46 protein-coding genes, 1 pseudogene and 1 riboswitch are annotated in these 57671 nt (G+C 64.9%); of the genes and pseudogenes, 20 read left to right on the top strand and 27 right to left on the bottom strand.

The genetic code is table 11. The features are described 5' to 3' along the window. Positions 1-85: 85 nt before the first annotated feature. Positions 86-409 carry a hypothetical protein gene (locus tag AB3X96_RS17765; protein ID WP_368590697.1) on the top strand — a complete coding sequence of 108 codons (324 nt, stop codon included), beginning with the start codon at positions 86-88 and terminating at the stop codon, positions 407-409. A 45-nt stretch (positions 410-454) separates the two neighbouring features. On the opposite strand, the gene AB3X96_RS17760 is transcribed toward AB3X96_RS17765, so the two are convergent. Beyond that, positions 455-2233, bottom strand: coding sequence for an ATP-binding protein (locus AB3X96_RS17760; RefSeq protein ID WP_368590696.1), 1779 nt, complete (start codon positions 2231-2233; stop codon positions 455-457). 420 nt (positions 2234-2653) lie between these two features. Between AB3X96_RS17760 and AB3X96_RS17755 the strand changes: the two genes are divergently transcribed. Beyond that, positions 2654-3841, top strand: coding sequence for an ammonium transporter (locus AB3X96_RS17755; RefSeq protein ID WP_176365744.1), 1188 nt, complete (start codon positions 2654-2656; stop codon positions 3839-3841). A gap of 101 nt (positions 3842-3942) precedes the next feature. Further along, positions 3943-4004, top strand: a riboswitch (Fluoride riboswitch). A 72-nt stretch (positions 4005-4076) separates the two neighbouring features. Further along, positions 4077-4457, top strand: coding sequence for a fluoride efflux transporter CrcB (gene crcB, locus AB3X96_RS17750; protein WP_176108943.1), 381 nt, complete (start codon positions 4077-4079; stop codon positions 4455-4457). 190 nt (positions 4458-4647) lie between these two features. Here crcB and AB3X96_RS17745 read toward each other — a convergent pair whose 3' ends face one another. Beyond that, positions 4648-4803 (bottom strand): hypothetical protein, encoded by a 156-nt coding sequence (locus AB3X96_RS17745; RefSeq protein ID WP_176120064.1) that lies wholly within the window; start codon positions 4801-4803, stop codon positions 4648-4650. 986 nt (positions 4804-5789) lie between these two features. Here AB3X96_RS17745 and AB3X96_RS17740 point away from each other — a divergent pair. From AB3X96_RS17740 to AB3X96_RS17725, 4 genes are all read left to right on the top strand, one after another. Beyond that, on the top strand, positions 5790-6635 hold the full coding sequence (locus AB3X96_RS17740; RefSeq protein WP_368590695.1) for an IclR family transcriptional regulator: 846 nt from the start codon (positions 5790-5792) through the stop codon (positions 6633-6635). Positions 6636-7025: 390 nt separating this feature from the next. Further along, positions 7026-8405 (top strand): MdtA/MuxA family multidrug efflux RND transporter periplasmic adaptor subunit, encoded by a 1380-nt coding sequence (locus tag AB3X96_RS17735; RefSeq protein WP_368590694.1) that lies wholly within the window; start codon positions 7026-7028, stop codon positions 8403-8405. Between the two features lie 23 nt (positions 8406-8428). Beyond that, on the top strand, positions 8429-11563 hold the full coding sequence (locus AB3X96_RS17730) for an MdtB/MuxB family multidrug efflux RND transporter permease subunit (protein WP_368590693.1): 3135 nt from the start codon (positions 8429-8431) through the stop codon (positions 11561-11563). Positions 11564-11566: 3 nt separating this feature from the next. Continuing rightward, the gene (locus tag AB3X96_RS17725) at positions 11567-14905 is read left to right on the top strand and encodes an efflux RND transporter permease subunit (protein WP_368590692.1); all 3339 of its coding nucleotides are present in this window, start codon (positions 11567-11569) and stop codon (positions 14903-14905) included. 17 nt (positions 14906-14922) lie between these two features. Here AB3X96_RS17725 and AB3X96_RS17720 read toward each other — a convergent pair whose 3' ends face one another. From AB3X96_RS17720 to AB3X96_RS17710, 3 genes are all read right to left on the bottom strand, one after another. Beyond that, on the bottom strand, positions 14923-15387 hold the full coding sequence (locus tag AB3X96_RS17720) for a hypothetical protein (RefSeq protein WP_368590691.1): 465 nt from the start codon (positions 15385-15387) through the stop codon (positions 14923-14925). A gap of 78 nt (positions 15388-15465) precedes the next feature. Continuing rightward, positions 15466-16029 carry a peroxiredoxin gene (locus tag AB3X96_RS17715; RefSeq protein WP_368590690.1) on the bottom strand — a complete coding sequence of 188 codons (564 nt, stop codon included), beginning with the start codon at positions 16027-16029 and terminating at the stop codon, positions 15466-15468. 171 nt (positions 16030-16200) lie between these two features. Beyond that, positions 16201-17502: an EAL and HDOD domain-containing protein gene (locus tag AB3X96_RS17710; protein ID WP_368590689.1), complete on the bottom strand. Its 1302-nt coding sequence runs from the start codon at positions 17500-17502 to the stop codon at positions 16201-16203. Positions 17503-17856: 354 nt separating this feature from the next. Between AB3X96_RS17710 and AB3X96_RS17705 the strand changes: the two genes are divergently transcribed. Together AB3X96_RS17705 and AB3X96_RS17700 are read left to right on the top strand one after the other, a co-directional pair. Continuing rightward, a complete protein-coding gene (locus AB3X96_RS17705) occupies positions 17857-19671 on the top strand; it encodes a putative bifunctional diguanylate cyclase/phosphodiesterase (protein WP_368590688.1) in 1815 nt (604 codons plus the stop codon). Positions 19672-19766: 95 nt separating this feature from the next. After that, positions 19767-21224, top strand: a complete 1458-nt coding sequence (locus AB3X96_RS17700) for an HDOD domain-containing protein (RefSeq protein ID WP_368590687.1) — start codon at positions 19767-19769, stop codon at positions 21222-21224. 99 nt (positions 21225-21323) lie between these two features. On the opposite strand, the gene AB3X96_RS17695 is transcribed toward AB3X96_RS17700, so the two are convergent. The 15 genes from AB3X96_RS17695 to AB3X96_RS17625 form a co-directional block, all read right to left on the bottom strand. After that, a complete protein-coding gene (locus AB3X96_RS17695) occupies positions 21324-22700 on the bottom strand; it encodes an EAL and HDOD domain-containing protein (RefSeq protein WP_368590686.1) in 1377 nt (458 codons plus the stop codon). Positions 22701-22950: 250 nt separating this feature from the next. Next, on the bottom strand, positions 22951-23745 hold the full coding sequence (locus tag AB3X96_RS17690) for an ABC transporter substrate-binding protein (protein WP_368590685.1): 795 nt from the start codon (positions 23743-23745) through the stop codon (positions 22951-22953). 146 nt (positions 23746-23891) lie between these two features. After that, the gene (gene astE, locus AB3X96_RS17685; protein WP_368590684.1) at positions 23892-24962 is read right to left on the bottom strand and encodes a succinylglutamate desuccinylase; all 1071 of its coding nucleotides are present in this window, start codon (positions 24960-24962) and stop codon (positions 23892-23894) included. Next, the gene (gene astB, locus AB3X96_RS17680; protein WP_368590843.1) at positions 24946-26286 is read right to left on the bottom strand and encodes an N-succinylarginine dihydrolase; all 1341 of its coding nucleotides are present in this window, start codon (positions 26284-26286) and stop codon (positions 24946-24948) included. The genes astE and astB overlap by 17 nt, the downstream gene beginning before the upstream one ends. Before the next feature lie 12 nt (positions 26287-26298). Continuing rightward, positions 26299-27762, bottom strand: a complete 1464-nt coding sequence (gene astD / locus AB3X96_RS17675) for a succinylglutamate-semialdehyde dehydrogenase (protein WP_368590683.1) — start codon at positions 27760-27762, stop codon at positions 26299-26301. Positions 27763-27764: 2 nt separating this feature from the next. Continuing rightward, positions 27765-28802, bottom strand: coding sequence for an arginine N-succinyltransferase (gene astA, locus AB3X96_RS17670; protein WP_152852184.1), 1038 nt, complete (start codon positions 28800-28802; stop codon positions 27765-27767). Beyond that, the gene (gene aruF, locus AB3X96_RS17665; protein ID WP_368590682.1) at positions 28799-29851 is read right to left on the bottom strand and encodes an arginine/ornithine succinyltransferase subunit alpha; all 1053 of its coding nucleotides are present in this window, start codon (positions 29849-29851) and stop codon (positions 28799-28801) included. Before aruF ends, astA begins: the two co-directional genes overlap by 4 nt. A gap of 67 nt (positions 29852-29918) precedes the next feature. After that, entirely contained in the window at positions 29919-31154 is a 1236-nt protein-coding gene (locus AB3X96_RS17660) for an aspartate aminotransferase family protein (protein ID WP_368590681.1), read from the bottom strand. Positions 31155-31468: 314 nt separating this feature from the next. Next, positions 31469-32512 (bottom strand): GlxA family transcriptional regulator, encoded by a 1044-nt coding sequence (locus AB3X96_RS17655; protein WP_176108960.1) that lies wholly within the window; start codon positions 32510-32512, stop codon positions 31469-31471. A 28-nt stretch (positions 32513-32540) separates the two neighbouring features. After that, positions 32541-33332 (bottom strand): ABC transporter ATP-binding protein, encoded by a 792-nt coding sequence (locus AB3X96_RS17650; protein WP_176120081.1) that lies wholly within the window; start codon positions 33330-33332, stop codon positions 32541-32543. Between the two features lie 88 nt (positions 33333-33420). Further along, positions 33421-34134, bottom strand: a complete 714-nt coding sequence (locus tag AB3X96_RS17645; RefSeq protein WP_013089088.1) for an ABC transporter permease — start codon at positions 34132-34134, stop codon at positions 33421-33423. A 5-nt stretch (positions 34135-34139) separates the two neighbouring features. Next, positions 34140-34829 (bottom strand): ABC transporter permease, encoded by a 690-nt coding sequence (locus tag AB3X96_RS17640; RefSeq protein WP_176110610.1) that lies wholly within the window; start codon positions 34827-34829, stop codon positions 34140-34142. A 291-nt stretch (positions 34830-35120) separates the two neighbouring features. Continuing rightward, entirely contained in the window at positions 35121-36074 is a 954-nt protein-coding gene (locus AB3X96_RS17635) for a patatin-like phospholipase family protein (protein WP_176108963.1), read from the bottom strand. A gap of 59 nt (positions 36075-36133) precedes the next feature. Then, positions 36134-36685 carry an outer membrane protein assembly factor BamE gene (gene bamE / locus AB3X96_RS17630; RefSeq protein ID WP_176108964.1) on the bottom strand — a complete coding sequence of 184 codons (552 nt, stop codon included), beginning with the start codon at positions 36683-36685 and terminating at the stop codon, positions 36134-36136. A gap of 577 nt (positions 36686-37262) precedes the next feature. Next, complete coding sequence (locus AB3X96_RS17625) at positions 37263-38864, bottom strand: rhodanese-related sulfurtransferase (RefSeq protein ID WP_368590680.1); 1602 nt, start codon at positions 38862-38864, stop codon at positions 37263-37265. 337 nt (positions 38865-39201) lie between these two features. Here AB3X96_RS17625 and AB3X96_RS17620 point away from each other — a divergent pair, with 337 nt between their 5' ends. Beyond that, positions 39202-40197, top strand: a complete 996-nt coding sequence (locus AB3X96_RS17620) for an LLM class flavin-dependent oxidoreductase (protein WP_176108966.1) — start codon at positions 39202-39204, stop codon at positions 40195-40197. Between the two features lie 128 nt (positions 40198-40325). Here the strand turns inward: AB3X96_RS17620 and AB3X96_RS17615 are convergent, their stop codons facing one another. Next, complete coding sequence (locus tag AB3X96_RS17615; protein WP_368590842.1) at positions 40326-41117, bottom strand: SDR family NAD(P)-dependent oxidoreductase; 792 nt, start codon at positions 41115-41117, stop codon at positions 40326-40328. 360 nt (positions 41118-41477) lie between these two features. Between AB3X96_RS17615 and AB3X96_RS17610 the strand changes: the two genes are divergently transcribed. Next, positions 41478-41678, top strand: coding sequence for a hypothetical protein (locus AB3X96_RS17610; RefSeq protein WP_176365726.1), 201 nt, complete (start codon positions 41478-41480; stop codon positions 41676-41678). 73 nt (positions 41679-41751) lie between these two features. Here AB3X96_RS17610 and AB3X96_RS17605 read toward each other — a convergent pair whose 3' ends face one another. After that, positions 41752-42669 (bottom strand): LysR family transcriptional regulator, encoded by a 918-nt coding sequence (locus tag AB3X96_RS17605; protein WP_368590679.1) that lies wholly within the window; start codon positions 42667-42669, stop codon positions 41752-41754. A 128-nt stretch (positions 42670-42797) separates the two neighbouring features. On the opposite strand from AB3X96_RS17605, the gene AB3X96_RS17600 reads away from it, so the two are divergent. Then, positions 42798-43730: a DMT family transporter gene (locus AB3X96_RS17600; protein ID WP_368590678.1), complete on the top strand. Its 933-nt coding sequence runs from the start codon at positions 42798-42800 to the stop codon at positions 43728-43730. Positions 43731-43778: 48 nt separating this feature from the next. Here the strand turns inward: AB3X96_RS17600 and AB3X96_RS17595 are convergent, their stop codons facing one another. After that, positions 43779-44018, bottom strand: coding sequence for a GDCCVxC domain-containing (seleno)protein (locus AB3X96_RS17595; RefSeq protein ID WP_368590677.1), 240 nt, complete (start codon positions 44016-44018; stop codon positions 43779-43781). A 383-nt stretch (positions 44019-44401) separates the two neighbouring features. Between AB3X96_RS17595 and AB3X96_RS17590 the strand changes: the two genes are divergently transcribed. After that, the gene (locus tag AB3X96_RS17590; protein WP_368590676.1) at positions 44402-44545 is read left to right on the top strand and encodes a hypothetical protein; all 144 of its coding nucleotides are present in this window, start codon (positions 44402-44404) and stop codon (positions 44543-44545) included. Positions 44546-44754: 209 nt separating this feature from the next. Here AB3X96_RS17590 and AB3X96_RS17585 read toward each other — a convergent pair. Then, positions 44755-44967: pseudogene (locus AB3X96_RS17585) on the bottom strand (alpha/beta fold hydrolase); the annotation flags it as partial. Positions 44968-45105: 138 nt separating this feature from the next. Here AB3X96_RS17585 and AB3X96_RS17580 point away from each other — a divergent pair. Then, positions 45106-46350, top strand: coding sequence for an alginate lyase family protein (locus AB3X96_RS17580; protein WP_368590675.1), 1245 nt, complete (start codon positions 45106-45108; stop codon positions 46348-46350). Positions 46351-46605: 255 nt separating this feature from the next. Here the strand turns inward: AB3X96_RS17580 and AB3X96_RS17575 are convergent, their stop codons facing one another. Next, a complete protein-coding gene (locus tag AB3X96_RS17575; protein ID WP_368590674.1) occupies positions 46606-47700 on the bottom strand; it encodes an alpha/beta fold hydrolase in 1095 nt (364 codons plus the stop codon). A 478-nt stretch (positions 47701-48178) separates the two neighbouring features. Between AB3X96_RS17575 and glgC the strand changes: the two genes are divergently transcribed. From glgC to AB3X96_RS17550, 5 genes are all read left to right on the top strand, one after another. Further along, entirely contained in the window at positions 48179-49444 is a 1266-nt protein-coding gene (gene glgC, locus AB3X96_RS17570; protein ID WP_176378046.1) for a glucose-1-phosphate adenylyltransferase, read from the top strand. A gap of 137 nt (positions 49445-49581) precedes the next feature. Next, positions 49582-51042, top strand: coding sequence for a glycogen synthase GlgA (gene glgA / locus AB3X96_RS17565; RefSeq protein WP_368590673.1), 1461 nt, complete (start codon positions 49582-49584; stop codon positions 51040-51042). A 265-nt stretch (positions 51043-51307) separates the two neighbouring features. Next, positions 51308-52174, top strand: a complete 867-nt coding sequence (gene pdxY / locus AB3X96_RS17560; protein ID WP_176108975.1) for a pyridoxal kinase PdxY — start codon at positions 51308-51310, stop codon at positions 52172-52174. 157 nt (positions 52175-52331) lie between these two features. Continuing rightward, on the top strand, positions 52332-52793 hold the full coding sequence (locus AB3X96_RS17555; RefSeq protein ID WP_176108976.1) for a hypothetical protein: 462 nt from the start codon (positions 52332-52334) through the stop codon (positions 52791-52793). A gap of 427 nt (positions 52794-53220) precedes the next feature. Next, the gene (locus tag AB3X96_RS17550; RefSeq protein ID WP_368590672.1) at positions 53221-54372 is read left to right on the top strand and encodes a branched-chain amino acid ABC transporter substrate-binding protein; all 1152 of its coding nucleotides are present in this window, start codon (positions 53221-53223) and stop codon (positions 54370-54372) included. Positions 54373-54430: 58 nt separating this feature from the next. Here AB3X96_RS17550 and AB3X96_RS17545 read toward each other — a convergent pair whose 3' ends face one another. Both AB3X96_RS17545 and AB3X96_RS17540 read right to left on the bottom strand, forming a co-directional pair. Continuing rightward, positions 54431-56377, bottom strand: coding sequence for a DUF3857 domain-containing transglutaminase family protein (locus AB3X96_RS17545; protein WP_368590671.1), 1947 nt, complete (start codon positions 56375-56377; stop codon positions 54431-54433). An 83-nt stretch (positions 56378-56460) separates the two neighbouring features. Then, the gene (locus tag AB3X96_RS17540) at positions 56461-57123 is read right to left on the bottom strand and encodes a hypothetical protein (RefSeq protein ID WP_176108979.1); all 663 of its coding nucleotides are present in this window, start codon (positions 57121-57123) and stop codon (positions 56461-56463) included. 342 nt (positions 57124-57465) lie between these two features. Here AB3X96_RS17540 and AB3X96_RS17535 point away from each other — a divergent pair, with 342 nt between their 5' ends. After that, positions 57466-57600, top strand: coding sequence for a hypothetical protein (locus AB3X96_RS17535; protein ID WP_013089067.1), 135 nt, complete (start codon positions 57466-57468; stop codon positions 57598-57600). Positions 57601-57671 lie beyond the last annotated feature (71 nt).

Genomic DNA, 57671 nt, shown 5'->3' with positions numbered 1-57671 from the left:
GCTCTCCCACATTTCAGAATCTTCCGACGGTTGTAGACGAAACACCTCCCTATAGTCGCGGCTGCTTTTAGGGAGTGCTGTTTCGATGAAACTGATCGACTGGATCGTCACCCTCGTCATCATGCTGATGGTGATCGTCTTCTTCTGTGCGCGCCGGCCGCCCAACTGGTCGCACGACTCCCGTGCCCGGCATATGAAGGGAACCCGTCTGCTGATGCAGGCCGCGTGCGCGCTGTGGGCGGCGCTGCTGGCTGTCACGAACGGCCTGTTTGCCGTCGAAGGGATTGCCGGCGTTCGGCCAACGCCAGCCGAGTCGTCCGCCGGCATTGCCGTGCTGCTGGCATGCAGTTGCTACTGGTCGGTGCGCGGCCGGAGACTGCTGAAGCCGCGACGGATTTTCGCCGGTTGAGGAACGGGCGGGCGCCACCCGCACCGCACGCACGATCGAGCGCCCCTACCGCGTAGTGATTCCTCGCACCGCATCGATCGAAGGCGCGGGCAACCCGCTGCCAGCGCTAAAGCCTGCCCCCGCGGCGCCCTGCGCGCTCTCGCGCGCACCGCGCGCCGCCGGAGCCGGAGCCGGAGCCGGAGCCGGAGCCGCCACGACGAGCGTTGGCGCGCCAGCCGCGGCCGGTTCCGAGCCCGCGGCACCCGCCGCCTCTGGCAGCGACAGATAGAACGTCGTACCCACCCCCTCCTTCGATTCCGCCCACACTCGCCCGCCGTGTCGCTCGACCATCCGCCGCACGAGCGCGAGGCCAATGCCCTCGCCGGCCGCCGCGTTGCCATGCAGGCGCTGGAACGCGGTGAACAGCCGCGGCAGCGCGATCGCCGGGATGCCGAGGCCGTTGTCGCGCACGTAGAAGATTCGCAGCGAATGCACGCCCGGCGGCGCGGGCGTCGTGCCGATTTCGACGCGGCCCTCGCGCGCCGGGTCCAGATAGTTGACCGCGTTGCCGATCAGGTTCGCGAAGATCTGCTCGAGCGCGGTCGGATCGCCCCATACCGCGGGCAGTTCGCCGACCGTCACGCGCGCGCGCCGCACTCGGATCGACCCCTGCATCGCATCGACGACGCGCTGCACGATGTCGCGCACATTGACCTTCTGGCGCCGGTACTCGACACGCCCGACGCGCGACAGCCGCAGCAGCGCGTCGATGATGTGCGACGCGCGCATCACCGCGGTCTGCAGATAGTGCAGCGCCTCGCCAATGTCCTCGTCGACGATCCGCTCGATCCGCTCGCGCGTGCTGGTCGCGAGCGACGAGCCGCGTACCGCGTCGCGCAACTCGTCGCAGGCGCGAATCAGCTCTTTCGAAAAACCCTGCAGGTTCACCAGCGGCGCCCGCAGATCGTGCGACACGCTGTAGATGAACATTTCGTTTTCCTGAGTCTGCTGGCGCAGCGTCTCGTTGATGCGGGCAAGCTCGGCGGCGCGGCGTTCGAGGTCCGCGTGAAAACGCGCCTCGATGCGCTCGGCTTCGAGCAGACGGCGGCTCGTCTCGTGCAAGGTCAGATCGAGCCGCGCGATTTCATCGCCACCCGCGCCGAGCGGCGCGAGCGGCTCGTTGCCGGCAAGCCTGGCCGCGTTGTCGGACAGCAGCGCGAGCCGGCCGCGCACGCCGCGCGTGAACATCCCGATGGCGAGCGCGACGAACAGCAGCGAGCCCAACGCGGCCGCGACGATCAGCGTCTGTTCCCGCTCGCGCACGGCGGCGACGGCATTCGAGCGCGACATGTCTAGACGGCGCTCCTCGGCCTGGAACGCGCTCACCTGCAAGCGGAAATGATCGAGCACGTCGGCCTGGGCGAGATCGTGGAAGCGCGCGAGAATCTCGGCGCGCCGCCCGGCGCGCAGCATGTCCTGGATGCGGTCGGACCACTGGCGGTATGCCTGCACCGCCTGGCGCACCTCGACCACGCGCTCGACTTGCGCGGGATTGTCGCCGACGAGATCGACGAGATCGTCGATGCGCCGGTCGACGTCCATCCATACTGCGATCGGGGTCGTGAAGCGTACGTCGTTGGCAAGTACCGCGCCGCGCAGCGCGACCGATTCGGACAGCACCGGATCGAGAATCGCCGTGCTCTGGCGCAGTACCTCCTCGCTATGCATCGCCCGGCGCTCGGCCATTGTCGCGTCGGCCTGCGCCTTCACGACGCCGCTGAGCAGCGCGAGTTCGAAGACGGCCGGGATCGCGATCAGCAGCAGGCCTTTAGTGGTCAGTCTCATGCGTGCCCAGGGAAGGGGTTGGCCGGCGAATCGGGTACGAGGTCGGCACATTATGTCGGCGTTTGCGCGGGAAAAGAAAGAGGGACACGAACCCGTCGACCACCGTACCCCCGCTGGTCGAATGCGCGCCAGGATTGGGCATCGACAGCATCTCGTTGCGTCGGATTCCGACTAGATATGTAATTTAAATCGAATACTTCGCCCTTTTCTGGGTCATCCTGCGTAGCCGTGACGATTTATGCACTTTCGCTGTGCCTCGCCTCTCTGTTCAGGTGCATGGCGCGCTCGGACGGCGCATCGCTCGAAACCATCCAGATTCCCATCCCGGTGCCCGATTGCACCGGGCCGACGCGGCCAGCACAACTATGGCCCGCTTCTTGCTCGCATAGCGCACTTTTTTGGCACAAGCGGGACATATCGATGGAAAGTCTGAAATACGGCGCCGATACCGAGTTTCTTTTGATCGGCGCCGCCATGGTGCTGGCGATGCACGCAGGATTCGCCTTCCTGGAGCTCGGCACCGTGCGCAAGAAGAACCAGGTCAATGCACTGGTCAAGATTCTGGTGGACTTCGCGGTGTCGACGATCGCGTACTTCTTCATCGGCTACACGATCGCATACGGCGTGCAGTTTTTCGACGGCGCCGCGACGCTCGCCCAGCATAACGGCTATGCGCTCGTGCGCTTTTTCTTCCTGCTGACGTTCGCCGCCGCGATCCCCGCGATCGTGTCGGGCGGCATCGCCGAGCGCTCCAAGTTCAACCCGCAGTTGTTCGCGACGTTCGTGCTGGTCGGCTTCGTCTATCCGTTCTTCGAAGGCATCGCATGGAACGACCGTTTCGGCATTCAGGACTGGCTCACGCAGGCGTTCGGCGCGCCATTCCATGACTTCGCGGGTTCGGTGGTGGTGCACGCGTTCGGCGGATGGGTCGCGCTGCCGGCAGTGCTGCTGCTCGGCGCGCGCCACGGCCGCTATCACCGCGACGGCGGCATCGCCGCGCATCCGCCGTCGAACATTCCGTTTCTCGCGCTCGGCGCATGGGTGCTGACGGTCGGCTGGTTCGGCTTCAACGTGATGAGCTCGCAGACCCTCGACAAGATCAGCGGCCTCGTCGCGGTCAACTCGCTGATGGCGATGGTCGGCGGCACGCTGAGCGCGTGGTTCGCGGGCCGCAACGACCCGGGCTTCACGTACAACGGCCCGCTCGCCGGACTCGTCGCGGTGTGCGCGGGCTCGGACATCATGCATCCGCTCGGCGCGCTGGTCACGGGCGGCATCGCCGGCGTGCTGTTCGTCTATATGTTCACCTGCGTGCAGAACCGCTGGCGCATCGACGACGTGCTCGGCGTGTGGCCGCTGCACGGCCTGTGCGGCGCATGGGGCGGCATCGCGGCCGGCATCTTCGGCGCTCACGCGCTCGGCGGGCTGGGCGGTGTGTCGTTCGCCTCGCAGATCATCGGCACGCTCGGCGGGATCGTCGTGTCGGGGCTCGGCGGCACGGCCGTGTACGGCGCGATCCGCATGACGGTCGGCCTGCGGCTCGACCAGGAAGAGGAATACAACGGCGCCGATTTGTCGATTCACAAGATTTCGGCGACGCCGGAGTGAACCAGGGCGGCGCTCGCGGGGAACGGGAGAGACGCGGCGAGAGGCGCGGGAGAGTCGCGGGCCACATGCCTGTCCCCAAAATCCGCGCGCCGATGTTAGACTTCGCGGCTGGAGATGGCGTTCTCCATTAACCGCCCATGGGGCTGATGATGCCTGCTACGCCCGGTTATGCGGACGCGGCATCAATTCGCCCGCATCAACCGGTTTGTCGACGTTCCCGGTTCGATCCTCTTCCATGTATTGGTCTTTTCTCGCTGTCGCGATTGGCGGCGCACTCGGCTCGCTGTTTCGCTGGTTCCTCGGCTTTCGACTGAACCCGGTCTTTAGCGACCTGCCGCTTGGCACGCTCGCCGCCAACGTGATCGCCGGCTACATCATCGGTGTGGCGGTCGCGGGCTTCGCGCGGGTGCCCCAGCTCTCGCCGGAATGGCGGCTGTTCGTCATCACCGGTCTGATGGGCGGGCTGTCGACCTTCTCGACGTTCTCCGCGGAAGTGGTGCAGCGCCTGCAGGACGGCCGGCTCGGCTGGGCGGCTGGCGAAGTGGCGATTCACGTGAGCACGTCGCTGATCATGACGATTCTCGGCATCGCGACGGTTTCGCTGCTGGCGCGCTGAGGCGCGTTGATGCTCCTTGGCATTGCAGCAATGTTCGCCGTTCCGTATCACACGCTCTTTCACGTGTCCAGCGCCGTGCTGTTCGGAACCGGCTACGGCCTCGCCTATCCCGTGATCACATTGCCGAGCCGTCTCGTCCAGGCGGTCACGCGCGGCGACGCGCTTTGCAGCGCGCTCGCGCAAAGGAAAATCACCACAACTTGCCGCCCCGCATCGCCATCAGCATCGCCCACTTGGAGCGCATCGACAGTAGCCGTGGCGCGAGCGCCGGAAACAACAAGAAGAAAAAGACAGCGTCGACAACAACCACGACGGAATGTTGAATGACAAATAAAGGGAATTCCACGCCTGCAACACCAGGAGCTGTAAAGCCGCATTGACGGCTACCTCCACATCGCTCGTGGTGTGCACGATCGGCGGCGCTGAATCGATGTTGCTCAGCTCAGTGTCAAGTGGGAGTTCACAGCCATTAATGCAGCGCTCAGAGCTAGCGCAATAACTTGAATCGGATAAATATGCGCAGTTGATAAAAAAATTCCGCGCCGAGACCGTACGACAGATGCAATCCCGACATGATAAAGAAGAAACTCGTCGCGCAGCCGCTGAGTTTTCATAGCTCGGCCATTGGTATCACTCTTGCGTCGGGGCACATGACGAGCGTGCGAAAGCGGAGCATGATTCGTTTAACCGCGCTAAACCGGCATGGGCACTTTCTCACCATTTACGTTTGCAAATAAATTCACAACCAACTGGATATTAAACGAGACAGTAATTTGCCGGTAATTGTTGCGCATCGTCCTTTTGGCGGAGACGGAAGTCTCTTGAGATTTCAGAAGGCGTGATCTAACGCTTGCATTTGGGTGCCGATTTTTTGCGAACTTTCTCGTGCGGAATACTACGGTGCGTTGACATTAGAATGTCGGCTGTTGTGCGGTTATATGGCCAAAAAAAAAAAGGCATCACGTTGCCGTGACGCCTTAAAAGTTCTAGCCATTCCGAGGGCCGTGCTAGAACCTGAGAGAAGGTATTTCGAAAGGCGCAAGCGCCATGGACGGGGCAATCGATCCTGGATTCCGGGATTTTCCGCTTGCGTGCACCAAATTGCAGCGAAAAGATGCGACTTTCGAAATGAGGTTCCATTTTTTATGGTTATCCTGACTAAGTCAAGCAAAAAGATATAGTCGCTCATCGATCGGCAATTTCTTCCGATACAATGATTTTCCCAAAATATATGAAATGGATGCCCCGGTTTGGAGATGCCCCCCGCCCCGCGCGGGCGGTCGTCAATGGGTTAACGAACGTACAACCTGAAATACTGTTCCAAAAAAAAGCATGAACCGATCCACACCCAACCAAGCCGTCGCCGCCAGAGCCGCCGCGAGCAAAGACCGGGACGGCCCGGGCGATGAAGTCACCGCGCTCGCGCGCGGCCTGACCGTATTGCGCGCCGTCGCCGCCGCGCACGCACCGCTCAGCAATCGCGAACTCGCCGAGTTGACCGGCATCCCGAAGCCCACCGTGTCGCGCATCACCGCGACGCTCGTGGGCACCGGTTTTCTGCTGCGACTGCCCGAAAGCGAGCGCTTCGTGCTGACCTCGTCGGTGCTCGAACTCAGCAACGGCTTTCTGCGCAATTTCGACATCCGCTCGCGCGCGCGGCCATTCCTGATCGAACTCGCGGAACGCACCGCGTTGTCGGTGCATCTCGCGGTGCGCGACCGCTACGACATGGTCGTCATCGACGCGATCCGGCCGCGTTCGGCGGTGCTCGTATCGCGACTCGAAATCGGCTCACGCATGAGCTTGACGCGCACCGCCGTCGGCCGGGCGTATCTCGCCGCGCTCGCGCAAGCGGACCGCGACCGCCTGCTCGTCGGCCTGCAGACGGCCGAGGGCGATGATTGGGGCTATATCGGCAGCCGTCTCGTCACTGCGATCCAGGACACGCTCGAACGCGGTTTCGCCATCGCCACCGGCGAGTGGTACAACGGGCTGAACGCGATCGCGCTCGGCTTCGTCGGGCCGTCGGGCGAGCGCTACGCGGTCAATTGCGGCGGCTCGGCCGACCAGTGTCCGCGCGACTGGCTGATCTCGGACGCCGCACCCGCGCTGCTCGAATGCATCGACAAGATCGTGCTTGAGATCGGCGGCACGCCGGGGCGCCGGCTCGACGAATAGCCGGGCGGCGGCAATGAGCGCCAACGTGCAGTGACGAAGGCATCCCGCCCACCCTTGCCCTACAATTCGCCAACAGCCTGTAACCTTCGTAATTAACCGAAAAATACGCGGCTGGACTGTTACAGACACCGCAACGTACGATCACGCATCCCCGTCGCGGGACCGCGCCGCGAGCCGCGAGCGCCGTCAAAAAGGCCTCGCCGATCCGTGATGATTCCGCATTGCGTTAACATCTCTGTCCCGCGCCTCGGATAGCATCGCGCTAAATATTGCGCGGCGCGCGCCGCCACGACCGCCTGACACGCCGCCCATATGCCGGCCCGCCGTCTTTCGAACGGCGGCGACCGCATCGGCGGCTCACATCACAAAGCCAGCCACCTGACCGAACCGATGGACGAACAACAAAAGCACCCGGAAACCCAACGCCCCGCCGCTTCCCAGCCGTCCGCGAGCGGCGCGCAATCGAGCGCGCCCGGCGCGGTGAAACGCCACCGCGGCCGCACTGTCGCGCTGATCGTCGCGGCGCTGGTCGTGCTCGGCGTCGTACTGTGGCGCTGGCATCCGTGGGGCAGCCCTGGCAGCGGGGCGAGCGCGCCGGGTGCCGCGAGCGGCGCGCGCAGCGGCAACCTCGGCCGCGGCGGTCCGAACGCGATGGCCAACATGCCGCAGCCGGTGCACGTCGCCGCCGCGACGCAGGGCGAGATGCCGGTCGTGCTGACCGCGCTCGGCACGGTCACGCCGCTCGCCACCGTCACGGTGCTGCCGCAACTGAGCGGCGTACTGCAGGACGTGTATTTCAAGGAAGGCCAGATGGTCAAGAAGGGCGACGTGCTGGCCCAGATCGACCCGCGCCCGTATGAGATTTCGCTGCGCAACGCCGAAGGCACGCTGGTGCGCGACGAGGCGCTGCTCGCCACCGCGCGTCTCGATCTGAAGCGCTATCAAACGCTGCTCGCGCAAGACTCGATCGCGAGTCAGCAGGTCGACACGCAGGCGTCGCTGGTGCGGCAATACGAAGGCACGGTGAAGGCCGACCAGGCGAACGTCGACAGCTTCAAGCTCGACCTCGTGTACGCGCGCATCACCGCGCCGGTGTCGGGCCGCGTCGGTCTGCGTCAGGTCGACCCGGGCAACTACGTGACCTCGGGCCTCGCCAACGGCATCGTCGTGATTACGCAGCTCGATCCGATCAGCGTGGTGTTCTCGACCTCCGAAGACAATCTGCAGCAGATCATCCTGCACACGCGCAACGGCGAGTCGCTGTCGGCCACCGCGTACGACCGCAGCAACACGCATCCGCTCGAAGTCGGCTCGCTGAAGACGATGGACAACCAGATCGACACGACCACCGGCACGATCAAGCTGCGCGCGATCTTCGAGAACAAGGACAACGGCCTGTTCCCGAACCAGTTCGTCAACACGCGCCTGCTCGTCGATACGATCAAGGACGCGGTGATCGTGCCGACCTCGGCGGTGCTCAACGGCTCGATCGGTACCTTCGTGTACATCGTGAAGCCCGACGACACGGTCACCGTGCGCCAGGTCAAGGTCGGCCCGGTCGATGGCGAGCGCACCAGCATCCAGTCGGGTCTCGCGGTCGGCGAGCGCGTCGTGATCGACGGTTCGGACCGGCTGCGCGAAGGCTCGAAGATCACCATCCCGGCCGAGCGGCCGCGTGGCGCGTCCGGCGCGCACGGCGCGAGCGCTCCGGCGGCCGCCTCGGGCGCGCCAGCGCGTCGCGGCCGGCGCGCGCCGCAAGCATCGCAATAAAGTAAAGGCACGGCACTTACCGCATGAATCCATCCCGCGCATTTATTCTGCGTCCCGTCGGCACCGCGCTGCTGATGGCGGCGATCATGCTGGTCGGCCTCGTCGCGCTGCGCTTTCTGCCGCTGTCCGCGCTGCCCGAAGTCGACTATCCGACGATCCAGGTGCAGACCTTCTATCCGGGCGCGAGCCCGGACGTGATGACGTCGTCCGTAACGGCGCCGCTCGAGCGGCAGTTCGGGCAGATGCCGTCGCTGAATCAGATGTCGTCGCAAAGCTCGGCCGGCTCGTCGATCATCACGCTGCAATTCAGCCTCGATCTGCCGCTCGACATCGCCGAGCAGGAAGTCCAGGCGGCGATCAACGCGGCGGGCAACCTGCTGCCCTCCGACCTGCCCGCGCCGCCGATCTACGCGAAGGTCAACCCGGCCGACGCGCCGATCATCACGCTCGCGATCACGTCAAAAACGCTGCCGCTCACGCAGGTGCAGGATCTCGCCGACACGCGTCTCGCGCAGAAGATCTCGCAGGTCGCGGGGGTGGGTCTCGTGAGCCTGTCGGGCGGGCAGCGCCCGGCGATCCGCATTCAGGCGAACCCGCGCGCGCTCGCCGCGTACGGCCTGAATCTCGACGATCTGCGCACCACCATCTCGAACCTGAACGTCAACACGCCGAAGGGCAATTTCGACGGCCCGACGCGCAACTACACGATCAATTCGAACGATCAGCTGACCGACGCCGACGAGTACAAGAGCGCCGTGGTCGCATACAAGAGCGGCCGCCCGGTGATGCTGACCGACGTCGCGAGCATCGTGCCGGGTCCGGAGAACACGAAGCTCGGCGCGTGGGTCGACAACACGCCCGCGATCATCCTGAACGTGCAGCGCCAGCCGGGTGCGAACGTGATCCAGGTGGTCGACAGCATCAAGGCGCTGCTGCCGCGCTTGCAGCAGTCGCTGCCCGCCGCGCTCGACGTCGAGGTCGTCACCGACCGCACCACGACGATCCGCGCGTCGGTGCGCGACGTGCAGTTCGAGCTGGCGATGTCGGTCGTGCTGGTCGTGCTGGTGATGTACCTGTTCCTCGCCAACATCTACGCGACGATCATTCCGAGCCTATCGGTGCCGCTGTCGCTGATCGGCACGCTCGCCGTGATGTACCTGTGCGGCTTCTCGCTAGACAACCTGTCGCTGATGGCGCTGACCATCGCGACCGGCTTCGTCGTCGACGACGCGATCGTGATGATCGAGAACATCGCGCGCTATGTCGAGGAAGGCGACAGTGCGCTCGAAGCCGCGCTGAAGGGCTCGAAGCAGATCGGCTTCACGATCATTTCGCTGACGGTCTCGCTGATCGCGGTGCTGATTCCGCTGCTCTTCATGGGCGACGTGGTCGGCCGCCTGTTCCATGAATTCGCGATCACGCTCGCGGTGACGATCGTCATTTCGGCGGTCGTGTCGCTGACGCTGGTGCCGATGATGTGCGCGAAACTGTTGCGCCACACGCCGCCGCACGACAGTCACCGCTTCGAGGCGAAGGCGCACCGCTTCATCGACTGGGTGATCGCGCGCTACGCGGTCGCGCTCACCTGGGTGCTGAACCGTCAGCGCTCCACGCTGGTCGTAGCTGTCCTCACGCTGGTGCTGACCGGCCTGCTGTACGTGTTCATACCGAAGGGCTTCTTCCCGGTGCAGGACACCGGCGTGATCCAGGCGATCACGCAGATGCCGCAGTCGGTGTCGTTCGCGTCGATGGCCGAGCGTCAGCAGGCGCTCGCCGACCAGATCCTGAAGAACCCGGACGTCGAAAGCCTGACCTCCTTCATCGGCGTGGACGGCAGCAACATCACGCTGAACAGCGGTCGCATGCTGATCAACCTGAAGCCGCGCGACGACCGCGGCAGCACCGCGAGCGAAGTGATCCGCCAGTTGCAGAAGGACGTCGCGCATATTCCGGGCGCGTCGCTGTACATGCAGCCGGTGCAGGACCTGACGATCGACTCGACGGTCAGCCCGACGCAGTATCAGTTCATGCTGACCGATCCGAACATCGGCGAATTCGCGACGTGGGTGCCGAAGCTGGTCGAGCGCCTGAAGCAGTCGCCCGAACTCGCGGACGTCGCGACCGATCTGCAGGACAACGGCCGCTCGGTGTTCATCGAGATCGACCGCGCGACCGCCGCGCGCTTCGGCATCACGCCGGCCACGATCGACAGCGCGCTGTACGACGCGTTCGGCCAGCGCATCATTTCGACGATCTTCACGCAGTCGAACCAGTACCGTGTGATTCTCGAAGCGCAGCCGACGATGCAGCACTACACCACGTCGCTGAACTCGATCTACCTGCCCTCTTCCACGTCGGCGGGCGGCCAGGTGCCGCTGTCGTCGATCGCGAAGTTCATCGAGCGACCCGCGCCGCTGCTCGTCACGCACCTGAGCCAGTTCCCGGCCACCACGGTGTCGTTCAACCTCGCCCCGGGTTCGTCGCTCGGCGCGGCCGTGAAGGCGATCGAACAGGCCGAGAAGGACATCGGCCTGCCCGCGTCGTTCCAGACGCGCTTCCAGGGCGCGGCGCTCGCGTTCCAGGCGTCGCTCGCGAACGAGCTGTTCCTGATCCTCGCGGCGATCGTCACGATGTACATCGTGCTCGGCGTGCTGTACGAGAGCTTCATCCATCCGATCACGATTCTGTCCACTCTTCCGTCCGCCGGCGTCGGCGCGCTGCTCGCGCTGCTGATCACCGGCCACGATCTCGACATCATCGGCATCATCGGGATCGTGCTTTTGATCGGTATCGTGAAGAAGAACGCGATCATGATGATCGACTTCGCGCTCTATGCGGAGCGCGAGGAAGGCAAGCCGCCGCGCGAGGCGATCTACCAGGCGTGTCTGCTGCGTTTCCGGCCGATCCTGATGACCACGCTCGCCGCGCTGCTCGGCGCGCTGCCGCTGATGCTCGGCACCGGCGCGGGCTCGGAACTGCGCCGGCCGCTCGGTATCGCGATCGCCGGCGGCCTGATCGTGAGCCAGTTGCTGACGCTGTTCACGACGCCGGTGATCTACCTCGCGTTCGATTCGCTCGGCCGCCGGCTGCGCGAGCGCTTTAGCCGCGGCGATTCGTCCGGTAGCGCCACGCCGCCCGCAACCGATGCAGGGAACTGAGCGATGAACCTGTCGCGTCCGTTTATTTCCCGCCCGGTCGCCACCACGCTGCTGGCGATCGGCATCGCGCTGTCGGGCGTGTTCGCGTTCACCAAGCTGCCGGTGGCGCCGCTGCCGCAGGTCGACTTCCCGACCATCTCGGTGCAGGCGACGCTGCCGGGCGCGAGCCCGGAGACCGTCGCGACCAGCGTCGCGAGTCCGCTCGAGCGGCATCTCGGCTCGATCGCCGACGTCACCGAGATGACGTCGCAAAGCTCGGTCGGCTCGACGCGCATCACGATGCAGTTCGGCTTGAACCGCGACATCGACGGCGCCGCGCGCGACGTGCAGGCGGCGATCAACGCGGCGCGCGCCGACCTGCCCGCGAGCCTGCGCAGCAATCCGACCTACCACAAGGTCAACCCGGCCGACGCGCCGATCCTGATTCTCGCGCTGACGTCGAGCACGCGCACGCCCGGCCAGCTCTACGATTCGGCCGCCACGGTGCTGCAGCAGTCGCTGTCGCAGGTGCAGGGGGTCGGCGAAGTGGACGTGAGCGGCTCGGCGAATCCGGCCGTACGCGTCGAGCTGATGCCGCATGCGCTGTCGCACTACGGCATCGGCCTCGAGGACGTGCGCGCGGCGCTCGCCTCGGCCAACGCGAACAGCCCGAAAGGGGCGATCGAGTTCGGCGAGAATCGCGTGCAGCTGTACACCAACGACCAGGCCACCAAGGCGTCGCAGTACAAGGATCTGGTCATCGCCTATCGCAACGGCGCACCGGTCAAACTCTCCGACATGGGCGAGGTCGTCGATTCGGTCGAGGACCTGCGCAACCTCGGCCTCTTCAACGGCAAGCACGCGGTGCTCGTGATCCTGTACCGGCAGCCGGGCGCCAACATCATCGAGACCGTCGACCGCGTGAAGGCGATGCTGCCGCAATTGCACGCATCGCTGCCCGCAGACGTCGAAATCTCGCCGACCTCGGACCGCTCCACGACGATCCGCGCGTCGCTGAAAGACACCCAGCGCACGCTCGTGATCGCGGTCGCGCTGGTCGTGATGGTCGTGTTCCTGTTCCTGCGCAACTGGCGCGCCACGCTGATTCCGAGCGTGGCCGTGCCGATCTCGATCATCGGCACGTTCGGCGCGATGTACCTGATGGGCTTCTCGCTCGACAATCTGTCGCTGATGGCGTTGACCATCGCGACCGGCTTCGTCGTCGACGACGCGATCGTGGTGCTCGAAAACATCTCGCGCCACATCGAAGACGGTGTGCCGCGCATGAAGGCCGCGTTCCTCGGTGCGCGCGAGGTCGGCTTCACGGTGATGTCGATCAGCATCTCGCTCGTCGCCGTGTTCCTGCCGATCCTGCTGATGGGCGGCATCGTCGGGCGGCTGTTCCGCGAGTTCGCGCTGACGCTGTCGCTCGCGATCGCGGTGTCACTGATCGTCTCGCTGACGCTCACGCCGATGATGTGCTCGCGCCTGCTGCGCGAGCCGCACGAGAAGCAACAGGAAAGCCGCCTCGGCCGCTGGCTCGAACGCGGCTTCACGTCGATGCAGCGCGGCTACGAGCGCACGCTCGGCTGGGCGCTGCGGCATCCGCGGCTGATCCTGCTCGTGCTGCTGCTGACCATCGGGCTGAACGTCGCGCTCTACATCATCGTGCCGAAAGGCTTCTTCCCGCAGCAGGACACCGGGCGCCTGATCGGCGGCATCCAGGCCGACCAGAGCACGTCGTTCCAGGCGATGAAGGACAAGTTCTCGCAGATGATGGACATCGTCAGCAAGAACCCGGCGGTCGACAGCGTGGTCGGCTTCACCGGCGGCCGGCAGACCAACTCGGGCTTCATGTTCCTGTCGCTGAAGCCGAAGAGCGAACGCAAGCTGTCCGCCGACCAGCTGATCCAGCAGTTGCGCGCGCCGCTCGGCGACGTGGCCGGCGCGCGCACCTTCCTGCAGGCGGTGCAGGACATCCGCGTCGGCGGCCGGCAATCGAACGCGCAGTATCAGTTCACGCTGCTCGCGGACTCGACGCCCGATCTGTATAAGTGGGGGCCGAAGCTCACCGAGGCGCTGCAGGCTCGCAAGGAACTCGCGGACGTGAACTCCGACCAGCAGCAAGGCGGTCTCGAGGCGATGGTGACGATCGACCGCGCCACCGCCGCGCGTCTCGGCATCAAGCCCTCGCAGATCGACAACACGCTGTACGACGCGTTCGGCCAGCGCCAGGTATCGACGATCTACAACCCGCTGAACCAGTATCACGTGGTGATGGAAGTCGCGCCGCGCTACTGGCAGAGCCCGGAAATGCTGAGCCAGATTTACGTCAGCACCTCGGGCGGCAGCGCGAGCGGCGCGCAGACCACCAATGCGCCGGCCGGCACTGTAACGAAGGCGACCAGCACGGCGGCCACGACGAGCGGGGCCGCCGGCGGCGCCGCAACCGGCGGCACGGCAGCCACCACCGCGACGAGCGCGGCCAGCATCGCGGCCGACTCCGCGCGCAACCAGGCGATCAACTCGATCGCGGCGAGCGGCAAGTCGAGCGCGTCGTCGGGCTCGCCGGTGTCGATCGCGAAGGAAACGATGGTGCCGCTGTCGACGATCGCCAGCTTCGGGCCGGGCACCACACCGCTGTCGGTCAATCACCAGAGCCAGTTCGTCGCCTCGACGATTTCGTTCAACCTGCCGCCGGGTGTCTCGCTGTCCACCGCCACGCAGGTGATCTACGACACGATGGCCGAGATCGGCATGCCCGCCACGATTCACGGCAGCTTCCAGGGCACCGCCCAGGCGTTCCAGCAGTCGATGTCCGATCAGCCGATCCTGATCCTCGCCGCGCTCGCGGCGGTGTATATCGTGCTCGGCATCCTGTACGAGAGCTACATCCATCCTCTGACGATCCTGTCGACGCTGCCGTCCGCGGGCGTCGGCGCGCTGCTCGCGCTGCTGCTGTTCAAGACCGAGTTCAGCATCATCGCGCTGATCGGCGTGATCCTGCTGATCGGCATCGTGAAGAAGAACGCGATCATGATGGTGGACTTCGCGATCGACGCGTCGCGCAAAGGGCTGTCCTCGCGCGACGCGATCTACCAGGCCTGTCTGCTGCGCTTCCGGCCGATCATGATGACCACCTTCGCCGCGATGCTCGGTGCATTGCCGCTCGCGTTCGGCAGCGGCGAAGGCGCGGAGATGCGCGCGCCGCTCGGTATTTCGATCGTCGGCGGGCTGATCGTCAGCCAGATGCTGACGCTCTATACGACGCCGGTCGTGTATCTGTACATGGATCGCATCCGCGTGCGCTGGGAGGCGAGAAAGGCGCGCCGCACGGGTGGCGCGGCGCCGACCTCGTCATGATGTCGTGAAGGTGGTGTTCACAGCTTCTGCTCGATGGCCAGCGAGAAGATCCGCTGCCATCGGCGCGCCACCCGTTCGTTCGACATCGGCACGAGCCACTCGCCGCGCCGTGCGTCCTTGACCTTCACGGCGAGCCGCGCCTGCGCGTCGCGGCCTTGTGCTTCGGCGCCGAGAAGATCCGCGAAGATATACGCACCCTGCTCGTCGCCGACGCGAATCTCGCAGAGCCGCTTGCCCGCCGCGAGCCGCACCAATCCCCAACTGCCCTTCAGCTCGTGCGTCCAGTCGCCGTCGCGCACGTTCGGCGCGACTTCGCGGCGCCGCTGCCGCCAGTAAGCGAGCGCACCGGCAATCAGCAACGCAACCAGGACCGCCACGCTTTCCGCCACCGCCAGCCCGAAACCGGCCTGCAGCGCATCGAAGGCGCGTACCGCGCCGTACCCCAGCGCGACCAGCGCAATCAACGCAACGAGAATCGGCATCGCAAGCTCATCCGGTAAATGGGTTTAGCCTGGCACGGGCCTGACACGAGCAATGCGCGATGCCGGCGCGTGGCCCCTTCACTGCCCCTTGTGCGCGGCCGCCCATTCCTTGAGCGCGTTCAGCGTGTTCTCGACATGCTTGTCGGGCTGCAGGCTCGTGTACTCGTAGATGATCTTGCCTTCGGGCGAGATCACGTATGACACGCGATTCGCCATGCCGGCCTTCATCGGCATGCCCGCGTCGTATGCGTTGATCACCTTCGCGTCGGCGTCGGCCGCGACCGGGAATTTGCTGCGGCATTCGCTGACCGAGAACTTCGTCAGCGTATCGATGTTGTCGTGCGATACGCCGATCACCGTCGCACCGTACTTCTTGTATTCGTCGACCGCATCGGCGAATTCGTGCGCCTCGATCGTGCAGCCCTTCGTGAACGCGGCCGGATAGAAGTACAGCACGACCGGCCCCTTCTTCAGCTGATCGGCCAGCGAATACGTGTAGGTCTTGCCGCCGAGCGAGGCCTCGGCGGTGAACGCCGGCGCCGTATCGCCGGGCTTCAGGGTTGCCGAGGCGAGCGGCGAATGCATTGCGAATCCGAACGCCATGACGGCGGCCAATACCGCCGGTATGTGTTTTGTCTTCATCTGCTCCTCCATGCGTGAGCGCACGCAGTTGATCCCGTCCATCGAAGACAGCTTCGGCCGGCGTCACAGGCCGCCGCTGAACGTTCTATTGGACCACGGATGCGCACGCGGCGTCCGTCGCCGCCAGGTCCACAAGCAAATCGAAAGGATGCGGCGCGCGGGCCCGGCGCATCAAGCGTCCGACTCCGCCACGTGCGCGCCGAACCACGCCGCCGCCGACAGGTTCAGCTGCGATAGCAACTCGGGCGTCAGCGCGTGGAAGCCCGCCGCCGTCGCGACCGGCGCCGCGTCGCCGCCCTCGCCCGCGACCTCGGCGATCAGCAGCAGCGCGCCCAGCTCGCCCTTGCGCGCGACGATCGCCTCGCGGATCTGCGGCGCGAGGCCGAGCTTTTCGAGCACCGCGTCCGGGGTGCTGTCGAGCACGATATGCACCAGCGAGAAAATCCCGGTCATGAACGCGGCATCGGCGAATTCGCCGTCGGCCGGACGCAGCCAGTTCGCGGCAAGCTCCATGAAGCGCGAGCGCGTCGCGGCCAGTTGCACGAGCGGATCGGCGCGCCACGGCAGGTCGCCGGTATCCGCGTACAGCAGCAGTTGCGCCCAGCGCGCGATTTGCCGCGTGCCGGTCGCGATGATCGCCTCGCGCAGCGACGCGATGTTGCGTCCGAGGCCGAACGCGCTCGAATTGACGAGCCGCAGCAGTTGCACGACCACGCCCGGATTGACCTTCAGCTCCGCCTCGAGCTCGACGATGCCGGCGTCGCGCGACAGCAGCGCGAGCAGCCGCAACAGGCCCGGGCGCAGCGAGCGGTTGCGCGGCGCGGCCAGCACCTGCGGCCGCGCGAAGAAGTAGCCCTGGAACAGGTCGAAGCCGAGCTCGTGCGCGAGCGCGAAGTCCTCGCGAGTTTCGACCTTCTCGGCGAGCAGCGTCTTGCCGTAGCCGCGCAAGGCCGACGCGAGCTCGGCGACCTTGCGGCGCGGCGTTTGCAGGAAGTCGATCTTGACGATATCGGCGTACGGCAGCATCTCCCTCAGCTCGTCGGTCAGGTCGTGCACGTCGTCGAGCGCGACCTGGAAGCCGGCGCAGTGCAGTTCGTCGAGCCGACGCGCGAGCGAAGCGTCGTAACGCACGGTTTCGAGGATTTCGAGCACGAAGCGCTCGGGCGGCATCAGATGGACGATGTCGCTAAAGAGCAGCGCGCGGTCGATATTGACGAAGCCGCGATGCTGGCCGAGCACGGCCGGCACGCCGATACCGCCGATCGCGCGCGCGACCACCTGCGCGGTGGCCTGCGCGTCGTCGCTGATTTCGGCGTAGTTATAGGTGCCGGCGCGGAACAGCAGCTCGTACGCGTGAAGCGCCCCATCGCGATCCAGAATCGGCTGGCGGCCGACGTAGACATACTGCGGGACCGCGTCCGGGTCCCCGCGCTCAAGATAGCCGGCCGACGCGCCGGCGACGACATCACGCACCTCGGCATCCCGCGGGACGGGCCATGGGGCGCTGGCGGACCTGATGACGGAGCGTTCGAAGATGGATCATCGGTGCAAGGTTCGGAAAGTCTACGCAGCGCGACGCCATCAGCGTCGCCAAATTAAGGGAGATTCGCCGTATTAACGGCCGCGAAGCGGTGTCACTTTAACCGAATCGTCCCGGCGACTGAACCGCGCGTCTCCTTACCGGATGTTTTTCTCGGCGCGCAGCTAAAGATTTCCCCGCTTGCGTCGTTATCTCGTTCTGATGGGGCGGCCTGCTATCTCCCGGCCGCCCGGACTAGCGGACAAGCAGTCCCGCCCGCGGACGAACCCAGGTTGCCAGCGACGAACATGGAAGCGAACACGATCACCGCGCCCCGCCGGGGCTCCTTGCGCACGGTCATCGACCGGCTGCGGGCGTTCGGCCGGCGCGAGGACGACGACCGGCCGAGCAGCGCGAACCGCCCGCCCCCACTGGAACAGGTGGTCGGCGCGGTCGACCTGCTCGCGCACGTCGACGATGCGTTGCGCTTCATCTACGTGTCGGATGCGAGCCTGCGCTTCATCGGCTATCACCGCGAATACCTGAAAACCGCGACGCTGCACGATCTGGTCGCGCCCGCCGACGTGCCGCGCCTCGATGCGCTGCTCAAGCAGGCGGCGGCTTCGGGCAACGTCGAGAAAGCGACGCTCGGGCTCCTCAAGTCGCTGACCTATCCGATCACGGTCGAGCTGCGGGTCGTGCGCAGCAATCACGACGGCGTCGATGGCTACGCGATCGCCGGCTTCGACGTGTCGTCGTGGCGCGCCACCGAAGAGCGGCTGACCCAGGCGCTGCATCTGGACCGGCTGACCAGTCTGCCGAACCAGTCGGGTTTGGTGCACGCGCTGCTCGATGCACAACAGAAGGCCGATGCGCACGGCACGCCGGTCGCGCTGCTGCTGCTCGATCTCGACGACTATCAGCGGGTGAACCGCGCGCTCGGCTACGACGCCGGCGACGAGATGCTGCGCGACACGTCGCGGCGCCTGTTGAACATGACGAGCCCGAGCGAAACGATCGCGCGGATCGCCAGCGACGAGTTCGCGATCCTCGTGAAGCCGGCCGCGAGCCGCACCGACGCGGCGGCCGCCGCCGAAGCGCTGGCGCGGCGTCTGTTGACCGCGATCCAGCAGCCGTATGTGTTCAAGGGTCAACAGGTGCACCTGTCGGCCAGCATCGGCATCGCGCTGTACCCGGACGTGCGTCACGCCAACGACACCGGCGGCCACGACACGCACCTGCTGCGCTGGGCCGACCACGCGTTGTTGCAGGCGAAGGCCGCGGGCGGCAACACGCTCGCGTTCTACGTGCCGGACGACAACCCGGCCGACGCCGAGCGTCTGAAACTCGAGGCCGACCTCTACGACGGCGTACGCAACGGCGAGTTTTCGCTACACTTCCAGCCGATCACGAGCAGCCGCACGCGGGGCGTGGTCGGTGTCGAGGCCTTGATCCGCTGGACGCATCCGGTGCATGGCCTCGTGCCGCCGTCGATGTTCATTCCGCTCGCGGAGTCGATCGGGCTCATCAACTTCCTCGGCAACTGGGTGCTGAAGGTCGCGTGCATGCAGCTGATCCAGTGGGACGCGAAGGGCATTGCGCTGCAGTACGTGGCCGTCAACGTGTCGCCGCAGCAGTTTCGCGATCCGCGCTTCAAGGACTCGGTGCGCGAGGCGATCGAGCTGACCGGCATCGATCCGCGCCGGCTCGTGTTCGAGATCACCGAAAGTCTGCTAATGCACGACCCGGCGCACGCGAAGGGCTTGCTCGAAGACCTGACCGCGATGGGCATCCGCTTCGCAGTCGACGACTTCGGCACCGGCTATTCGAGCCTCGCGTACCTGCAACGCTTTCCGCTCGCGAAGCTGAAGATCGACCGGAGTTTCGTCGAGAATCTGCTAACCTCGCGAAACGATCAGGCAATCGTTAGCGCTGTCGTCGGCCTTGCGCAGACGCTCGATCTCGAACTGGTTGCCGAGGGCGTCGAAACGGAAGCGCAGCGCACCCTGCTCACCGAGATGGGCTGCGATCACATTCAGGGCTGGCTCGTCTGCAAGGCGCTGCCGTCCGAAGAGCTTGCGCAGCGCTTCGAAACGCGCGAGCTTCAGCTGCACGGCGCATAACGGGCGATGCGGACACGACGCCCTGGCAGCGCAACAAGCCGGCTTGCGACCGGCACGGCATTCACTGGAACACGTATGGCATTTGCGGGACACACATGGTAAAGGCGGCAGTGCTCGACCGGCTCTGGACGCGAATGAGCGAGCGCGGCGATTTCCCTATGCTGTCGCAATCGCTGCGCACCACCATGGCGGCAGTGACCAACGACGACCTCGACTTCACCGGCCTCGTGCAAGTGGTGCTGTCGGACTTCGCGCTCACGCAGAAGGTGCTCCGGCTCGCGAACTCGGCGATGTACATGGCGTTCGGCGGCAATATCACGACCGTGTCGCGCGCGCTGATGGTGCTCGGCATGGATGCGGTCGGTCACCTCGTAGTCGGTCTGAAGATCGTCGATCACTTTCATCAAAGCGCGCCGCGCCGCATCGACGCGAAACTCGAATTGAACCGCACGCTGCTGTCGGGCTGCGTCGCGCGCAAGCTGACCGAGCGCGGCGACCTGCGCGCCGGCGAGGAAGCGGTGGTCTGCACGCTGATGCGGCAGATCGGCAAGCTGCTGGTCGTGTTCTATCTCGACGCCGAATGGGATCAGATTCGCCGCCATATCGACGGCGGCGCACTCGAAGCCGACGCGTGCGTGCTCGTGCTCGGCGTCACCTTCGATGAAATCGGCGCCGAAGCCGCGGTGCGCTGGCGCCTGCCCGACACGATCCGCTCCGGCATGGGCGAGTTCGATCCGGAAGACGTGACGCAACCGCGCCAGGTGCAGTGGCTACGCGCGATCACCAACTACTCGACCGCGGTCGCCGACGTGCTCACGCAGCAGAACATGCCCGAGGGGGAACGCGAGGCGCGCATCGGCGAGCTTGCGCACGAGTACTGCAGCGCGCTGAACACCGACCCCGAAGTGCTGCTGCAGATGAGCGTCGCGCTCGCGCGCGAGGATGGCGGCGACAGCGTGATGCGCGAAATCGTCGAGCTGCGCGCCAATGCCGATGCGATCGCGCGCGAGGCGCTCACGCCCGAGGCGCGCATCGAGGTCGGGGTAAAGGATCTGCGCGACCTGCCCGAAGGCAGCCCGCTCGCGCCGGCGCTCGCGATGGCCGCCGAAACCGTGCTCGCGGCGCTCGGCTTCGCGCGCACCGTGGTCTACGTCAAGCATAGCAACGGCACGTTCAAGGCGCGCATCGGCTTCGGGCCGAAGATCGACGCGGCGCTGCCGAAGCTCGCGTTCAGCACCGCGTTCGAGCCCGATGTGTTTCATCTCGCGATCGCGAACTCGGTTGGCATCTTCATCGAGAATGCGCGCGATCCGAAGATGGTCGCGCGGCTGCCCGAGTGGTTCCGGCGCTCGTTCGACGACGCGCGCGCGTTCGTGCTGCTGCCGATCATCGACGAAACCGATCAGACCGTCGCGCTGCTCTACGGCGACTGGTCGCATACGCAGGAGGCGCGCCGCATCTCACAGAAGGAGATGGGCGTGCTCAACGAACTGGCAAAGGAGTTGGGACGTTTTTTCGGCCAGGGGCAGATGCGGGAAATGGAGACGATGTGAAGACCTGGCGTGATCGCTGATCACTCTGCTTCACCTTGATTCTTTCCGTGTTTGCCCGAAAACGATTTTATCCGGGCATCTGTGGGGCTTTCACCCCACTCAATCCTCGATCCGCTCCAGCCCTTGCGCGCTGCGATCCGCGACACCGGCCCATGCGCCGGCCGCGAGACCCATCTGCGCGACCTCTTCCAGCGTCAACGGCGCAAGACGTTCGGACAACGTGGCGACGCGCTCCCATGCGCCGCCTTCGAGCGCCTCGACCGCGCTCAGCAGCAAGCCCAGCCTGCCCTCGCGATGCAGGATCGCGGCCTGGATGGGCCGCGACAGCGTGAGGATGTTCAGCGTTTTTTCGAGCGAGCCACCGAACACCGCATCGACGAACGAAAACACGCCGGTCAGGAAGGCCGCGTCGGCTTCGTCGCGGCCCGCTTCGGGCATGCGTTCGATCGCGAGCTCCATGAAGCGCGCGCGCGTGGCCGCGAGTTGCAGCAGAGGGTCGTCTTCGAGCGCGACCTTGCGGCCGTCGGCGTAGAGCAACAGCTGCGTCCAGCGCGCGATGCGATCGGTGCCCGTCGCGTTGATCGCGTCGCGCAGCGTCGTCACCTTGTGACCGACCGCGAGGCCGCTCGAATTCGCGAGCTTCATCAGATGCATGACGAGCACCGGATTCAGCTTCAGCTCGGCTTCGAGCTGCGCGACCGTCGGGTCGCCCGCGAGCAGTTGCAGCAGATTGAGCAGCGCGTGGCGCGGCGCGCTGACGCTGCGACTCGATGCGCTTTGCGCCCGCGCGAAGTAATAGCCCTGGAAGCGGTCGAAGCCGAGCTCATGCACCGTTTCGAAGTCGGCCTGCGCATCGACACCCGATGCGAGCAGCAGTTTGCCCGCCGACTTCAGCACGCTCGCGAGCTTCGGCAACAGCGCGCGCGGCGTGCGCGGGACGTCGATCTTGACGACTTCGGCGTACGGCAGCAGCTTCGCGAAAGTCTCGTTGGGCTGCGTGACGTCGTCGAGCGCGAAGCGATAGCGGCGGCCATGCAGATACACGAGACGTGCGATCAACTCGTCATCGACTTCGAGCGATGAAGGCAGCTCGAGCATGAAGCGTTCCGCGGGGAGTCGCAGGATCGCGTCGTCGAGCAGCAGCTCGCGGCTCACGTCGACGTAGGCCGGATGGCCAGTCAGCGCGCCGCGTACGTCGCTTTGCACGAGCCCGCGCACGATCGCGCGCGCGACGCGTTGCACCGGCGTCGGCGCGCGACCCGGCAACGCGTCGGCGTTGGGATGAAGATCGGTATGGGTTCGTGGGGCGCTGAGGTCCGCGTCGGCGAGCGGCAGCTCCGGCGCACGCACCTTGATCTCGTAACCGCACAGCATGCCGTCCCGATTCAGAATGGGCTGCCGCGCGTAGCTGGCGACGAGCGACGCGTCGTCGGTCGTGCCGCCGTGGCTCAGAGTCTCGATTGCGATGGTGGTCATTCCAGTCCCCCGCTCGGCGCCGCTGGCGCCTGGCCGCTATGTTCTGTTTTTTCGCTGCACGTAAGCGCGTTTCCATGACGTTGGAAGCTCGTCGACGCGCGGCAACGTGCGTCGCAATTTTATCGCAGCGTCATTGGGCACGAACAGGCTTGCAAGGCAATATCTCGAAATATTTGTTGAACGTTTGCGACCCGCGTGCAAAAAGCAAAACGGCCGCATCAGCGGCCGTTTTGCACATTTCGATGCAGCGTTACTTCAGCACGACTTTCACGTCGAAGTATTTGGCGGCGAGGCGGTCGATCGTGCCATCGGCCTTCAGCTCCTTCAACGCGCCGTTCAGCGCATCCTTGAGCGCCTTGTCGTTCTTGCGCACACCGTAGCCGACACCCGCGCCGAGCAGCTTGTCGTCGCTCACGGCCGGACCGGCGAACTCGAAGCCCGCGCCCTGCGGTTTCTTCAGAAAGCCCTTCGATGCCGCTTCGGCGTCCTGGAACGACGCATCGAGACGACCCGACGCAAGGTCCGCGTAAATCTGATCCTGGGTCTGATACGGCACGACATCGACACCGGCCGGCGCCCAGCGCGCCTTCGCATAGGTTTCCTGGATCGTGCCCTGCAGCACGCCGACGTGCTTGCCCTTCAGCGATGCGGGCGTAGGCTGCAGAGCGCTGCCCTTCTTCGCGATCATCTGATTCGGGATCGTGTAGATCGGATCGGTGAAGTCGATTGCCTGGCGACGCTGGTCGGTGATCGTCATGTCCGAGTTGATCGCGCTGAACTTGCGCGCTTCGAGCGCCGGGATCAGGCCGTCGAACGAATTCTCGACCCACACGCATCTGGCCTTCAGCTTCGCGCATACGGCATTGCCGACGTCGATATCGAAGCCCTGCAGCTCGCCCGCGGGCGACTTCGATTCGAACGGCGCATACGAAGCCTCGACGCCGAAGCGCATTTCCTTGATCTCAGACGCCGACGCTGTGCCTGCCGTCAAGGCCGCCGTCGCGAACAGCGCGAGCGCGGCCAGGTTGGGCCAATTCTTCTTCATTACGGGTGTTCCTTTACGGTGTTGACTGAAACGGAGCCGATTCGGCGCGCACAGGCGGATTACGCCGGCCGCGCTTCGGACTCGCGCGGCCGGCGTAACCGGTAGATGCGTCAGCCGCGAAGCCCGCGATTGTACACGGGACCTGTCTAGACAAGCTTGGGCAGCGTCTCGGCGGTGGTATCGATGACGAGCAGACCGGCGCGCAGGCCGGGCTTGACCGCCGGGTTCGGAAACACGATGCGCTCTTCGTCGCGCTGCACCGTGTATTGATAGTCGCCGTCGCGCGCGAGCAGGGTGCCCTTTGCGAGCGGCGTGAAGTTCGGCACGTCGGGCGCGAGCAGCAGCTCGAATGCGTCGCTTTGCTTGGTCAGCTGATCGACGACGGTGAACACGCGCGGCAGCGTAGCTTGCGCGTCGCCTCGTGCGTTCATTCGCGTGCCGGCGAGCAGCGCGCGCACCGCGAGATCCGCGCCCTCGAAGCGCGTCAGGTCGTTCTGGCCGAACGGCCGCACCTTGCCGAGTTCGAGCGTACACGCATCAGCGCCGCACGCTTGCGCGGTAAAGTGCGAATAGGTGTTGCCCTTCGTCGTGTGCAGCAGCACCGCACTGATGCGCGCGTCGCCGAGCCATTTAAACATCGCGCGCGAAAAGGGCTTGCCGGTATGCGGCAGCAGCGCGAAGCGCTCGAATACCGACGCGCGGATCGCTGTATGCATGTCGATATGCCAGCGCGCCCCGGGCGCGTCGGACGCGTCCGCGAAAAAGCGCGTCGCGGCCTGTTCGAGCGCGGCCGCGCGCGGCGCTTCGTGACTGTGCGGCAGTTGCAGATGACGGCCGCTGAACAGCCGGTTCAGATCGTCGTCGCGATAGCGGCCGCCGTCGCGCATCGCATCGATGTTGCCGAGAATCACGAGCAGCCGGCACGCGAGCGCCGCGCGGCCCTGCGCGATATCGGCGACGATGCGCGACAGCAGTTCGATCGGCGCGGTCTCGTCGCCATGCACGCCGGCCGAGACGAGCACGCTGCGGACGCCCGCATGCTGCTGCGCGGGCTCGATGACGAGCACGCCGTCGCCCTGCCACGTCCAGCGCACACCGTTCGCACACGTGCCTTGCGCTTGATGCGCGGCAGGCCGCGAACCCGCGAGCGTCCACGCGAGAAAATCGTCGAGCATCGCGCTCGGGGCGGACATTGCGTAATCAGCGCTGGAAGTCATACAGCGAGCCCAGAGCGAGGATTTGCGTCAGCTCATCGAGCGCGGTGCGCGATTCGACCAGCAGTTGCGGATCGCTGAGATCGGCCGGCGCGAGTCGATCGCGATAGTGCTTTTCGATCCACGCATCGAGTCGGCCGAACAGCCTGTCGTCGATCCACACGCCCGGCGCGACCGCCGCCCGCTCGGTGTCGTCGAGTACGACGCGCAGACGCAGACAGGCGGGGCCGCCACCGTTCTTCATGCTCTCGCGCAGATCGAACACGAGCACTTCGTCGATCGGACCGCTGTGCGAAGTCAGCTCATCCAGGTAAGCGGCGACGCGCGGATTTTCGCGGCACTCCTGCGGCACGACCAGCACCTGCTTGCCATCGGGCCGAGTCAGCAGCTGGCTGTTGAACAGATACGACGTCACCGCATCGGCGACGCTGACCTGCGCGTCGGGCACTTCGATCACGTTAAAGCTCGCGTGAAGGTTCGCGAGCTTCGAGCGCAACTCGTCGTACACCGCTTGCTGATCGACGAACGCGAGCTGATGGCAGAACAGCGTGTTGCGATTGCCGACCGCGATCACGTCGTTATGGAACACGCCCGCGTCGATCACTTCCGGGTTCTGCTGTGCATAGACCGTCGCCGCGTCCTGCAAGCCATGACGATGCGCGACCGCGCGGCTCGCCTCGAACGTCTGACGCGCCGGATAGCGCTTCGGCTCCCGCCCGCGACGATACTCGCTGCGGCCATACACGAAGAATTCGACGCCGCGCGCCCGGTATTGCTCGCAAAAGCGCGTGTGATTCGCCGCGCCCTCGTCGCCGAGCGCGGGCGTGCCGGGCAGCGCCTCGTGCACCACGAAGCGGTCGGTGTCGCTGAACATCGCCCGCAGCGTGCGGCGCGTCGATTCATGCTCGATCGCGCGATGCAGCTTGCTGCACAGATTGGCCGGCGTGAAATGCACGCGGCCGTCGTGCGTATCCGCGGACGGGCTCACCGTCGCCGCGTTCGCGGTCCACATCGCGGATGCTGAACTCGCCGCCGCGAGCAGTTCGGGCGCGTTCTTCGCGACGCGCTCGATCACCGAAGCGTCGTCGCCGGAAAAGCCGAGCTCGCGCAACAGACGCATCGACGGACGCTCTTGCGGCGGCAGCACGCCCTGATGAAAGCCGAGGTCCGCCAACTGCTTCATCTTGCGCAGACCCTGGCGCGCGGCGGCCTTCGGATTCGCGACCGACTTCTCGTTGCTCTGCGACGCGACGTTGCCGAACGACAAGCCCGCGTAGTTGTGAGTCGGGCCGACCAGGCCGTCGAAATTGGCTTCAGTGGCTTGCAGCATCGTCGATCCTTAGAATTGAAGACCCGGCGAGACGCTCGCGGGCATGTTCAGTTGCGCGCTTTCGACAGAGGCCATCGGGTACGCGCAGTAATCGGCCGCATAGTACGCGCTCGGCCGATGATTGCCCGAGCGGCCCGGGCCACCGAACGGCGCACCCGAAGAAGCGCCATTGGTGGGCCGGTTCCAGTTGACGATGCCCGCGCGTATCGTGCGCTGGAAATGCGTCCACAGCGCTTCGTCGTCGGCGAGCAGGCCCGCGGACAGACCGAACTCCGTATCGTTCGCCTGTTCGAGCGCGTCGTCGAAGTTGCGGTAGCGGATGATCTGCGCGAGCGGGCCGAAGTGCTCCTCGTCGGGCAGGTCCTTCACGTCGGTCACATCGAGAATCGCGGGCGTCACGAAGCCGAGTTGCGGATCGCGCTGCTCCATCTTCAACAGCGCCTTCGCGCCGCTCGCGAGCAGACGCTCCTGCGCGGCGATCAAACGCGAGGCCGCGCGCGCCGACACCACCGCGCCCATGAACGGCTGCGGCTCGGCGTTGTATTCGCCGACGCCGATGCGCGCGGTGACTTCCGTCAGGCGCGCGAGGAAACGCTCGCCGAACGCATCGTCGGGCACGAAGATGCGACGCGCGCACGTGCAGCGCTGCCCCGCCGACAGAAACGCCGATTGAATCGTGTGGTGCACGGCGGCGTCGAGGTCAGCGACCGGGCCGATCACGAGCGGGTTGTTGCCGCCCATCTCGAGTGCGAGCACGATCTCTGGACGGCCGCCGAACTGTTTGTGCAGCAATGTTCCCGTATCCGAACTACCGGTAAAGAACAGCCCATCGATCTGCCGGTGATTCGCGAGCGCGACGCCGGTGTCCTTCTCACCCTGCACCAGATTCAGCACGCCGGCGGGCAGTCCCGCATCGCGCCAGATTTGCACCGTGAGCGCCGCGACGCCGGGCGCCAGTTCGGACGGCTTGAACACGACCGCGTTACCGGCGATCAGCGCGGGCACGATATGCCCGTTCGGCAGATGGCCCGGGAAGTTGTACGGCCCGAACACCGCCACCACGCCATGCGGACGATGCCGCAGCACGGCGGTGCCGTCCGCCATCGCCGAGCGCTTTTCGCCGGTGCGCTCGTTGTACGACTGGATCGAGATCTCGACCTTCGCGGCCATCGACGCCGCTTCGGTGCGCGCTTCCCACAGCGGCTTGCCGGTCTCCCGGCCGATCGCTTCGGCGAGCGCTTCCTTGCGCTCGGTCACGAGCGCGGCGAAGCGGCGCACCACCGCGCAACGCGCGTCGAGCGTCAGCGCCGACCATGCGGCGAACGCGCGGCGCGCGCTGCGTACCGCGCGATCGACGTCGTCCGCCGATGCGCTATTGCCTTGCCACACCACCGCGCCCGTGCCGGGATTGTGCGATGCGAATACGGGTCCTGTGCCGGCGACCCATTCGCCGGCGATGAAAAGCTCGCTCATGATCATCCTTGTTTGTGTTTCACCGGCAGCACCCGCAGCGGATCGCCTGCCTTTACCCGAAGCGCGTCGGCTTCGGCCGCGCTGAGGCGGAACACACCGTTGCGCGCCACGCCCGCCACGACGCCGACACGAAAATCGCCGAGCGACGTATTCGATACCATCGACTTCAGTCCGTCCTGCGCGGCCGGCTCTGCCGCGTCGCCGATCTCAGCCGCTACCAGCACGCTCTCGCGCACGGTGCGCAAGTCGGCGATATGGCATTCGAGCACCGGACCCGCATCGAAAATATCGACGTGGTTCTCGTAGCGCAGCCCTTCGGCTTCGAGCATCCGGCGCGCGGGGATCGTGTCGCTATGCGTGAGACCGACGCAGCGCTGCGCTTCTTCCGGCAACAGCTCGACGTACACCGGATAGCGCGGCATCAGCTCGGCGAGAAACGCCTTGCGGCCGTGCGAGCTCAGATAGTCGGCAGCGTTGAAATCGATCTGGTAAAAGTGCGAGCCGACCGCGCGCCAGAACGGCGACGTGCCCTGCTCGTCGAAATGGCCGCGCAGTTCCGCGCACAGACGCTGCGGAAAGCGCTCGCGAAACTGCGCGAGAAACATGAAGCGCGAGCGCGACAGCAAGCCGCCGACGCCGCTCGTGCGATAACGCGGGCTCAGGAACAGCGAGCACACTTCCGCATAACCGGTGAGGTCGTGCGAGATATTCAGCGCGTGCATGCGGGTCCAGATGCCGAGATCCTGGCTCGCGTGCACGACCGTGCTCACGCGATAGTTGTAGAACGGCTGCTGCAGCCCCACCTCCGCTTCGATCCCGCAGACACCCGCCACGTCGCCGGTGGCCGTGTCTTCCATCACGAAGAAATAGCCGGCCTCGTGCGGTTCCGCCTGATCTTCCATCGTGCGGCGCGCGCGTTCGACCCGCGCCGCGAGCGCATCGCGATCCGGCTTGAATGTGGTCAGGCCCGGCCCGGTTTCCTGCGCGAGCCGCATCAGCGCATCCACATCGCCTCGTTGTACTACGCGAACGACGATCATTGCGCGTCTCCCGATTGTTCGTCCTGCGGCTGATGCAGCGGCACGCAGCGCACCGTATCGCCTTCCCGTACCCCGAGCGCGGCGAGCGCCGCCTGCGACAACACGGCGCCCGACTCCTTGCCCGGCGCGAGTTCGCCGAGCACGCAACGGAACTCGCCGGCGGCGCCGTTGTGCGCGATCAGGTACGTGGCACCGTGCGGCGCCGGTGCCTCGCGCACGACGCGCGTTTCGTTGTGCTTCACGCTGACACTGCGATCCATCTGCGCGGTCAGCACCGGACCCGCGTCGAAGATGTCGACGTAGCGATCGGTCTCGAAGCCTTCCTCGAGATGAATCTCGTACGCGAGCAGCGCGTTCGCATCCGGCTCGCCCAGCACGCGCTGCGCCGCTTCGGGCAACAGTGGCACATACACGGGATAGGTCGGCATCACTTCGGCGATGAACGTGCGGCTGCGGCCGCCCGATTCGACTTCGATGTCGGCGAAATCGCGGCCGAAGAACTTGCGGCCCACCGCTTCCCAGAACGGCGACATGCCGTTTTCGTCGGTGACGCCGAGCAGCAGCGAGAACACCTCGGGCGTGAAGCGCTTGCGATTCGCGGCGATGTACATCATCCGCGCGCGCGACATCAGCTGCGCGGCCGCGTCGCCGCGCAGCGACGGGTCGATGTAGTAGCCCGCGAGCCGGCTCTTGCCGGTCAGCTCGTGCGACATCGTCAGCGCGTGAATCTTGCGATTCACATGCAGCTCACGCGACGCATGAATCAGCGCGTCGTTGCGAAACACGTAGAACGGATCCGCGTAACCGGCCGCCGCGACGATGCTCGCGGTGCCCATCAGCTTGCCGGTGTCCGAATCTTCGAGCACGAACAGATAGAACTCCTCGCCCGGAAAGTCGACCTCCGCGCGAAACGAGTCTTCCGACAACGCGACGCGCGTTTCGAGCGCGCGCCGGTCGTGCGGCAGGGAATGCAGCACCGGTTGCGCGGTGCGCGCCATTTGCTCGAGCGCATCGAGATCGGCAAGGCGGGCGGGACGTACGAAGTACATCATCGTTCCTGTTGAATGTGACGCGTGAATCGCCGCATCGGCGTGGGCGTGCGGAGCTGTCTGAACATCAATGCGACGCCGCCTGCGCATTCGCGCCGACGAGTTCGCCGAACGCCTTCTCGAGACGCGCGAAACCTTCGGCCATGTCGTCGAGCGGCATGATCAGCGACGGCACGAAGCGCAGCACGTCCGGGCCTGCCATCAGCATGATCACGCCGTGCTGGCCGGCCGCGGTGACGAAGTCCTTCGCGCGTCCCCGATACGCGTCGTTCAGTTCGGCGCCGATCAGCAGACCCTTGCCGCGCACTTCGCTGAAAAGCCCTAACCGCTGGTTCAACTTCGCGAGATGGCCTTTCAGCACTTCGCTGCGCGAGCGCACGCCTTCGAGCAGCTTCGGGTCGCTGACGAGTTCGACAACTTTTTCCGCGATCGCCGAGCCGAGCGGATTGCCGCCGTAGGTCGTGCCGTGCACGCCGACCTTGAAGTGCGCGGCGAGCTCTTTGGTGGTCAGCATCGCGCCGATCGGGAAGCCGTTGCCGAGCGCCTTTGCGGTGGTCAGGATGTCGGGCGTCACGCCGGTGTCCTGGTACGCGTAGAAGTAGCCGCTGCGGCCCACGCCGGTTTGCACTTCGTCGAAAATCAGCACCGCGTTGTGCTGATCGCACGCTTCGCGAAGTGCTTTGAGGAACGCCGGATCCGCCGGGATCACGCCGCCCTCGCCCTGGATCGGCTCGACGATCACCGCGCAGGTCTGCGCGCCGATCGCCTTTTTCGCCGCTTCGATGTCGTTGTACGGCAGATGCGTGATGCCGGCCGGCACCGGGCCGAAGCCTTCCGAATACTTCGGCTGGCCGCCCACGCTGACGGTGAACAGCGTGCGGCCGTGGAACGACTGCGTGAACGAAATGATTTCGGCTTTCTGCTCGCCGTAACGGTCGAACGCGACGCGGCGCGCGAGCTTCAGCGCGGCCTCGTTCGCCTCGGCGCCCGAGTTCGCGAAGAACGCGCGGTCGGCGAAGGTGAGGCTTTCGAGGCGCTTCGCGAGACGCAGCACCGGTTCGTTCGTGTAGCCATTGCCGATGTGCCACAGCTTGCTGCCCTGCTCGTGCAGCACCTTCAGCAGCTCCGGATGCGCATGACCGAGCGCGGTGACGGCGATGCCGCCGGCGAAGTCGATATAGTCGCGGCCTTGCGTGTCCCACACGCGCGAGCCGAGACCGCGATCCGGTACGAAGGCGGCGGGAGCAAACACCGGCACCATGACTTCGTCGAAGGTCTGGCGTGTCACAGTCAGGTCGTTCATGGCTAATCCTTTTACGGGTGACAGGTAATACAGCTAGTGTAGGAAACCGTGCGCGGCGCGTCTTGCGCATACGCGACGCTTTCTATGAGGTTCCGCGCGTCGTCGCGCCACGGCGGGTACTGCGGGCACTTTTCGAGCAGGCGTTTCGTTCGTACTCTGTGAGCGGTTCGTGTCGGGTTTGTGTCGCGCTCGTGTCCGGCTTGGGCGGTGCAGCCGCGCAGCCCGCGCAGCCCGCGCCGGACGTGCCCGGCTTCGCTTTCAGACGGCTTCCAGCTCTCGCACGAGCCATGCCTGATTGCTCGCGCCGCTGTGCATCAATCGAGTTCGGGCCGCTCGATCAGCGCGGCCGGCCGCGGTTCGCTCGCGCCGCCGTGTGCGCCGGTCTGCCGCTCGATCCAGTTGCGGCGATCCTCGCGCGGCGTGACGCCGAAGCGCTCCCGATAAGCATTCGAAAAATGCGCCGCCGACGAAAACCCGCACGCGAGGCTGATCTGCACGACCGATTTGCTGGTGCGCTGCAATTGCATGCGCGCCTTCGACAGCCGCAGCCCGAGATAGTATTTGGACGGCATCGAGCCGAGATACTGGCGAAACAGGCGTTCGAGCTGCCGCCGCGAGACGCCGACGAGGCCGGCGATTTCATCGGTGGTCAGCGGGTCCTCGATATTGGCTTCCATCAGCAGCAGCGCGTCGTTCAGGCGCGGATGACGCTCGCCCGGCGCGGTCACGAACGGAATGCGCTGACGCTCTTCGCCGGCGCGCAACGTCCCGACGCCGAGCGTATCGGCGATCCGCTCCGCCAATTCGGGCCCGTGCTCGCGGCCGATCATCGCGAGCATGAAGTCGACGGTGGCCTGACCGCCCGCGCAGGTCGCGCGATCGCGGTCGATTTCGAAGATCTGCTGCGTGACGATCGAGCGTTCGAACTGTTCGGAGAACTGCTGATAGGTTTCCCAGTTCACGCTGACGCGATAGCCGGACAGCTGCCCCGCCATCGCGAGCCACCACACGCCGTGATGAATGCCGGTGACGAGCGGCGTGCGCTGGCCGACGCGCGCGAGGCTCGCGAGAAACAGACGGTAGTCGGCGAACTGCTGGAACCGCTCGCTGACGATGATCAGCCAGTCGCACGCGATCGCGTCGCCGAACGCGGCATCGGCGGGCCATTGCGCGCCGCCCGACAGCGGCACCGCGCGGCCGTCCCACGAACAGACCTGCACGCGATACAGCGCGCGGCCGTCGATTTCATTGGCGAGATTGAGCGCGTCGACGATCGGCCCGACGCCCGACATCGACACGGGCGGCAATGCGACGATCGCGACCTGGGTCGTGCGAGCCGGGCTGGACGTGCGGGCCATCGGGTGTCCGTGAAAAGCGGGCCGCGCGTTACTTCAGGCTGCCGGACAGGAACTGCTTGAGGCGCTCGCTGCGCGGCGCGCTCAGCACCTCGGCCGGATTGCCCTCCTCCTCGGTGCGGCCCTGGTGCAGGAACATCACATGGTTCGACACATTGCGCGCGAAGCCCATTTCGTGTGTGACGACGATCATCGTGCGGCCTTCCTCGGCGAGCTTCTGCATCACCTTCAGCACTTCGCCGACGAGTTCGGGGTCGAGCGCGGAAGTCGGTTCGTCGAACAGCATCACGTCGGGATGCATCGCGAGAGCCCGCGCAATCGCCACCCGCTGCTGCTGGCCGCCCGACAGATGCGATGGATACTGCTTCTCTAGACGCGGCGCGAGACCGACCTTCTCCAGATATTCGCGCGCGCGATCTTCGGCTTCCTTGCGCTTCAGACCGAGCACATGAATCGGTGCCTCGATGATGTTCTCGAGCACGTTCATGTGCGACCACAGATTGAAGTGCTGGAACACCATCGCGAGCTTCGTGCGGATGCGCTGCAACTGCTTGTGGTCGGCGACTTCGAGATTGCCGGCGCGATCGGTCTTCGTCTTCACCGCCTCGCCATCGACGATGATCTGCCCGGCGTTCGGCCGCTCGAGAAAATTGATGCAACGCAGAAAGGTGCTCTTGCCCGAGCCGCTCGCGCCGATGATGCTGATCACGTCGCCCTTGTTTGCGTTCAGCGACACGCCCTTGAGCACCTCGTTGTCGCCATAGCGCTTGTGGATGTCCTGTACGGCGAGCTTGCAAGCTTCGGTTTGAGTGGTATGGAGCAAGATGCTCTCCCTGAGAAGATACGGATCGGTCTGGTGCGCACGCCGCCGTGCGCTAGCGCGCGGCGCCCGCTGCAATGTCGACGCGCGCTCAATGCGTGCGCACCGCGAGATGCGCGAGCCAGCGGCGCTCGGCGCGCCGGAACAACGCAACCAGCGCAAACGACACCACGAGGTAAATTAATGCCGCGAGCCCGAACGCGTTGAACGACTGGTAGGTCGCCGAGTTCACATCGCGCGCGACCTTCAGGATGTCGGGCACCGTGGCCGTGAACGCGACCGTGGTCGCGTGCAGCATCAGGATCACTTCGTTACTGTACAACGGCAGCGCGCGACGCAGCGCGGACGGTATCACAATGCGCCGGTACATCGTGAACCAGCTCATGCCATAGGCGCGCGCCGCCTCGACTTCGCCATGCGAGGTCGAGCGGATCGCGCCCGCGAAAATCTCGGTCGTGTACGCGCAGGTGTTCAACGCGAACGCCAGGATCGCGCAGTGAAAGCCGCTGCGAAAGAACGCGTCGAGCAGACTGTGCGAGCGCACGAACGCGAGGCTGTACACGCCGGTGTAGATCAACAGCAGCTGCACGTAGAGCGGCGTGCCGCGAAATACGTAGGTGTACAGACGTACCGGCGTCGACAGCCAGCGCTTCTTCGACACGCGCGCGACCGCGAGCGGCACCGCGCACACGAAGCCGATCGCTATCGACGCGACCAGCAGCCACAGCGTGACCGCGAGACCAGACAGGCGCTGCCCGTCCCAGAACAGATACGCCTTCCAGAATTGATTGAGGATATCGATCATGACGTTCAGAGCTCCGCGTGTCGCACGCCGATCGAATAGCGGCGGTTCAGCCAGATCAGCGCGACGTTCGAGACGGTGGTGATCGCCAGATAGATCAGTGCGGCGACGAGGATGAAGAAGAACATGTTGAAGGTGCTCTTGCCGGCGTCCTGCGCGGCTTTGACGACGTCGGCGAGACCGATGATCGACACGAGCGCGGTGGCCTTCACGAGCACCTGCCAGTTGTTGCCGATGCCGGGCAGCGCGAAGCGCATCATCTGTGGAAACAGGATGCGTGTGAACACTCGCACGCCGCTCATGCCGTACGCGCTGCCCGCTTCGAGCTGGCCGCGCGGCACCGCGAGAAAGGCGCCGCGGAAGGTTTCGGTGAAGTACGCGCCGTAGATGAAGCCGAGCGTCAGCACGCCGGCCACGAATGGATCGATGTCGAACTGCGGCAGATCGAGCGCGTCGGTCAGATCGTTGACCGCCATCTGGATGCTGTAGAACAGCAGCAGCATCAGCACGAGGTCGGGCACCGAGCGGATCAGCGTCGTATAGCCGGTCGCGATGGCCCGCAGGGGCCGGTTGAACGAGAGTTTCGCCGCCGCGCCCGCGAGGCCGAGCAACACAGCGGCCGCCAGCGACAGGACGGACAGCTCGATCGTCTGCAGCGTGCCGGCGAGCAGCACGGGACCAAAGCCGTATAGGAACACGCGTGTCTCCATCCAGGTTCGTTGAATTGGCGCGGATGGCGGCAGCTTCGGGGGCGGCTCGCTGCTCCGGCATGGCGCGGAGTCTCGCAAGCGGAAATCAATTTCTCAAATACCGGGCGGGTGGCTTGCTGCGACGCAGCATGGCGCTGCCGGCGCGCGCGGAACGCTCGTAGCGCTTGGTATCACGAGGGTTATCGTTTTGTCAGGTGTGCGGCGCGCGCCTGGCCGCGCCGCGATTTCGCAAAGTTCGGGTCGCTTTTTCGATAGGCCGCGGCGACGAACAAGCCGCGCTCATTCGAGCGCGAGCCGAGCGCGAATCGCCGGCAGCATGTGTTCGACCGCCGCGCGCCCCTCCTCGATGGCCGGCGCCGCGCGATGAAAATCGAAGATGCCCATGCCGCCCAGACGCGGCTGGATCAGGATATCGGCCGGTTCGCCCGCGAGCCGGCTGCGCGTGATGCGCACCTGCATGATGTCGATGCTTTGCGCGATCGAGCTCAACATCGACGGCACGTGCGCGCTCGGCTTCGGCGGCACGCGCACGTCGTCGCTGGCGCTCGCTTCGGCTGGCGCCAACCAGCGCGGCCAGGGCTTGCCGTTGCGGCGCAGCGCGACGGGCGGCGGCGCGGTGGGATCGAGCGCGGGCGTTTCGATGACCGGGCCGCCGAAGTCGCGGCCGTTCAGGATGTCGTTGTTCAGATCGATCGCGATCACGCAGTCCGCGCGCATGCCGCGCGCGACCGACACCGGCACCGGGTTGCACAGCCCACCGTCGACGAGCCACACGCCGTTGTGCCACACCGGCGTGAAGATGCCCGGAATCGCAATCGACGCGCGCACCGAGTCGACCGTGCTGCCGTCCTGCAGCCAGATTTCGCGGCCCGTGTCGAGCTCGGTCGCGACTGCCGCGAACGGCATGTTCAGTTGCGCGATCGAGCGGCCGGCGAATTTGTCGGCGAATAGCTGGATCACCTTGCGCCCGCCGAGCAGACCGCCCGAGATACGCAGATCGAGCAGCCGCACCACGGTCTGCCACGTGAGACGCGACACCCACTCCTCGAGCCAGTCGAGATCGCCGTTCGCATAGACCGCGCCGACCAGCGCGCCGATCGACGTGCCGCACACGACGTCGGGCTTGATGCCCGCGTCTTGCAGCGCGCGAATCGCGCCGATATGCGCCCAGCCGCGCGCGGCGCCGCCCCCCAACACCAGCCCGATCCGGCTGTATCGACGTCGACGTATCATGCGTACCCCGCTCTTTCGGCCCGCTTGTCCGGCCGTCTTCTATTCGACATTTCCCCCGCCTATCGCCCGCGAATCACGTCCGAGCGTGACGTGGTGTACACCCTTTGGTTTCGGTCGAAGTGAACGTTGAAGATGCCTTCCTCGGTCACGCCGCCTTCGCGCCATTTCCAGCTCCACACGGTTTCCGGCTTCAGCGGAAACACCGCGACCTGTCCAGGCTTACCAAGCAATCGACGCACCTCGTCCTCGGTCATGCCGGAGCGGATTTTCGCGAAGTTGTCCGCCGTCAGCACCTGCGTGATCGCCTGCAGCTTGCCGTCGCGATCGATGTCGACCATGTAGGTGTTCAGGCCTTGCGGACCGCGCGGATACTCGAAGCGCTTCGAGCCGTCGGTGAAGGTGCGGGTGGTTTCGGGCTTGCCCATCTGCGCGAGGACTTGCGCTTCGGTCGTGACGCCCGGCGTCATATTCTTGAGCAACAACGCGTCCGGTTTGACCGCGTTGAAAAAGTCCTTGAGTTTTTGCACGGCTTGATCGCTCTGCTGTTGGTCGCAGCCAGTCAGCGCAACGCACGCTATTAGCAGCGTGACGCCCAGCGGTTTGAGGCTCACTTCGATTCCTGTCCGGATGCGCGGCATCTAAAGTTGCTGCGCATGACCGGTCTGTAGTGTGTACTACAAGGATAACCGCGCGCGGAGAAAACCGCGAGCAACACAGTCGCGACGAGTGCGGCTACGCACGCAACGTGTTGCGCGCAGCGCTAAAAGATCGGCTGGGATCGGTCGAAATGGGCAAGCCAGAAGCAAAAAGGCGACGCTGTGTGCAGCGTCGCCATGTCGGTCGATACGATCAACCGGAAGTGACGGCGGCTCATCAGCCGCCTTGCGCGAAGCACCGCGGACGACGCGCAGCGGCCTGCTCCAGACGAAGCGATGAGCAACCTTGGCTACTCACCTTGCGCCATCGCCGAATGACAAACCGCTGCCTTTTATGGCCGCCCTGGTCCCTCGATAAGCCTTCCAGATGCCGATAATCTAAACGCATCGGAGGCTTTCGACGAGAGCGCGTTTACACCGAATTGGCAGAAGATTCGCGCGGTGCGAAAGGGGCGCAGGCTGGCCGGCCTCCGGATGGCCGGCCTCCGGATGGCCGGCCCCCCGATAGCCGGCCTCCGGAAGGCCGGCCCCTTCAAATCACCCGGAAGCCGTGCGTGCCGTCGCGCGCCAGTTGCGCGACGAGCCCATGCTCCCATTCCAGATACGCGCTCATCGCTTCGCGCGCGTTCTCCGTGCCCTCATATGGCCGCTGATAACGATCGATCCGCGGCGACGCCATCCGCGTGCCACCCGACTCTACCGGCAAGCCCGCGTCGATCCATGCGCGCGTGCCGCCGCGCAGCACCTGCACCGGCCGCTCGGTCGCCGCGGCGAGTTCCGGTGCGACGAAGCGCGCGAGCACGTCGCTGCCGCACGTCACCACATAGCGCTTCGCATCGGGCAGCGTGCGCAGCGCGTCGGCGAGCTGGCTGCGGATCACGAACCATGCGCCCGGAATGTGCCGCTTCAGATAATTCGTGCTGCTCGTGAAGTCGAGCACGACGGTTCCCGGCGACTGCAGCAGCGCCGCAAGCTCGGCCGGCTCGATGTCGTCGACGTCGGGTGGCGTGACCGCGTTGCGCGCGAGCGGCGCCATGCCCTTCTCGGCGAAATCGCCCGCCGTCAGGCCATCGACCACGAACACCTCGACGTTCATCTGCGCGAGCCACGATGCGGTCATGTTCGCGCGCACACCGTCGCTGTCCGCGAGGATCACACGCGCGCCGCGCACCGTCACGAACAGGTCGGTTTCCTGCACGAGCTGGCCGCCAGGCGCGCTGCGAAAGCCGGGCACGTGGCCCGCCTCGTATTCCTCGGGCGTGCGCACGTCGAAGCGATACACGGTGCGCACCGCCTCGTCGGCCCAGCGGCGCGCTTCGTCGCGCGAGGTGCGGCGCACGCGCGCCCGGTCGGCAAGCGCGCGCGCGCCGTCGGCCGCCGCGAGACGGGATACGTCGTCGACCGCACCTTCGACGCGCCGCGTGCTGCCATGCGCGAGCGGCTGGCCGGCGAGCGTCCAGCCCATCGTGCCGTTGCGCAGCGCGGCCACCGGATTGGGCACGCCCGCGTTGATCAGCGACTGCGCGCCGATGATGCTTCGCGTGCGTCCCGCGCAATTGACGATGATGCGCGTGGCCGGATCCGGCGCGAGCTGCCGCGCGCGCAACACCAGCTCCGCACCCGGCACGCTGATGCTGCCGGGGATGTTCATGGTCTGAAACTCGTCGAAGCGGCGCGCGTCGAGCACCACGACATCGGCCTCGCGATCGAGCAGAGCCTGCACCTGCTGCGCGGACAGCGAAGGCGTATGACGCACGCTTTCGACCAGTTCGCCGAACGCCTTGCTCGGCACGTTGACATCCTTGAACAACTCGCCGCCCGCTTCGCGCCAGCCCTGCAGACCGCCTTCGAGCAATGCGACGTTGCTATAGCCGAGCTCGTCGAGGCGCTCGGCCGCGCGCCTCGCGAGCCCTTCGCCGGCATCGAACACGACGATCGGCACGGCGAGGCGCGGCAGCCGCAGCGGCGCATCGAGTTCGAGCCGCGACAGTGGCAGATTGGCGGCGAACAACGGATGACTGCGCGCGTGCGGATCTTCCTCACGCACGTCGACGAGCGCGATCTCCTCGCGATCGAGCAATGCGTGGCACACGTCCTGGAACGACCGGGTACGAAACTCTTTGACGAAATTCATGGGATCGGGAACTCCTTCGCTACATTCCAGATTTCGGGCGACGCGTCGCGTCACCGTACCGAATACTTAAACCGTACACTCGAATTCCGATCGGCGCACGGTCACTCGTTGGATTGCTTATTCGACCGCACTGCGAATGCGAAGCACCGCCGCGCGAACACGCTACGCAAGCGCAATTTCCGCGCCACGCATCGCCTCTCGTCGCGGCTCGTCGCGCCTCACCAGCGCTGGCGACCCTTCCGCCGTCAGGGACATCGCCGCGCCGCCAGCAGAAAAGCCGCCGCTTTGCCACAATGCCCCATCGCGCGAAAGCGCCGCCCATCGCTATGAATAGACAATGATCCCCTTCTCGGTTCTCGATCTTTCGCCGGTCACCGCGGGTGCCACGCCCGCTGATGCGTTCAGGAACACACTGTCACTCGCGCAGCACGCGGAAAAACTGAATTACAAGCGTTACTGGCTCGCCGAGCATCACAACATGACCGGCATCGCGAGCGCGGCGACCTCGGTCGTGATCGGCTACGTGGCCGGCGGCACGAAGACGATTCGTGTCGGCTCCGGCGGCATCATGCTGCCGAACCATGCGCCGCTCGTGATCGCCGAACAGTTCGGCACGCTCGCGTCGCTGTATCCGGGCCGGATCGATCTCGGCCTCGGCCGCGCGCCCGGCACCGATCAGACCACCGCCCGCGCGCTGCGCCGCGACCTGCAGGCGAGCGCCGAAACCTTCCCCGACGATGTCGTCGAATTGCAACGCTACTTCGCCGAACCAGTCGCGGGCCAGCGCATTCGCGCGGTGCCGGGCGCGGGCCTGAATGTGCCGCTGTGGCTGCTCGGCTCGTCGCTGTACAGCGCGCAACTGGCCGCGGCGCTCGGGCTGCCGTTCGCGTTCGCGTCGCACTTCGCGCCCGATTACATGATGAGCGCGCTACAGGTGTATCGCTCGCAGTTCCGGCCGTCCGCGACGCTGGCGAAACCGTATGCGATGGTCGGCGTCAATCTGTTCGCCGCCGACACGAACGACGAAGCCGCGCGCCTCTTTACGTCGCTGCAGCAGCAGTTCATCAATCTGCGGCGCGGCACGCCGGGGCAATTGCAGCCACCGGTCGAGCGGCTCGACGCATCGGAGATGGAGCTGAACAACGTCGCGCGAGCGCTCGCGTGCACGGTGCTCGGCGATCGCGACGCGATCCGCGAAGGTCTGCAATCGATCATCGAGCAGACCGGCGCGAACGAGTTGATGCTGACCGCGCAGATTTACGATCACGAAGCGCGGCTGCGCTCGTTCGAGATCGGCGCCGAGGTGCGCGATGAATTGATGGCGGTCGAATAAGCGCTTCGCGAACCGATCGGCCGACACGGCCACGCACGAAAAAAGGGCGGCTCATGGCGAGCCGCCCTTGTTTTTTGCACTGCGTTGGACCAGTCGCATGAGAAGCCGGCCCCGGCGCCGGCGTGGCTCTAGAAGGCGCTCTTTACAACGCCCCCGTCGGCCCGCAACGCAGCTCCCGTGGTGGCCGACGAAAGCGGACTCGCGATATAGGCCACCAGCGACGCGACTTCCTGCGGCGAACCAAATCTCTTGATCAGCGAGGTGGGACGGACCTTCTCGAAGAACTCTTTTTCGAACGCTTCGAACGATTTGCCGTCGGCCTTGGCAAGGGTCTCCACGAATTCACCGACTCCCCGCGATTTCGTCGGCCCCGGCAACACGCTATTGACTGTAATGCCGGTGCCGGCAACGGCTTCGGCGAGTCCGCGCGCGACCGCCAGCTGCGCGGTTTTCGTCATCCCGTAGTGAATCATTTCAGCTGGGATCTGCACCGCGCTTTCGCTCGAAATGAAAATGATGCGCCCCCAGTTGGCCTGCCTCATCGCAGGCAGATACAGGCGAGCGAGGCGTACCCCGCTCAACACGTTGACATCGAAGAACCGCTGCCAGTCCGCGTCGGGGATCTCTTCAAACGGCTTGGGCTCGAAGATGCCGAGGTTGTTGACCAGAATTTCCACGCCGGGGTAGCGTCGCGCGAGTTCTTCTGCTGAAGCGGCGGTACCGAGATCGCCGGCAAATCCCTGCACGTCGCCGCCCGTCTGCGCTTTCAACTGCGCGACTACGTCATCCACGGATGACTGCAAGCGGCCGTTCACGATTACACGAGCGCCCTCCTGCGCCAACGTGCTGGCGATAGCGAGACCGATGCCGGCTGTGCTGCCGCTCACCAGTGCGAGTTTGCCTGTCAGGTTCAAGTCCATGGGTGATTTCCTTTCAATGGATGAATTAAAAATCGCGACGTCGGGTACAGCCTCGCTTTCGAACAGCAAAAAGACTAGATGATCTGACGGAAATGGCAACGCACATGAGTGACAGGCGGACCGTGACGCAGGCAGGCCTGAAGTACCGTGTACGAGCAGGAAAACGAGGCCATGTCAGCGATTTTCCGACTTCGTTTGGCCAAGTGATGGTCGCGCCCAAACTCGCATCATCGTGATTCACTTTGGGATGCGCTCTGCACAGACTACGCGCGGATGGCATGACATGTGCGTACCGTGCTGCAAGCAGCCGGCCGCTTGAATGTTCTACAACCCTCTTGTTCTTGTTCGAGGAGACACCCCATGAACACACTGACCATCGACGACATCCAGAACTGTGCGGAACTGGATCACCAGGAGATGACCACCATTCAAGGTGGCCGGATGAAACTACCCGGCCAGCACGTCGGCTCGATTCTCACGAGCGCTGATGGCGACCCTGTCGGCGTCTATGTAGACGGCGTGCTGCAGAACTCCGTTACCGACGGCTTCTACCACGGCTGACAGCAAGGCGGCGCGCAGCCCTGCGCGCCCCGATGCCGCGGATGTGGCCAGTGCGTGCGTGAAAAAGCGCTCGTCACCTGTCGTGGAGATGACTCACCAGGTAATCGATCAACGCACGTGCTCGAGACGGCAAAAATCGATTCGGCGGATAAAGCAGCCAAACCGGGCCCATATAGGGACGCGCCTCGAACTCCCAGTCGCTCAGCACCTGGACGATGTCGCCCGCGGAAATCGCCTGCGCAGCGACAAAATCGGGCAAGCTCGCAATGCCCAGGCCATGCAGCGCGGCATCCAACCGCGCGCTCGTATCATTGGCGACGTAGCGCCCCTTCACTTCGACCGACCGTGTCTCAGAGTCGCGGCGGAAATGCCATCGATTGTCGTCGACCGTCTCTCCTAGATACATGCATGCGTGCCGCGCCAGGTCGCGCGGCTCGGCCGGCGTCCCGCGCTCCGCAAGATAAGCAGGCGACGCGCACAGAACCCATTTGACCGCTCCGAGTCGCCGGGCAGCAAGACCCGGCGGAGGCGAACGCGTGAGCCGGATCACCAGATCGACATCGTCACGTAGCGGATCGACGTCGTGGTCGGCGAAGACCAGATGGACATCCACGTCGGGCCACATGCGCAGAAACTCCGGAACAAGCGGATGGATGACAGATCTCGCATATGAAATCGGCGCACTGATGCTGACCTTGCCTCGCGGATCACCCGCCCCTTGTCCAGCGACGTCGACGGCGCCCGAGGCCGCGCCGACCATATCCCGGCAGTACCGGTAAATCTGCGCGCCCGAATCCGTCAACCGGATGCTACGGGTCGAGCGCTCGAGCAGGCGCGTGCCCAACGCATCCTCGAGGCGTTTGATCTGCCGACTGACAGTCGACGGTGTACTGCCCAGTTGCCGCGCGGCGATGGAGAAGTTGCCGGCGTCGACGACCCTCGCAAACATCGCCATGTCGGGTAGCAACGCAAAAAGCTCATTCGGATTCATCGCGATCCTCGCACCTGCCTTGGCATTTGTGCATTTCAAACATAAAAGATGTTCCGCCGCCGTGGATTATAGTTTTCGGCGCAATACCCGACAATTCCGACCGTAGGAATGAAAACAGAAGGTCCGTCATGTCGAAGCAAAAGAGCGCGTTATGGATATCCGACCTGATGCTGCTTGCGGTCGCGATGGTGTGGGGCACGAGTTATGGGGTCGTGAAAGACGCGCTCGCGATCTATCCGGTGCTCGGTCTGCTGGCGTTGCGCTTCGGACTGACGTTCGTCGTCTTGTCGCCGGCGTTGCGCTCGCTTCGACACGTTAGAGCGTCCGCCTTGCTGGGCGCGCTCGGCTCCAGCGCAATCCTGCTCAGCATCTTTTTGGCGGAGACATTCGGGATCGCGCACACACGCGCGTCGAATGCGGCGTTCCTTATCAGTCTGTGTGTCGCGCTGACGCCGCTGGTCGAATGGGTGTTGCTGCGACGAAAGCCGTCGAGTGGCGAATGGATCGCTGTGGGCTTGTCACTGATGGGCGCCGCGTTCGTCAGCGGAGGCGCGATCATTCCAACCGCAGGCGATGCGCTGATCCTTCTTGCGGCGTTGCTGCGCGCTCTGATGGTGTGCGTGACCAAGCGCGTGATGCGCGAATCGAATCTTGCCCCGCTGTCGGTAACGGCGGTCCAGGCAGGCGTCGTTGCACTGGGCAGTGTGCTGGTGGCGTTCGTGTTGCCGTCACAGCATTGGCAGGCGCTGCCGTCGCTCAGTGGGCACGGTGACTTCTGGGCGAGCATTGCTTACCTCGTGCTCGCCTGTACGTTGTTCGCATTCTTCGCACAGAATTTTGCCGTCAAGCGCAGCAACCCAACGCGCGTCGCTTTGCTGATGGGCAGCGAGCCCGCGTTCGGTGCGCTATTCGCCTACGTATGGCTCGGCGAGCATCTTTCGGCCTCGGCATGGTTTGGCGGAGGTCTGATGGTGCTTGCATCGGTGCTGGCGGCGGTGCCACTCAAAAGAGAAGCCAACGCGAGGCTCGGCATGCGCCCCGCTACTTCGGTCGAGGGTTAGCCGGTTTTTTGGGCCAAGCGTTGTTTCGATGCCTGCCCTCGCCTAGGCTCAAGGTCCGGCTCGAGTAACAGATTTCATGCAGCACGCACCGGCCTCTTGCACGGACGGGCACTTGACCGAGCCATACGAACAGAAGGCGCAGCAGTCGCCGGACTTCGGAGAAAGCAAGGCTTTGCACCGCGGGCATTCATAGAAGTAGACGCAGGCGTCGGTAGGCATCGTCACGACTGTGACGTACCCGCAGTGCGGACAGGTCAACGCGGACTCCAGGATCGGTGAGGTTTGCATTGATCGCGTCTACATCCGTATTCCTTGCACCTGTCAATGTTAGCGCCGGCAAACGGTCGCGGGGCTTGCGCAAAGGCCGTACCGCACCGAAGTCCAGCATCCGGACGCGATACGTGTCACAAATAGCCATTGCGGTGGAATAAAGGCGAGCCGTTGGCGTTCATAGATTAGGCGTCGCGTGAAAGAGCGCGTAGCCGTGGAACCGCGAAACGGAATCGTCGGCCGCGCACAGCGGTTGCTTGCCCGCTTTGCAGAAGGTTTGCCTGATCTTTTTGTAACCGCCGCCGGCGTCGCGGGACTTGCCGCTAGCGATCCGCGACTCCCCGGCTCAACGCGTGGCCGCGCGGCAAGTCAGTCCCGTTGGCCGTGCAGGAGAGTTCTACATGAAAGTATCAAGACTGTTATCGGCCGTATCCGTGATCATCGCGCTAGGAGTCGCATCGTTGTCGTTGGGCGCGTGCCAGTCCACGGGCGACATGAGCTCGTCGGGTAGCAACAGTAGCAGCGGCAGCAGCGGCGGCTATTGATGCGCGCTCACGCGGCCGTCAGCGTCGCGTGAACTTCGATACGGAAGTGATATCGCGGCTCCCGTGGCCGCGGCGCTATGCGCGTGCGCTGACGTGCCCTCGGTCAGGGCGGTCAGCCTGACCGGAACAGCCCGATCGGCTTACGCTGATCGGGCTGTTTCCTTTTTGGGAGGTAGTCATGGACACGGGACAGAAATTCGTTCGAACCCTCAGCGGTTCGTCGGCACCGCCGCCAACCCGTCCAACAACGCCTTATGAAACGCATCCGGGTACTGCATCTGAGGCGCGTGACCAAGCGCCGCAAACTCCATGAGCGTCGCATGCGGAATCGCCTTCGCGGCCGCGCGGCCTAGTTCCGGACAATGGCCGAGCTTCGCGCGCACTTCGGGCGGCGCGGCATCCTTGCCGATCGCGGTGGTGTCGCAGGGGGTACACCGTGACGCTTCGTGCTCCGGCAACGTCAACCCTTCTTCTCAGTCGTTCGTTGATCCGGTACGAGGCTTGCCTCCGGTGCAAAGCGCGAGGCACTCGTTCGTTCAATTCATGACGCACCTCCACCCATGTCCAGAAAATCGATACTTACTGCGTCGATCGTCGCTGCGGCCAGCCTTTCGGCCTGCGTCGCTCAATCGGCGAACAATTACGCTGGCGGAGACCGGCAACACGCTCCGGTGGCCGTGCAAGCCCCATCCGATATCGAAGCGAAGCCGTTCGCACATCCTGGACTGCTGCACAGCGAGCGGGACTTCGAGCGTATGCGAGTCAACGTGGCGCAGGGCAAACAGCCTTGGCTACAAGGGTGGCAACGCTTGATCGCCAACCGCCACGCGTCGCTGGGCTGGACCCCGCGCCCGCAGGATGCCATCTATCGCGGCAAGAACCCCGAGCATGCCGAGAACTATTCGCTGCTGTTCAACGACGCGGCGGCGGCCTATACGCTCGCGCTGCGCTGGAAAGTCTCTGGTGACGACGCCTATGCCGGCAAGGCCATCGATATCCTGAACGCGTGGTCGGGCAGTCTGAAGATGATCGACGGGAACTCGGACAAGTTCCTCGCCTCCGGCATCTACGGCTACGAGCTGGCGAATGCGGCGGAAATCCTGCGCACGTCGCCGCAATGGAAAGCGGCGGATTTCCGGCGCTTCCAGTCGATGATGCTCACCGTGTTCTACCCGATGAACCACAACTTCCTGACCCAACACAACGGCACGAAGGTCGATCATTACTGGGCCAACTGGGATCTCGCCAACATGGCGTCAATGCTGGCGATTGGCGTGCTGACCGACCGCCGGGACATTTATGCGGAAGCGGTCGAGTATTTCAAGCACGGCCCGGGCAATGGCTCGATCGAACACCTCGTCTGGAAGCTGTATCCGAACGGGCTCGGTCAAGTCCAGGAAAGCGGCCGCGACCAAGGGCACACCATGCTCGACTTCGCACTGGCGGGTGCGTTTTGCCAGATGGCCTGGAATCAGGGAGACGATCTGTTCGGATACGACAACAACCGTCTGCTGAAGGGTGCCGAATACGCCGCGCAATACAACCTCGGCCAGGATGTGCCCTACACCTTGTATTCAGACAGCCTGGCGACGCAGCCAGAGATTTCGCCAGGATCAAGAGGTGATACCCGGCCGATCTGGGAATTGCTCTACAACCACTACGTGGTGTTGAAGAAACTCAAGGCGCCGGGCGTTGCCGCATATGCGCAGCAGGTGCGCCCGGAAGGCGGCGGTGGCGACTATGGTTCGACCAGCGGTGGCTTCGACCAACTTGGGTATGGCACGTTGACGTACACCCTCAAGTAGCAGATCTGCTCGGGTGCTCACTCCCAGAACGGGGGGTGACTCAAAGGGACGCGACCATTATCAGGACGCCTGCGTCATCCTGAGCGGCGAACCTTGGAAGCACTTTTCGGCGTGCGCTCTGACCGGAACGGCCGCGACCTCGCTCAAGAAGCTGTACGTCGCGTGTTCGTGGCGAATTCTGTCAGTTCCATATTGTTGACGATTCACTTGCCTTTTGTCGAACGGCCGCAATTGGCCAGAAAGCGGTTCGAACTTTCAGCGATTCGTCTGCACCGCCGCCAGCCCCTCGAGCAGCGCCTTATGAAACGCATCCGGGTCCTGCACCTGCGGCGCGTGACCAAGCGCCGCAAACTCCACGAGCGTTGCGTGCGGAATCGCCTTCGCGGCCGCGCGGCCCAGTTCCGGATAATGGCCGAGCTTCGCGCGCACTTCGGGCGGCGCGGCATCCTTGCCGATCGCGGTCGTGTCCTTCTGACCGATCAGCAGCAGCGTCGGCATGCTGAGTTGCCCCAGTTCATAGAAAACCGGCTGCGTGTAAATCATGTCATCCAGCAGCGCGGAATTCCACGCGACGATCTGCTTACCCGGCCCTCGATACATGCCCGCGAGCATCTGCACCCACGGCTCATAGTCCGCGCGCCATTGCCCCGCGTAGTAGGTCGCCTGTTCGTAGCGGCGAATACCGTCGGCGCTGGTCTTCAGCTCACGCTGATACCACTGGTCGACCGATAGCGACGGCACGCCCTTCGCCTTCCAGTCCTCGAGTCCAATCGGGTTCACGAGCACCAGCTGCTGCGTTTCGCGCGGATACATCAGCGCATAGCGAACCGCGAGCATGCCGCCCGTCGAATGGCCGACCACCGTCACTTCGCTGATGCCGAGCGACTCGAGCAGCGCATGCGTATTGCGCGCGAGCTGCTGGAAGCTGTACTGGTAATGCTCGGGCTTGCTCGATTTGCAAAAACCGATCTGATCCGGTGCGATCACGCGATAACCGGCGTCGCTCAGCCGGCGAATCGTCGTATCCCATGTCGCCGAGCAAAAATTCTTGCCATGCAGCAACACCACGGTGCGCCCGTTCGCATGCGCGGGCTTCACGTCCATGTAGGCCATCTGCAAAGGCACCCCCTGCGACGTGAATTCGAAGCGTTCGACCGGCGCCGGATAGCTGAAGCCCTGCAGCTCCGGACCGTAGGCCGGGCCGGAATCGTCGACTGAGGACGCGCCGCTTGCGGCGCCCGGGCTTGCCTCGCTCGCCGGCGTGGCGGCCACGGCGACAGTCGCCGCGCAGAGCACGACACAGGCGCAGATACTCGACAGGACAAGCAGGAACGGGGGGCGAAGATTCATCGGGATGGGTCTGGAAAAAACGCAGCAGGGATGCACGAGGCGCGGAGCGCACGATTCTACGATGTACCGACGAATTCTGGCGCCAGTCGCGCAGCGCGGACACGGCACGCGGCAGAACCGATTGGGCATGCATATTGCACCTTCGTGCTCGAGCATCGTCCGGACACGACCTTGCGGCCAATGTGCTGCGCCGCACCGAAAAATGCGCCATAACAGGTGATCGTTACAGGATGGTCGGCCACGCGGCCCCCGCAATAAACATTTATTCACTCGGGTCCAATCGGTGCTAGAACTGACAGACGGACTCGCGAAAAACAGGCAGCAAAGAACGGCAATGCGGTACGACTGCCAGGCAGCCCAAATCATCAGCGGAGAGGACGCGGCCAGATCATTCCCGGGGGTATACCAATCAGGCAACCATCTTGCATGAGGTCGGCGTGAGTGCTGAAGGGCTCGCGCCGATCGACAGGAGACAAATATGAATACTCCGGCACGGCTGAACGACTTACAGCGCACTACCCTGGCGATCGTCCTCGCCGGCGGACGCGGCACCCGGCTCGGGCCGCTGACGAACAAGCGTGTGAAACCGGCGGTGCACTTCGGCGGCAAATACCGGATCATCGACTTTGCGCTTTCCAATTGCCTGAATTCCGGCATCCGCCGCATCGCGGTGGTCACGCAGTACAAGGCGCATTCGCTGCTGCGGCATTTGCAGCGCGGCTGGAGCTTCCTGCGCGGCGAGATGGGCGAGTTCATCGACCTGTGGCCCGCGCAGCAGCGCGTCGAAGGCGCGCACTGGTATCGCGGCACCGCCGACGCGGTGTTCCAGAACCTCGACATCATCCGCTCGATCCGTCCGAAGTATGTGGTCGTGCTCGCGGGCGACCACATCTACAAGATGGACTACACGCGCATGATCGCCGATCACGCGGACAGCGGCGCCGACTGCACGGTCGGCTGCATCGAGGTGCCGCGCATGGACGCGGTCGCGTTCGGCGTGATGGCGGTCGACGAAAACCGCCGCGTGACCGGCTTCGTCGAAAAACCGGCCGACCCGCCCGCGATACCCGGCCGTCCCGACACGGCGCTCGCGAGCATGGGCATCTACGTGTTCAACGCCGACTACCTGTACAAGCAGCTCGAAGAGAACATCGCCGCGATCGATACCGACCACGACTTCGGCAAGGACATCCTGCCGCGCGTGGTCACCCAGGGCGTGGCGATCGCGCATCCATTCAGCATGTCGTGCGTGTCGTCGGACCCGAGCGTCGAGCCGTACTGGCGCGACGTCGGCACGATCGACGCGTACTGGGCCGCGAACCTCGACCTCGCCTCGACGATCCCGACCCTCGACCTGTACGACGAGTCGTGGCCGATCTGGACCTACCAGGAGCAGTTGCCGCCCGCGAAGTTCGTACGCGACATGAAGGGGCTGCAGGGTTCGGGCAACAACCTGCTCGTCTGCGGCGGCTGCGTGATCTCGGGCTCGCAGATTTCGCGCTCGGTGCTGTCGTCGAACGTGAAAGTGAGTTCGTTCTGTAATATCAATGAGGCAGTCTTGCTGCCGCAGGTCACGGTCGGCGCGAGTTGCCGCCTGCAAAAGGTGGTGATCGACCGCGGCTGCACGATTCCGGAAGGCACCGTGATCGGTGAAGACCCGGCGCGCGACGCCGAGCGCTTCTATCGCACCGACGATGGCGTCGTGCTGGTCACGCAGGAAGCGCTGCGCAAGCATCCGAAGTAGCGCGCCCGCCGCATGCATGCACCGGCGGCCACGGCGCCGCCGGCCATGCCTTTCCTCGCTTCATCCGGCTTCGCCCGCAACACCGCTGACCATTTACCAACCCGAGCAACCCTGCCAACCCGACAGAGACCCGGTCTATGACGATTCGCGCCCTGCACGTCGCAAGCGAGCTGTATCCCCTTCTCAAAACGGGCGGTCTCGCCGACGTCGCGGGCGCGCTGCCGTCCGCGCTGATCGAGCGCGGCGCCGATGTGCGCGTGCTGCTGCCCGGCTTTCCGGCGGTACTCGCCGGCTTGCACGATCTTCAACCGGTCGCGCAACTGGGCAACCGCTTCGGCGCGCCGAACGTGACGCTCGAACGCGGCACGCTGCCCACCAACGGGCTCGCGGTCTACGTGATCCGGGCCGCGTCGCTGTACGACCGTCCCGGCAACCCGTATCTGAACGACGAACACGTGCCGTACGGCGACAACGCGCAGCGTTTCGCGCTGCTCGGCTGGGTCGCCGCGCAACTCGCGCAGCAGATGGATCCGACGTGGTCGCCGCAGATCGTCCACGCGCACGATTGGCACGCTGGGCTCGCGCCTGCCTACCTGAAAGCCGCCGAACGCGAGCACGGCCGCGCGCCGGCGCACAGCGTGTTCACGATCCACAACCTCGCGTACCAGGGGATCTTTCCCGCGCATCAGTTCGGCCTGCTCGGCCTGCCGCACGATTTCTTCAACATGCACGGCGTCGAATTCTACGGACAGCTGTCGTTCCTGAAGGCGGGGCTCTATTACGCCGACCGCATCACGACCGTCAGCCCGAACTATGCGCGCGAAATCCAGACGCTCGCGCACGGCGGCGGGCTCGATGCGCTGCTGCGCCATCGCGCGCACGATCTGAGCGGGATTCTGAACGGCGTCGACTACACGGTGTGGAATCCCGCCAGCGATACGCTGCTCGCGACGCGCTTCAGCTCGTCGCGGCTGGCCGGCAAGCTCGCCTGCAAGGAAGCGCTGCAAAAGCGCTTCGGCCTCGCGCAACGAAGCGACGCGCTGCTGTTCGGCGTGGTGAGCCGGCTGACCGAACAGAAAGGCCTCGATCTGCTGCTCGGCGCGGTGCCCGAGATCGTCAAGCGCGGAGGCCAACTGGTCGTATTCGGCACCGGCGATCCGGCGCTCGAGAATGGCCTGAGGATGGTCGCCCAAGCGCATCCGGAATCGGTCGCGGTCGAACTCGGTTTCGACGAAGCGCTCGCGCATACGATCATCGCCGGCAGCGACGTGGTCGCGGTGCCGTCACGCTTCGAGCCGTGCGGGCTCACGCAACTCTATGCACTCGCCTACGGGTCGCTGCCGCTCGTGCACAGCGTCGGCGGTCTCGCCGATACGGTCGCCGACGCATCGCTCGAAAACCTCGCCGACGATCTCGCCACCGGCTTCGTGTTCGACCGCTTCGATCCGACCGGACTCGCCGCAGCGATCCGCCGCGCATTTGCGCTGTACGGACGCCGCACCGAATGGAAAGCCGCGCAGCGGCGCGCAATGCGCCAGGACTTCGGCTGGGGCGCCTCGGCCGACCGCTATCTGGCTTTGTATCGCGAACTCGTCTGAAGCATCGGCCACGCGGGAAACTGTCAGATTTCGTCAATGTTCAGGCGCGTTTGATGGTTCGGCGCAACAGCACGGGGACGGATCAACTCGCGGCGGTCAAACTCCTGTATCGTTTGCTGACTTGCCGGCTATGCAGTTTGTGCGTTTTTCCTGCACCATCTGTATCAGGCATGTCTGCCGCGCGGCGCCGGGGCCATCTGCCCGCCCGCGCGAGACTCCCTTCCCGCTTTGTTGATCGCGCATGACCGGTTGCGCGAGCCTTACCATGACGAAAAACGTTCTGAGCATCCAGTCCCATGTCGTGTTCGGTCACGCCGGCAACAGCGCGGCCGTGTTTCCGATGTGCCGGCTCGGCGTCAACGTGTGGCCGCTCAATACGGTGCAGCTATCGAATCACACGCAATACGGGCACTGGAGCGGCAGCGCGATCGACGCATCGAAGATGGAAGATCTCGTCGACAGCATCGGCGCGATCGGCATGCTGCCGCGCTGCGACGCGGTGCTCTCCGGCTATCTCGGCACGACGGAACAGGCGCAGGCGGTGATCGACATCGTCAAGGCCGTGAAGGCGGCCAATCCCCGCGCCTGGTACTTTTGCGATCCGGTGATGGGCGCGATGGGCGGCTACAAGGTCGATCCCGGCATCCAGGAATTCCTCGTCAATGAAATGCCGCAGGTCGCCGACGGGATCGCGCCGAATCACATCGAATTGCAGCGCCTCGTCGGCCGCGAGATCGAGACGCTCGAGGAAGCCGTCACCGCGTGCCGCGAGGTGCTCGCGCGCGGGCCGAAGCTCGTGCTCGTCAAGCATCTGCTCGATCGCAACAGTCCCGCCGACCGCTTCAACATGCTCGTCGTCACCGAGCGCGAAGCGTGGATGGGACAGCGCCCGCTCTATCCGTTCGCGCGCCAGCCGGTCGGCGTCGGCGATCTGACGAGCGCGGTCTTCGTCGCGCGCACGCTGCTCGGCGATTCGATCCGCTCGGCCTTCGAGCACACGCTCGCCGCGGTCAACGCGGTGGTCAAGGCGACCTGGCAGGCCGGGCGCTATGAACTCGAACTCGTGGCGATGCAAAATGAAATCGCCCAGCCGCGCGAGTGGTTCGATGCGTGGGTTGCGGAGACGGCTTAGGTCGAGCTCAAGTCACTGACGCGAGTCACCCGTTGCCGGGCGCCGCCACCAGCGTCGCGCCAGCAGCCGTCCTATAATGCGTGCCGCGTGGAACGGGGCTTGCGCCCGCATTCCACGGGATTTTTCAGCATTCGGCATTCAGCAGACGAGGCATTCGATGGACGGTCATATCCGCAGCGAGCGGGAAGAATTTTTTGAGCAGTTGTGCATCAGCGTCGACGCGGACGAAGCGCACGAACAGGAAGCGATCGAGTACTTCGAGAACCAGTTCGACCAGCCCGACTTCGATCCCGCGCAATGGCTCGATATCGCGCTCTACTACTCGCCTGCCGTCGCGCGCGGCATCGTCGAGATGGTGACGGCCGACGACAAGGCACGCAGCAACATCGCCGAAATCATCGCCGACAATCTCGACATTTCGTACGGCGAGGACGAGTGCCAGCAATTCGCCGAGACGATCGAGTTCGCACTGAACAACGGCGTACCGGTCGATCTGGACGTGGTGCTCGACGGCTGCCAGCGCGCAATCGACGATCTCGACACGTGGGCCGACGAAGACACGAAGGCGCCGCTCCTGCGTCTGCGTGAGGAATTGCTGCGTCAGCAAGGCGAGCGCTAGGCGAAAGGCTCGAATCTCTGCGCCCCAACGCTAACTCCGCAACACCGCAACACCGGCCGGCGCGCTCGCGCCGGTTTCTTAAGCGTATGCCGTAATCCGCAGCCGCAGCGGAACTTCTCGCGGCAAGCCAGCCTGGATGCCTCACGCACGCTCCTTGTGGACGTGATGCGCACACGGCCCGCTATGCCGAAATGCTCATCCAAAACGCCACGAATTGCCAAGACGACGGCAATTTGGCTTTCTATATTCGCCCCAGATTGACCCGCGAACACGCTGCGAAGCGCAACGCCACTGCGTGTATTCCAGCATTGTGAGCGGCGACCGATCCTTCGTAGCCTTGCGATGCGCGAGGGCTTCCCTCGGCCTCACGTGTCGTACCGCTTTTGTCGCACCGCTTTCATAACAACCGTCGATGCAAGGAGAGACCATGAGTCTTCGCAACACGCTGAAACCGCTGGCCATGCTCGTGGGTGCGATGTTTGCCGTCGCGCCTGTTGCCAGTTTCGCCGACGACCTGCCGGTCAAGATCGGTTTTGCCGCGCCGCTGACGGGCGCCAATGCCGGCTACGGCAAGGATCTGGAAAACGGTGTGCGGCTCGCGATCGACGAGGCCAACGCGCAGAAGATCAAGATCGGCGACAAGGTCGCGCACTTCGAGATCGTCACGCAGGACGACCAGGCCGACCCCCGCGTCGGCGTGCAGGCCGCGCAGAAGCTGGTCGACTCGGGCGTCGCGGTGGTGGTCGGCCACTTCAACTCGGGCACGACGATCCCGGCCTCGCAGGTCTACGAGCAGGCCGGCATTCCGGTGCTCGATCCCGCCGCGACGAATCCGATCATCACGGGCCGCGGCTTCGCGAACACCTTCATGGTGATTTCGACCGATGCGCAGAACGCCGGCAACGCAGGCATTTATGCGGTCGAGGTTACGAAGGCCAAGCGCATCGCGATCATCGACGATCGCACCGCGTTCGGCCAGGGCGAAGCCGACGAGTTCGAGAAGGCCGTGAAGGCGCACGGCGGCACGATCGTCGCGCGCGACTACACCGACAACCACGCGGTCGACTTCAGCACGCAGATCACCAAGTTCAAGGGCGCCAATGCGGACCTCGTGTTCTTCGCCGGCCTCGACAGCCAGGCGGCGGGCTTCGCGCGGCGCATGAAGCAGCTCGGCCTGAACGCGCAACTGGTCGGCGGCGGCGGCGTGATGGACGAAGACTTCATCAAGCTCGCGGGCGATGCGTCCGACGGCGCGATGGCCTGGGAATACGGCCGCCCGCTCGCGCAACTGCCGGGTGGCAAGGACTTCAACGCGAAGTTCAAGAAGCGCTTCGGCGCGGATGTGCTGTCGTATGCGCCGTTCGGTTATGACGGCGCATGGGTCGCGATCAAGGCGATGCAGCAGGCCAAATCCGACTCGCCGAACGTGTACCGCGCGGTGCTCAAGTCGATCGACTACGACGGCGTGACCGGCAAGATCTCGTTCGACAACACCGGCGCGTTGAAGAGCGGCGCCTCGACGCTGTATCAGGTGAAGAACGGCGCATGGGTGCCGGTCGTCACGAAGAGCGGCACCTGAGCTCGCCGTCCAGTGAATCGTAGCGGCCCTGCCCGGCTTACGGCCGGCGCGGGGCGCGCTACTGCTTCGCGGCCGCCGCCCTGACGACCACCTCGGCATCCAGATCGCGCTCGATGCGCACGAGGTCGTCGCGAATCGCCGCGAACTCGTTAGCCGTACACATCTGGTGGCCGAACGCGGCGCGCAGATGCCGGTTGACCTGTAACGTGCGCGTCGCCGGATCGAACACGTAGCGCGACGCAAATGAGAGCAGCGGGTCCTCAACCGTGCTGTCGGTCGGCAGGTCCGTCACGCGCACGAAGCGCGGCAAACTTATTTCCAGCGTTTCATCGAACTCCCCGCCGATGCATGCCCACGGCTGCGTTCTGACGGGTTCCGCGAGCCACGCCTCGACCTGTGAGTTCATGCCGCCGGCGAGACTCGTCAGCGCCGGCACGGCGGTTGTGCCGTCTGGCCAGATCAGATGCGGCACGCTGCCCTGCATCGACGTCGCGAACGGTCCGCCGGTCACGGCGACGTCGTCGGTCTGCAACTGCGCGGTGCCATGCAAGCCCGTTTTGAGCAGACGGCTCGCGGCAATCTGCTGCGCGCCCTCGCGCGTCGCGCGTCGGAACGTGTTGCGTTCGATCTCCGCGGGATAGCCCCGGTCTTCGACGCGGTACGCGTAATGCGCGGTGCCGTTTTCATCGATGTCGATCTGCACGCGCGCGTTGCGTTCGTGCCGTTGAGTGGCGGGCGTGCGCGCGAGCATGCCGGCGTCGACGAGCAGCACCGGCCGGTCCATCACGCCGCCAGGCAGATAGCCGAACGCGGTGCCGCCCGCCGTCGTGTCCGCGAATTGCGCCAACTCGGGAATCCAGATGATCGCGTGATTGATCGCGCTCGCGCCGTAGCCCGGCACCTCCGGCAACGTGTAGTACGGGCCGAGATTCAGCAGCACCGGCTCGCTGCGAATGCCGACCGCCGCGAGCAACGCACCGTAAAGGGCGACGTGGTCCTTGCAGTCGCCATAGCGGTTGCGCAGGATATCGGCCGCCTTGTGCGGAATCGCCGCCGTCTCGCCGAGGAAAAGCGCGACGTAGCGGATGTTCAGACGCATCCAGTCGTATAAAGCGCGGGCTTTGTCGCGCGGATCGCTGAGGCCGGCCGTCAGTTGCTGCGCAAGACTGACGATCGCGGGATCGTCGCGGGTCGCGTCGTTATCGGCGGGACCGCGATAGCGCGCGGCGAAGCTCGCGAAGTCCGGTACCGTCGACACCATCAGCCGGTCGCCCCAGTTCGCGTAGCCGACCGCGCCCGCTTCCACGCGCGGATACGGGCCGTGCCGATAGTCGAACTCGTAGCGGGTGCGGCCGTTCGCGGTGACGGGCGGCAGCGCGACGTAGCCGCGCGCGTCCGCGTAGAGCGGCACGTCGGCGGGCAGATCGAAGATCAGACGCTGCTCGGCGACGGGTTCGAGCGACGGCTCGACCAGATAACCGAAAGTGCCCGCCTGCAGCGGCTTCGCGCGGGTCTTGCGAAACGCCAGATGCACGCGCGAGCCGTTCGTGACGCCGGGGAAGATCACGGTGCGCAACACTCCGTCCTCGAAGCTCGGCGCACCGGACGAACGCGGCTCCTGCACGTCGCGGATCGCCTCGGGACCGACGGCATGCGCGGTGCCGTCGGGATCGATCGTTTCGGCGGCCAGCAGTTGCACCTGCTCGATGTCCTTGTTGAACCACACGTAGCGTTGCGCGATTGCGTCGACACCGCTGGCCGTGTCCGCGCGCATCACCGTGTCGTCGTGTTCCTCGATGGAGCCGTCTTTCTGGATCACGAACAAATGGACGTCACGCTCGATCGTCGCAGGGGTGCGTTCGTTGGGGGAGGTAGCGATTTCGGCGGCGGTCGCGCGAAGGGGGAAGGCGATGCCGCTCGCGGCAGTTAGCGCCGCAAGCAGCGCCGCGGCGCGCACGCTTCGCGCGAGCGACGCGTGCGCCAACCTGACGACGATGTTCCCCAAGATCCACCTCGGCAAGATTCGTGTCGTCGTTGTAGCACATCGCCGGCCCGCGCGTTTCGGACCGGGGCCGCCGTCAGTCGCGATCACTCGCCGTCGTCGAGCTGGCTCAGCAGCGCCTGCAGTTTTTCCACGTGCCGAAGCAGCATGTGCCGATGCTTGTCGATCTGTTCGAGCCGGCCCTCGAGATCGGCCTGAATGCGGTCGTCGAGTTCGGCCGCGGCCATCACGTCCTCGACCTTCGCACGCATCGACGCGAGTTCGACCGGCGCATGCAGCAGATGCCGCTCGAAGCGCCGCACTTCCTGCGTCGCGACATCGCGTACCTTGCGAAAATGCACATGACGGCGGTGCGCTTCGACATCGAGCGTTTCTTCCTCGACGCGACGCGCGGGCCCCGGTTGCCCGAAAATCGGCTCGGGTCGCAGCACCGTCTTCTTGCGCACCGGATGCGCGGTGCCGCGAAAGCGCGCGAGCGGCTGCTCGTTGTCGATCGCCTCGCGCGCATTCGGCGGAATTTCGTGACCGCTGTGCGGCACGTTCATCCAGCCGCCCGGCAAGCCAGTGACCGCCTCGACGCCGCGCACGAATTCCTCGCTGAATTCGCGTTGGCCCGACAGCATCAGCTTCAGATAGCTCGCGGAAAACGTCATCATGCGCGCGAGCCGGGTCGCGGCGCCAACCTCGCTGGTCAGCAACACCAGGTTCGCGCGCCAGACTGGCAGCAGCAATTCGTCGGAATCTTCCATCGCTGGGTCTTCCATCTTTTCGCCTGATGAATCGATGACCGCGTCGCGCATGTCATCGTTTTGAAAGGGTAGTCGTCTCGCGGTGTCGGGTGCAATGCCGCTATGCCGCCTTGCGTGCGGTGGGGCCCAGATGCCGAAGGTACACGCATCACATGGTACGCACCGGCCAATTCAGCGCAAAGCGCGCTAAAACAGGGCTTACAACACAACGCGTGTTGCATTGACACACGTATTTGCGCACCGTTCCTATTCGCGGGCGCTCGATGTGGCATGCTTACACGCCGATGCGGCACGGGTCGTGCTGCATGGGTCGCTCCACAACATTGACTTAAGGGTTTTGTAATGAAGAAAATCGTTCTCGCCATCGCCGCAGCCGTCGCCACCCTGAGCGCGATCGCTCCCGCTCAAGCTTATGAACATCACCACGAGTGCCATAAGGTGAAGGTTCATCATCATTGGGAAAAGCGCTGCCACTAATGGCGGTGAAACCGTGTCCAACGGACGCGGTGCACATAAAAAGCCCCGCTTTCGCGGGGCTTCTTTTTCAT

The organism is Paraburkholderia sp. BR13439 (assembly GCF_040948805.1).
Classification (GTDB): domain Bacteria; phylum Pseudomonadota; class Gammaproteobacteria; order Burkholderiales; family Burkholderiaceae; genus Paraburkholderia; species Paraburkholderia youngii.
Note: the sequence above shows the minus strand (reverse complement) of the source record. Positions and strands in the feature narration are given on the sequence as shown.

Excerpts from the sequence above, each read along its gene's own strand:
- AB3X96_RS17760 (WP_368590696.1), bottom strand. The coding sequence starts at position 2,233 with ATGAGACTGACCACTAAAGGCCTGCTGCTGATCGCGATCCCGGCCGTC.
- AB3X96_RS17595 (WP_368590677.1), bottom strand. The coding sequence starts at position 44,018 with ATGCAAACCTCACCGATCCTGGAGTCCGCGTTGACCTGTCCGCACTGC.
- AB3X96_RS17700 (WP_368590687.1), top strand. The coding sequence starts at position 19,767 with ATGGTAAAGGCGGCAGTGCTCGACCGGCTCTGGACGCGAATGAGCGAG.
- crcB (WP_176108943.1), top strand. The coding sequence starts at position 4,077 with ATGTATTGGTCTTTTCTCGCTGTCGCGATTGGCGGCGCACTCGGCTCG.
- AB3X96_RS17755 (WP_176365744.1), top strand. The coding sequence starts at position 2,654 with ATGGAAAGTCTGAAATACGGCGCCGATACCGAGTTTCTTTTGATCGGC.
- AB3X96_RS17575 (WP_368590674.1), bottom strand. The coding sequence starts at position 47,700 with ATGAATCTTCGCCCCCCGTTCCTGCTTGTCCTGTCGAGTATCTGCGCC.
- AB3X96_RS17620 (WP_176108966.1), top strand. The coding sequence starts at position 39,202 with ATGATCCCCTTCTCGGTTCTCGATCTTTCGCCGGTCACCGCGGGTGCC.
- AB3X96_RS17535 (WP_013089067.1), top strand. The coding sequence starts at position 57,466 with ATGAAGAAAATCGTTCTCGCCATCGCCGCAGCCGTCGCCACCCTGAGC.
- AB3X96_RS17540 (WP_176108979.1), bottom strand. The coding sequence starts at position 57,123 with ATGGAAGATTCCGACGAATTGCTGCTGCCAGTCTGGCGCGCGAACCTG.
- glgC (WP_176378046.1), top strand. The coding sequence starts at position 48,179 with ATGAATACTCCGGCACGGCTGAACGACTTACAGCGCACTACCCTGGCG.
- AB3X96_RS17605 (WP_368590679.1), bottom strand. The coding sequence starts at position 42,669 with ATGAATCCGAATGAGCTTTTTGCGTTGCTACCCGACATGGCGATGTTT.
- AB3X96_RS17715 (WP_368590690.1), bottom strand. The coding sequence starts at position 16,029 with ATGAAGACAAAACACATACCGGCGGTATTGGCCGCCGTCATGGCGTTC.
- AB3X96_RS17735 (WP_368590694.1), top strand. The coding sequence starts at position 7,026 with ATGGACGAACAACAAAAGCACCCGGAAACCCAACGCCCCGCCGCTTCC.
- AB3X96_RS17690 (WP_368590685.1), bottom strand. The coding sequence starts at position 23,745 with ATGAAGAAGAATTGGCCCAACCTGGCCGCGCTCGCGCTGTTCGCGACG.
- astA (WP_152852184.1), bottom strand. The coding sequence starts at position 28,802 with ATGATCGTCGTTCGCGTAGTACAACGAGGCGATGTGGATGCGCTGATG.
- AB3X96_RS17740 (WP_368590695.1), top strand. The coding sequence starts at position 5,790 with ATGAACCGATCCACACCCAACCAAGCCGTCGCCGCCAGAGCCGCCGCG.
- glgA (WP_368590673.1), top strand. The coding sequence starts at position 49,582 with ATGACGATTCGCGCCCTGCACGTCGCAAGCGAGCTGTATCCCCTTCTC.
- AB3X96_RS17720 (WP_368590691.1), bottom strand. The coding sequence starts at position 15,387 with ATGCCGATTCTCGTTGCGTTGATTGCGCTGGTCGCGCTGGGGTACGGC.
- AB3X96_RS17610 (WP_176365726.1), top strand. The coding sequence starts at position 41,478 with ATGAACACACTGACCATCGACGACATCCAGAACTGTGCGGAACTGGAT.
- AB3X96_RS17660 (WP_368590681.1), bottom strand. The coding sequence starts at position 31,154 with ATGAACGACCTGACTGTGACACGCCAGACCTTCGACGAAGTCATGGTG.
- AB3X96_RS17550 (WP_368590672.1), top strand. The coding sequence starts at position 53,221 with ATGAGTCTTCGCAACACGCTGAAACCGCTGGCCATGCTCGTGGGTGCG.
- AB3X96_RS17625 (WP_368590680.1), bottom strand. The coding sequence starts at position 38,864 with ATGAATTTCGTCAAAGAGTTTCGTACCCGGTCGTTCCAGGACGTGTGC.
- astE (WP_368590684.1), bottom strand. The coding sequence starts at position 24,962 with ATGACTTCCAGCGCTGATTACGCAATGTCCGCCCCGAGCGCGATGCTC.
- AB3X96_RS17765 (WP_368590697.1), top strand. The coding sequence starts at position 86 with ATGAAACTGATCGACTGGATCGTCACCCTCGTCATCATGCTGATGGTG.
- AB3X96_RS17645 (WP_013089088.1), bottom strand. The coding sequence starts at position 34,134 with ATGATCGATATCCTCAATCAATTCTGGAAGGCGTATCTGTTCTGGGAC.
- pdxY (WP_176108975.1), top strand. The coding sequence starts at position 51,308 with ATGACGAAAAACGTTCTGAGCATCCAGTCCCATGTCGTGTTCGGTCAC.
- astD (WP_368590683.1), bottom strand. The coding sequence starts at position 27,762 with ATGAGCGAGCTTTTCATCGCCGGCGAATGGGTCGCCGGCACAGGACCC.
- AB3X96_RS17615 (WP_368590842.1), bottom strand. The coding sequence starts at position 41,117 with ATGGACTTGAACCTGACAGGCAAACTCGCACTGGTGAGCGGCAGCACA.
- AB3X96_RS17705 (WP_368590688.1), top strand. The coding sequence starts at position 17,857 with ATGGAAGCGAACACGATCACCGCGCCCCGCCGGGGCTCCTTGCGCACG.
- AB3X96_RS17590 (WP_368590676.1), top strand. The coding sequence starts at position 44,402 with ATGAAAGTATCAAGACTGTTATCGGCCGTATCCGTGATCATCGCGCTA.
- AB3X96_RS17635 (WP_176108963.1), bottom strand. The coding sequence starts at position 36,074 with ATGATACGTCGACGTCGATACAGCCGGATCGGGCTGGTGTTGGGGGGC.
- AB3X96_RS17695 (WP_368590686.1), bottom strand. The coding sequence starts at position 22,700 with ATGACCACCATCGCAATCGAGACTCTGAGCCACGGCGGCACGACCGAC.
- AB3X96_RS17580 (WP_368590675.1), top strand. The coding sequence starts at position 45,106 with ATGTCCAGAAAATCGATACTTACTGCGTCGATCGTCGCTGCGGCCAGC.
- AB3X96_RS17725 (WP_368590692.1), top strand. The coding sequence starts at position 11,567 with ATGAACCTGTCGCGTCCGTTTATTTCCCGCCCGGTCGCCACCACGCTG.
- AB3X96_RS17730 (WP_368590693.1), top strand. The coding sequence starts at position 8,429 with ATGAATCCATCCCGCGCATTTATTCTGCGTCCCGTCGGCACCGCGCTG.
- aruF (WP_368590682.1), bottom strand. The coding sequence starts at position 29,851 with ATGTACTTCGTACGTCCCGCCCGCCTTGCCGATCTCGATGCGCTCGAG.
- AB3X96_RS17600 (WP_368590678.1), top strand. The coding sequence starts at position 42,798 with ATGTCGAAGCAAAAGAGCGCGTTATGGATATCCGACCTGATGCTGCTT.
- AB3X96_RS17555 (WP_176108976.1), top strand. The coding sequence starts at position 52,332 with ATGGACGGTCATATCCGCAGCGAGCGGGAAGAATTTTTTGAGCAGTTG.
- AB3X96_RS17655 (WP_176108960.1), bottom strand. The coding sequence starts at position 32,512 with ATGGCCCGCACGTCCAGCCCGGCTCGCACGACCCAGGTCGCGATCGTC.